Genomic DNA, 57,671 nt, shown 5'->3' on the forward strand with positions numbered 1-57,671 from the left:
AAAGTAGCTTCAGAAGGTGCATTATTAATAGTTTGCATAGTAGTTCCATACCATATGCTTGCTGCTTGTGCAAATTGTCCTGCTAAATAATATGCACCATCATACACTGTGATAGCACAAATGCCGGAAAACTGTAGTGCTCCGGAGTTTACTTTCTGCTCGCCGTTTACCCACAGTCTTTGATAAGGTCGGTTATCTTGATAAACCGTACCTGCCACATAGATATTTCCATTTTCTGCATAAATAGCCGTCGCAGTATTATTTTGAGCTGCACCAGATAGGTATTCTATCGTCCCGTTCTTCCAATATGCGACACGCGTTTTGTTACCTTCGGTATACTGACTACCTCCAACGTAGACATCCTTGCCCTGGGCGTGGACTGTCTTCGCATCGGCCGACTGGCTTGGAGATAATTTTATTACGGAATCTTGAACAACCAAGACAGCTTTCCGGTCGCGTTCGCTATATTTGTTGGTGAAGGAATATCCGGCATAATAAAATATAGGTTCTTTAAGATCATCATCTATGTTATTAGCATCTTTCTTACAAGACACTAAGCTTCCGAACAAAATCGCGATTACCAGAATTTTATTTAATTTCATACCGAACGTATTAAATGTATATATTATTCTATACAAAATTCCGAAGAATAATCTAGCGATTCGATAAAGAACGTTTAACAATCCATATACTTCGTTTATCAACGTATATACAAAGCATCTACGGAAAACAAGTTTACACTAAATATCCTACGAAACATTATCACGTTGTTATTTACTTATTTCAAAAAAACGAACGGTAACAAAAACTAAACATAGCGATAACACAGCTTTTTTGTCAAACAATTTGCTTTGCTATAGCTTTGCACAAGGACAATTTAACAACAGAATTCTCTCGATAATACTACTTACTTATGTTAGAATATTTGAAACGTAATTTGGGTTTAATAAGATTAGTGTTATATATAAGTACGATCGCTTTAGTCTTTTTAACGCCCATGGTTATTGGCTTTGTGGTTTTAAAACTTTTAGTTGTTCTATTTTTGTTAATAATTTTATACTATTTATATACAAGATTGGGGTTTTACAATATAAATTATCGAATTCCTGATATCCTCTGCATTTTCTGTTTAGTGAATCAAATTAGTTATATCAGCTGGACGTTTATTATACCGGAAATACTTTAGCTTTAGCGTTAACCATCCGATCTTCTGACTTGACATCAGATGTAAAGGATAATCAAGAGAGAATTTCTTGCCATACGATAACCTGACCTAAAGAAAGTTGTCATAATTTTATCATATATACTTGAACGAATGGAATGAAGAAAAAACCAGCAAATGAGATATGAGAAAAATAATTGCAGCAATCGACACAACGCTTGACGGGGTTTGCGACCATACCGTAGGAATTCCCGACGATGAACTACATCAATATTACGCAGGTTTATTAAGCAATGCCGATGCCATTCTATTTGGCAGGATAACTTATCAGCTAATGGAATTTTGGCGGACTTTGGTAGAAAAACCCTCTGGCGAAAAATCTATGGACGAATTTGCGACTGTAATAAATAACACTCCTAAAATTGTCTTTTCGCGAACGCTACAAAACATAGACTGGAAAAGTGCAAAGCTGGCGGAACGGACTATTGAAGAAGAAGTTTTAGAACTCAAGCAGCAATCAGGAAAAGACATTCTTATTGGCAGCCGCAGCCTTATTTTACAACTGATGAAGCTTAATTTGATTGACGAATACCAGCTCTGTATCCATCCAGTAGTTGCAGGTAGCGGCTTGCCGTTATTTGAAGACATAGATAGAACAGTTTTTAAGCTCATAAAAACAAAAATATTCAACAGTGGGGCGGTAACACTCTATTATGAGCGAGCAACAGCATAAATACTTCTCCGCCAGCGGATCCACTACGTTCCACCATCTTTGTTGGTTGGAAAGATCGTCTCTTACCGCAAAATCTAAATATGTACCATCTATTGGGGAAGCCATGTTACTAACGGTTTAGAAAAACATACAATATTTATGATTCCGTTCCCCGTGCGTAATAATATAATGAATCAATTCTTTTTTTTCATAAATACCATAACTTTGAGCAACTAAGCGATCAATATAGTTGGATTCCTCTGTCCAAAAAAGAGGCCATTCACTACTTAAGATAGTGATATTTTTCCAATTGTTCCAAACTACATGTTTCAATAACACTTTGATAAGAAATTACACCATCGAACACAATAGATATATCCCGATCAGTATCTACATTACTTAATAAAACAGTTAAGATATTAGCCTCGTCCCGCAGCGAATTCAAATAAAGTTGGTTAGGAATGTCATGTATCGGATCCCATTTATTAATTTTGCTATTAAGCATATCTAAATTTAGTAGTAGTTTTATCTGGATGCAATATTTCCAATGTTGGTCTACCGTCAGTCACCGCACCATTTCGCTAAATTTCTCTCCAATAGTTCATAAAATCTAAAAGCATTATATAATACGACAAACTCTAATATTCAATATTTAAAGCTGAAAACAAATTCTTTGGCGATAACAACCCTCTATTTGAGCTTATTGCATATGCAATAAGAAAATAATCTCTATTCTTTCTGTGATAAATAAATATCCCTAAATCAGTGCGCCCATCAAAGTCAATTATTTGGTTTTCTAATACATTTACTACAATTCCATCATAGTTTTTACTATGATTTCTCAGTTTAAACCCTCTAGAATTTTTTAACAATACAAACTTCGTCGAGTCATTTAACGTCATGACAGTTCTTCGACAGTTCGGCTCTGTGATTAAGCTGAATGGCTCGTTTACTAAATTACTGTAATCTATCGGAAAATTTACCGCTAAGTAGCCTCCTCCGTTACCTTTATAGGTTATATTGGGTGATATACCAAGATGGGAACTATTTTCAAAAGTCAAAAAATCTAGCAACTGCGTATGTTCGTGATTATCGCATGCGAAAAAAATCAATTTATATTTGTTTTCATAAAGTAACTCAACTACAGATCTATCCACTTTATTTACAAAAATGTCTACATTTTTTATTTTCGATGTATCCAGAGATAATCCCTCTATATAGTCTATCGGGATATCGTACACGTCGTGTAATATCGTACCACGATCACAACCTGACAACATAGCTATGACAACAGGAAGTATTAATTTTCTCATCTTTATTTAAAACTAAATATTTATCTGGAAAGTTGTGAAACCAAGGCGCAAGCAAAGGTAAAGCTAATCTCTTTATGTTTATAAAATTCTTCGCATTCAGGGCATCTTCCATCTGGATATGTAAGTCTTGCTGGATTATTCCAAGCATAAGCATACGGTGACTTATCAATTTGTTTATAATGATCTAGCTCCGTAATCGTAATCAGTTTATTACTTTTGGAAAAAAGCATATATCATACAATATATAGCATTAATCCAAAAAATTAAAAAAGATACAGAAATATATTTTGTATATCCAAGCCTTTTAGCGAGTCTATTTTGTATCAGTGCTAGAATAGGAAAAATTATGTACACAAGAATAAAAGTAGTTAAGTTATAACTTCCTGGGTATGGTAACTCAACACCAAAGAAGTTTAACATCAACATACATAAAGAGATATACGAAAGTATAACGCCCCACAGCATTATAAAAAAATTGACGAGTTTAATCATATAATCCACAATTGAAGTTATTTATTAAACAAACTGTTTATTTCTTCTCTAGTCAATGTGCGCTTTTCAGATTCGGTATTCTGTCGGCGAAGAGGTGAACAGACTTGAGTTTTTTTTCGAGAAAATCGCGAATCAGCTCACCGAAGAGGTGGAATACAAAACCTCGACAATTTCTACGGTATTGGAACCCTTAATTATCATTTTCTTGGGATTGGTGGTAGGTTTGATCTTAATAGCCATGTACTTACCTATGTTCCAGATGAGTAATAGTTTTTGAAAAAGCTTATATATACTTCAAAACTTCCTTTGGCACCAACGCCGATACATCACCTTGGTGATGCAAAATATCCCGGACAATGGTCGAAGATATATGCGCCAACCCAGATTTCGCCATCAGAAAATACGTTTCGATCTCCGGTGCAAGCAAGAGGTTGTTTTGTGCGATGGCATTCTCAAATTCAAAATCGGCGGTATTCCGTAACCCACGAAGCAGATACTTCGCTCCTATTTCCTGGCAAAAATCAATCGTAAGACCCGAAAACTGCGCCACCTCTACCCTTTCATTCGATTGGAATAGATCTGAAATGGCTTTTACCCGATCATCAAAAGACATCAACCCTTTTTTAGTACTATTTATCCCCACCGCGATGACGACCTCGTCGAATAACGATAGTCCTCTCGTTACAATATTTTGGTGAGCATACGTAAAAGGATCAAATGATCCGGCGAAAACAGCAATGTTCATATTCAATAAGCATTAAAGGTTTACGAATCCAGTTTAAAAAAGCTAAATGAAGAATAGCCATATTTCCTTGTTTCTATATAAAACGGCGATTCATCCATTTTTCGTGTAGAAGGATGTTCAATCACCATCGTTCCACCCGGCTTCAATAAGCCTTTTTCCAGAATCAAGTTGGCTAATTGCGGTAAGGATGGTAGATCATACGGTGGATCGGCGAAAATAAAATCATATTGATTTTTACAAGCTGCAATAAACTTCAGTACATCCGCTTTACGGGTTCGAATAACCTCGATATGCAGCTTCTTCGCCGTATCCTTAATAAACTGCAAACATTTAAAGTGAATATCCACCGACTCTACCGATAGCGCTCCCCGTGAGGCCAGTTCAAAACTGATATTGCCCGTTCCAGCAAAAAGATCAAGGCAATCGCATTCGTCCAGCGCGATCCGATTATCCAATATATTGAACAGCGCCTCTTTGGCGATATCCGTCGTAGGGCGCACCGGTAAGTTGGCTGGTGGAGATAACCGAAGTCCTCCATATTTTCCGCCTATGATACGCATAAAGGAGCATCTGCTATGAAATTCAACTTACCGACTTCCTGCTGTACACCTTCATCATCAGCGTGCAAATCTGTCCGGCCTTGGATAAACTCTACACGATTGGCAAAGTGAGTAAGTGCGGCACTATATGCATGTTGGGCATCGACACCGGAGATCAATATCTTATGCAGTTTAATATGTAAATCAAAAGCTTGGCAGGTAGTCAATACAAAATAATTTAAATCGTCTACATGCTGTATATCGAACACATTATAAAACAGGAATTTTCCATTTTTGAAAGCAAACAGTTCTACCTGCGTATTATTGAAATGTGCTCCCAATACTTCGCCCTGCATGGGAATATAAGTTTGTACCTCGTCTAAAAGAAGCTGAAAATCAGCCACAAATTTTGCACGGGGAAAGATGGCACGCCAGCGGTTGTACAAAAGCAAATCAAATTGATAACAAGCTGTTATAGCTAGATTATCTAAACTATGAATTTGAGTACGGTCGGTATGGTCGTCCAGTAAAAACTCTTGATACAACGGATGGTTTTCTGCCTGATATACTTCCGTTGGGATAAACACTAAACTTTGTACCGGCAAGCTGATGAACACATACTGAAACGGCAAGCCCAGCAACTTGACCGCTTCCACGTCGGGTTCATTTGTGGGATAACGGAACATCGCCTGAACCTGTCCAGACTCATCGACAACGATCAATGTATCTTCTAAAAAATCAGCTTTTACGAACAGCTTATACTGTGGTATATAATGTAAATGGAAATGCTTTGATGTGTATTTCATACCATGGGTTGTTGAAGTCCCTCAACAAAATTAGCTTTTCCAATCGATATGACCAACCTTTTGCATAACTTTGATTATGCATATTCAGAACCTGCTTATCCAACAGTTTGTATGGCAACCTACCTTGCAACAGCAGGAATCATTTTCGCTTTTAGACGAGTTCTTATCGACATTTCACCCGAGTACATGTTTTCTTTTGAAGGGTTATGCGGGTACGGGAAAGACCACGATTATCAGCGCATTGGTAAAAATTTTGCCCACGCTTCAGAAAAGATCGGTCTTACTGGCGCCTACTGGACGCGCTGCAAAAGTTATGCGGCACTATTCAGGCAGAAAAGCATTCACCATCCATAAAAAGATATATCGCAAAAAATCTGCAGCTACCCTCGAAATGGATTTCACCTTAGCGGAGAATCTACATGAAAACACTTTATTTATTGTAGATGAGTCTTCTATGATCTCAGATGCCGGCGAGCAATTCTTTTCTCGAAGTTTACTGGACGATTTGATTCGCTATGTGCAATCAGGCGAAAACTGCTGTCTTTTATTTGTTGGGGACACCGCACAATTGCCACCTGTGGGCATGTTGGAAAGCCCAGCTCTGGATCCGAATTACCTCGAAGCGAACTACCACTTACGGGTTTTTCATTATGAGCTTCGCGAGGTTGTACGGCAGCAAAAAGCATCGGGTATACTTTATAATGCCACCAAAGTACGTAACGATATCCATTGGGAAGATCAGGGTGGCGCACTCCCTTTTCCACAATTCCATACCAAAGGGTTTACGGATATTTTTCGCATGAACGGTGATCGGTTATTGGAGGGACTACACTATAGCTATGACCATTTTGATATCGAAAACACCATCGTGATCTGCCGGTCCAATAAATCTGCCAATTTATATAATCAGCATCTCCGGAATCAGATTCTCTTTCGCGACGAAGAAATTACAGGGGGCGATTTGGTGATGGTCGTACGGAATAATTACTATTGGCTTCAGCAACATGACGAGAAAAACACGGGGTTCATCGCTAATGGCGATCTGGCAAAAGTTCGGAAGGTCAGCAATATACACGATCAACATGGTTTCCGCTTCGCGGATGTATCGCTGGAATTTATAGATGATGACGAGCTGGAACCCGTGGTATGCCGTGTTCTGCTCGATAGTTTACACGTAGATGCACCCAACATGCCGCGTGAACAACAGCAGCAACTATATGAATCAATTGCGCTAGACTATGCGGATATACCGACCAGAAAAGATCGCTTGGAGGCCATTAAAAAAGACCCTTATTATAATGCCTTACAGATTAAGTTTGCTTACGCGATCACCTGCCATAAAGCACAAGGTGGACAATGGCCTTGTGTGTTTGTAGATCAAGGTTATTTAAACGACGAGATGCTCAACATGGAATTTTTACGCTGGCTTTATACGGCTATTACCCGTGCCACAGCACAATTGTTTTTGGTTAACTTTAATCCTAAGTTTTATGGAGAATAAGGATTTTGAGCCGCAACTTGTTCAATTTCTAAAAGTCGATATCCGGCGATATCCGGCAAAATCATTTAATCTGGATTTTATCCAGATACAGGGTTTCACCGTAGCCAGCTTGCTGGCGTATTCTTACCATCCTGACAACCAAGTTTCTTTTCGGGCAGCATGGTTGCTCGAACATGTTTGTATACAACAACCTGCGCTCATTGCTCCCCTATATGACTCCTTCCTTATCGGATTATCAAAGCAAAAGCATTGGGGAACCATACGGAGCTACACGAAAATAGCGATGCTGGCTACTGATTTCAAAACAGCTGTCCCGCAAACGCACGATCAGGAGGAAATTTTAGTAGAACAAACGTTTAATTGGTTAATCCATCCGGCGTGTCCCGTGGCGGTTCTCGTTAATTGTCTGGATATATTGTGTAATTTACGGAAGAACAATCCTTGGATCACCACAGAATTGAAAGAACAAATCCACCACCTACTCAAAAATCCGACCCCAGCATTAGCTAGCAGGGCAAAAAGAGTGTTGAAGAAAATCGCTTAAAATAACGTATTGCCTCGATGGAACGTATTTCTCCCCAGGTGTTTGAACGCCAGTTCGGTACATTCACGACCGCGGGATGTACGCATCAGGTAACCTTCTTGAATCAAAAACGGTTCATATACTTCCTCAATCGTTCCTTCATCCTCTCCTACGGCTGTAGCGATCGTTTTTAGTCCGACGGGCCCACCTTTGAATTTATCGATGATGGTGATCAGAATCCGATTATCCATTTCGTCGAGCCCATTTTCGTCCACATTCAGGGCATTCAGGGCATACTGCGCGATAGCCCTATCAACGGAGCCATTACCCTTAATCTGCGCGAAGTCCCGCGTTCGACGCAATAGCGAATTGGCAATACGAGGTGTGCCCCGGCTTCGTCGTGCAATCTCATACGCCCCTTCTTCCGTAATTGGTGTATTTAAGATATGAGCCGATCTTAGTACAATTGTAGTCAACAACTTAGCATCGTAATATTGAAGTCGTGAATTAATTCCAAAACGGGCACGAAGCGGTGCTGTCAACAATCCAGATCGGGTTGTTGCGCCAATAAGCGTAAAAGGATTCAATGAAATCTGAACGGAGCGGGCGTTGGGACCGGTTTCCAACATAATGTCAATTTTGAAATCCTCCATCGCCGAATACAAGTATTCCTCTACCAGCGGACTTAAACGATGAATTTCATCAATGAACAAGACATCGCCTTCTTCCAGATTCGTTAGTAAACCCGCTAAATCCCCTGGCTTATCCAATACCGGACCGGATGTGATTTTGATGTTCACGCCCATTTCATTCGCGATAATATGGGATAACGTGGTCTTACCCAAGCCGGGAGGGCCATGTAACAACACATGGTCTAAAGCCTCGCTGCGCAATTTTGCAGCTTTAACAAAAATAGAGAGGTTTTCTAAAATTTTCTCTTGCCCGGTGAAATCCTCGAAGACCTGCGGACGTAAAGCCCGTTCTATATCCCTATCAATGGAATTTAGCCTTTCTGGATTCGGATCAAGATTTTCATTCATATATACGCGAAGTTAACTATTTATATTTCTTAAACCAACTCTCTATTTTTAACTGTATAACACCAAAAAATGCTTCTCTGAATATGCGCGTACTCATTTTAGAAACTCCCTCGGTGCGGTCGGTAAATATAATAGGTACTTCTACTAGTTTGAAACCATATTGGATAGCGGTAAACTTCATTTCAATCTGAAAAGCATAACCGATAAACTTAATATTGTCTAACGGAATTTTTTCCAATACCTTCCGGGAAAAGCAGACAAAACCGGCGGTAGCATCCTGAATAGGTATACGCATGATAAGGCGTACATACGCGGATGCAAAATATGACATCAGCACGCGGCTCATTGGCCAATTCACCACATTGACGCCTTTTATATAACGGGAGCCAATCGCCATGTCTGCACCCTCCAAGCATGTCTGGCGCAAACGAATCAAATCCTCGGGATTGTGGCTGAAATCGGCATCCATTTCGTATATATAGCTGTAATGGCGCTGCAATGCCCACCGAAACCCATGAATATAAGCCGTACCCAATCCCAACTTGCCAACGCGTTCTTCAATAAACAAACGGCCGACATATTCCTGCTGTAAAGTCTTGACAATAGTTGCGGTACCATCCGGCGAACCATCATCAACAACCAAAATATCAAAGGGAACAGCTAAGGAAAATACCTTGCGGATGATCTTCGCTATGTTCTCTTTTTCGTTATACGTGGGAATAATAACTAAGCTGTCTGTCACGCTCGATGATATATTAAATTGATTGCACCGTCTCTCCATTAACACTAAATGTCGCATCCGGATATTTGAGGTATGTAGAAATTTATCCTTAGTACTATCCCCTATCTCAAATATCCAAAGCGACGAGTTTTTTGCTTCTTTTTTACGGGAAAAAAGAAGAACATATTTTAATTAATACCATGCATTAATTTCTTTAACAGCGGATTGAATACAAGCAATAGTAAAGCAACAAGAATAGGTAATCCTGCGATAATTAAGAAAAATGTCGACATGGAATATTTCTCCGATATTTCGTCAATGTAAGAGCCTGTCATACCAGCAATAAAGTTGGCAATCGCCGAAGCCGTAAACCAAAGACCAAATATCAATCCTACGAATTTTGGCGGAGACAATTTACTCATATAAGAAAGACCCACAGGAGACAGGCATAGTTCGCCGGTCGTATGGAAAAAATAAGCTAAAATCAGCCAGATCATGCTTACTGATGCCGTTTTTGCATCCTGTGGAATGGAACTGGCACCATAAGCCAAAGCAACGAAACCAATCCCCACTAGTAATAAGCCCATAGCAAATTTTATCGGCCCAGAGGGATTCCATACTTTTTCCCATATTTTACTGAAGGACGAGGCTAAGGTGATAATGAAAAACGAATTTAAAATCTGAAACCAGGAGACGGTTACTTCGGTCTGTTCAATACTGAATTCCCTATATACTTTCCAGAAGCCAAGCGCCCATATAATGACAAAAGAAATCGCCGTAAACAGAATGGTTAATGGATATTGCCCGGCTATCTTCTTTGCCAGACTGTAGAGTACCCAGGTTACGATCATGATGGGGAAAATCGTCAGAGCCGCGTCGATCCATTTAAATGTCAGTCCGGCATTTCCTTCTAAAACCCGTTGCGTGTAATCCTTAGCAAAGATAGACATCGAACCGCCCGCCTGTTCAAAAGCAAAGAAGAAAAAGATACTGGCAAACATTAATACGGCTACGACAATCAGCCGGTCGCGCACCACGTTTGCAGGGGTTTCTTCATCCGTAATCTTCTCTACATGCTCTTCCGGTTTATGTGTCGTATCAGGTTTCTCACCATTTATACCAAATATTTTTTGCGCAAAGAAGAACTGCAACATACCGAAGAACATAAATACACCGGCTAGCCCGAAACCGTAATGCCAACCTATTTTCTCTCCTATATAGCCACATAGCAACATCCCTAAAAAGGCACCAGCGTTGATACCCATATAAAAAATGGTGTAACCTGCGTCTTTCTTAGTACTGGTATTGGGATACAATTGCCCCACCATAGAGGAAATATTCGGCTTGAATAAACCGTTCCCTAGAATCATCAAGACTAAACCCAAGTAAAAGAAACTATTTCCAAACGTTTCAAATGCCATCGAGAGATGACCCAAGGTCATGATTAAGGCGCCGAGTAGAATTGCTTTCCGATATCCTGTAAGTTTATCCGCGATCATTCCTCCGATCAACGGTGTAAGATAAACTAAGCCGGTATACCAGGCATAAAGCTGCATAGCGTCCGCATTTGTCCATCCCCACCCGCCTTTGGCAATTTCTGTGATGAGGAACACCGTCAACAGGGCCCGCATTCCATAATAGCTAAAGCGCTCCCACATTTCTGTAAAAAACAGCACAAATAAACTTGCGGGATGTCCCATTACCATTTTGTTGTCAATGCCCTGCTTAGCGAGGTGGTTTACCAGGACTTCGTCTTCTTTTTGTTGAATCATCTTTTAAAGTTATCGTCGTAAAAACCAAAATCAAATAGGTGGTATTTACCTAATTGATTTTGGCAACTTTGCTACAAAGAAAATAAAAATTCTAGTTTTTCCCGTAATATCCATTTTATATTTTGTAAAAATTCAATTACGGGTTAACCCGAATTTATAACGTTTTAAATCGCTCCAGCAATTTTTTAGTCGCGAGAATACCGTCTAATTCGGCAAGTTTACTCCCTTCATACTCAATGCCCACATATCCCTTAAATCCAGCCTCTTTCACAATTTGCATCATGCGGTGATAGTCAATAGCCGTTTCGTTACCATTTGCGTCAAAATCGTGAGACTTGGCACTTACTCCTTTCGCATAGGGCATTAGATCTTGTACACCTTGATAGCGATCGTATTCATAGAAATTACCGAAATCAGGTAAACTTCCACAGTTTTTCTTACCGACTGCTTTCAAGACGCCCGCCAACCAATCACCATGGGAAGAGATACCACCGTGATTTTCTACAATGACGTTAATTTTTGCTTTTTTACCATAGTCCGCTAATGTGCCTAAGCTGTCTACGACACGTTGTGCCACCTCTTCCGGCGTACCTTTTCCGGCTGCATTTACACGGATGGATTTACATCCTAAAAAGGCTGCTGCATCGATCCACTTATAATGGTTGTCAACCGCTTTTAAACGCTTCGCATTATCTTCGTCACCTAGATTCCCTTCCCCATCGATCATGATCAACACATTTTTGACACCATTATCTTTAGCCCTATTGTTCAAGTCTTTCAAATAGGCCATATCTTTAGCTTTATCTTTAAAGAACTGATTGACATATTCCACCCCGTAGATACCACATTTTTTTGCGGCAAATTCCGGAAAATCAATATTCTTTAAATCTCCTGCAAATAGTGTTTTGTGAAGAGACCATTGCGCTAACGAAATGTCAAACCATGCTTTTTTTGCGGCAAACACGTCTAACGAAGGAGCTATTACCACTCCTGCTGTTGCCAGTCCTAAGTTTTTTAAAAACGTTCTTCTAGAGTTCATTGGATTTTTATAGGTTTTATTAAATATTTGCCCACCCGGAGGTTAACACATCCGCGATATGTTTGGTCTTGATGGGGAGTTGATGTTTATCAATATATCCTTGTATTTGAAATAAACATGAACTATCTGTTGAAATAATATAGTCAGCTTTAACGGCCATGGCATTTTGTACTTTTTGTTCAGCAATCGCTGCCGATATGCCTTCAAATTTCACGGAAAAAGTGCCTCCAAACCCATAGCATGCGTCTTGCTCACGCATGGAAACAATCTCAAGACCGCCCACTTGCGCTAATAGCTGTCTGGGTTCGTCTTTCATCTTATATTCTCCTAACGCGGTACAGGAGTCATGATAGACCGCCGTACCCACTAATTCAGCTCCAAAATAATCTTTTTTAAGCACATTTACCAAAAAATCGGTCAATTCATAGATGTTTGATTGGATATTGCGACAGCGGTTATGAACCGTAGAATTGGTAAACAAATCATCATATCCATTTTTTATCATCTCGGTACAAGAGGCCGACGGCGACACGATATAATGATCTTCCGAAAAATCATGCAGAAATTTAAGACCGATTTTCTTAGCCTCATCCCAGAAGCCCGCATGATACGCCGGTTGCCCGCAGCAGGTTTGTTTCGGATTATAGACAACTTCGCAACCTGCTTTTTGCAACAGCTTTACCGTACTAAAAGCCGTTTCCGGATAAATCTGGTCTATGAAACAGGGTATAAATAGTTCTACTTTCATGACGTCATCGCCTTATTAAATCGCAGTAAGCGAAAGAGTAAACCACATCCAATGATAAAAAATACAGAAAGAAACAGCGCGGAGTAACGTATGTTGTGGGTGAACTGTTCTATCAACCCAAAAGAAAATAACCCTAATACAATAGCTAATTTTTCGGTGATATCATAAAAGCTAAAAAAGGATGTCGTATCCTTGATGTTTTCGGGAAGGAATTTAGAATAGGTAGAACGGGAGAGCGATTGAATACCGCCCATTACTAATCCAACCAAACACGCTAAAACGTAAAATGCTGTTTCTGTTTTTATGAAGAATGCGGATACACACACACCTATCCACACCAATACGACGACGATCAAAATCTTAATGTTACCGAACTTTGCAGAAAGCTTGGACATCAAAAAAGCACCGAATATAGCAACCAGCTGAATTAACAGTATGGTTATAATGAGTTTAGAGCTCTCGAGCTGAAGCTCTTTGGCACCAAATGCAGCCGCTACAATCATCACGGTTTGTACCCCGGCAGAATAAAAAAAGTAAGCGGGCAAAAACCGACGAATACGTTCCATCTTCTGTATACGGCGTAATACGATACGGTATTCTATAATAACCGTACGGAACACTTTTTTGGAAGCCCGTATCACTGATTTTTGGTTGTTCGGAAGTGCAAAAAACGGAATGGTCGAAAAACCAGCCCACCATACACCGACCAACAAAAAGGATAACCGCGGTCCAAACGAGGCATCGATAATACCGAACCATTCTGGTTTTATAATAAACACCAAACAGATAAGCTGGAGGATAACGCAGCCTACGTAACCATAAGCAAAACCTTGTGCACTCACGCTGTCCTGCTTATCTACCGTAGCTATTTCGGGTAAATAGGAATTGTTAAATAATACACCTCCAATATAACCCATAGCGGCCAATCCGAACAATATCACGCTCATTTCTAATGTTTCTAGCCGAAAAAAGAAAAGCCCCATACAAGCTATCGCGCCAAAATAGGTAAAGAACATCATCATGCTTTTCTTTTTTCCCTGCACATCGGCATAAGACGAAAGAAACGGCAATACAAAAGCCATGAAGAGATAAGAAAAAGCCAACGCAAAGTTAGAGAGAGCGGTATTAACGACCTCGAATCCGAAAAAACTGACAACATCTCCTTTTTCCGCCGTCTGCGTAATCGCCGTGTAATAAGCTGGAAAAATGGTCGATGTAATGACCAGATTATAAGCTGAGTTCGCCCAGTCAAACATCGACCAGGAGCGAATTAAGCGTTTGTTGTTTTTTTCAATAACACGCATTTGTGAAGCGAATATAACAGATTTTAATAATTCATTAAAAATATTCCCAGATAAAAGTCATGATACGAGCGACTTCCTTACGCACCGGTTTCGCTGAACCCACGAAATTGTTATGGAGAAAAGAAAATGCAAGATTTCGTCCGCTACGGGTCCGGATATATCCGCTTTGACAATGTACGCCTTTAAGGGTGCCTGTTTTTGCCCATACAAAGGGAACGCCACTATCCAGCCGATAAGTCGTTTTTAACGTGCCTTCTAAGCCTCCCGCAGCAAACAAATAATGAAGTGCATTTGCTTCGGGAATCTCTTGTGCTATGATCAACAAAAGTTCCACCAAACTCCTCGCCGTAACTTTATTATAAGGTGATAAACCGCTGCCATCATATAAGTCTATCTTATCTGTAAAAAAAGCATAATGCGCAGCCTCCATATCTTTTCTTAACCGAGCGGTATGAAATTCACCATATCTATTCATCGCTGCAACCATCATCAACTGCTCCGCCAAAAAATTATCACTAACCAACATCATCTCCCGTAGTACATCCCGTGTAGTAACAGAATATAAAGTATTCACTTCTGTGGGCTTAGGGTATTGAATTAATTCTACTTGTTTCTGTAGCGTATCCTGCAGAAGCTGTATAAAGAGCTCATCAGAATATTTAAACGGTTTCTGGTTTACGTAGTTATTCGGAATTCTTGCGTTATTGATCAAAAAGATGTTTTCCGCAAATTTTCGATGGATCCGGAAGTGGTCTGGCTCCGCGATGGTCTCGTCTGTAGCTACACAAAATTGAAAATGTACCGGAAAAACGGTCAATCTGTTCCGAATACGCCCAAAGGTCACGACATTGCCGTAAATAGGAAATGGGGTTATCTCTGGCTGATAGTATTCCTCATAATCTTCCATAGCCCACCCCAGGCGATAAAAAGGCTCTTCTGTTGGTATGCCTCCTACGTAAAATAACTTTTTATCTGTAGCTTTTAAAAAATTATAGACTGTACCTGCATCCAACTTCGGATGTAGAAAGGTGGGATCACCTGTTCCCCAGAATAACAAAGAATCCCCCTTTTCTATATACTGTAATGCAGGAATGGAATCTCCGATATTTTTAAGGGCTGTAAATAATGTGAATATTTTGGCATTGGATGCCGGCGTAAAATATTTATCTTCATTCAAGCCCATGAGGAATTGATGCTCCTCCACGTCATAAAGACTAAAGCCAAAGAAATGATTCTTTAATATAGGTGATTGCGCTAACGATCTTTGAATTAAACCTATATCTTGTGATCTTGCTTGATAAGCAGAAAGGAATAAAACAAATATAGAAAACAGCAATTTATTCATAAACGAGAAGTCAACTATACCTAATGCCTTAACACATACTTGATACCACCGATAATATGTTGTTGAAAAGGAATCTCGTCGAAAGACTCATCCGTATGTCCAAGCCCCGTATAGAATGTACGTCCACCGTCGAACTCCCGAAACCAGGCTATCGGATGAAATTTTCCCATCGTTCCGCCCTTGTAACTTTGCTCATCGAGGGTCATCAGAATATGTAATCCAGGCTGTATATCTCTAAAATCATACCATTCATCTTTATGCCACCAAACCTCTTGTAGGTGTTTCGTTGCCAAGTGTGTACGATCAACAACATCTATTTTAGCTTCTTGCACCGGCGGATGTTGCGTAAAATACCCCCCTACCAGTTCGCCGTACCAAGGCCACTCAAACTCCGTATCAGATGCGGCATGTATACCGACAAATCCATTGCCCGAGCGTATGAATTGCTGAAATGCAGCTTTTTGCTCGTCATTAAATATATTTCCGGTGGTGCTTAAGAAAATGACAGCACCGAATTGGCTTAAACTATCCGCACAAAAATAGCGGGCATCTTCGGTATGTACGGCTGCGATATCTTCCGATTGCAGTATTCTTTTTACCGTTTCGACCCCTTTGGGAATACTTTTATGCCTAAAGCCTGTTGTTTTGGTAAAGACCAATACCCGTTCCTGACTATAGGCCGTAAATATCTGGCCGAAGAAGAGCAGGTTTATAAAGAGTAAAAGATGTTTCATTATGTATTTTTATTTCTGTAAAAATCTAAACTTTCCGTAATCAGCTCTTCTTTTACATACCTATCGTAATCGCATTTTCCGATTTCAGCCAGTAAAGCAAATCCCAGTTTTTTTCCGTCGTTCTTTTTATCATTTTGCATCAAGGCTATAAGTTCCGGATATATTTCTTCCGAAAAGTCGTACCGTACGAAACGGTTATCGAATGCAGCCATTATTTCCGATAGATCCGTTGTGGAAAGGCCATTTATTTTATGCGCAATATAAGCTTCACAAATCATGCCCAATGCAATAGCTTCGCCGTGTAACAGCGGATCGGCGTCGTGTATCAAAGAATACCCTTCCACAGCATGTCCGATGGTGTGGCCGAAGTTTAAGATTTTTCGAAGGCCCTTTTCGGTTGGATCTTGTGTAATTACGTCATTTTTTATTTCCACGGAACGAAAAACAATGTCATCTAAACCATCACTATTCAAATCAACATCTTTCGTTCTGAAGAACAACTCCTTATCGTAAATTAAACCATGTTTAATAACCTCTGCAAAACCCGAGCGCATTTGACGCTCATCCAACGTATCTAGAAACTGTCCGCTGATAAAAACTGCTTGGGGCTGCGTAAATGTACCAATGATATTTTTTACGTTGTCTAGATCTATCCCCGTTTTTCCGCCCACCGAGGCGTCGACCTGTGATAGTAAGGTTGTCGGAATCTGAATAAAATCAATACCTCTTTTGTAAGTAGAGGCTGCAAACCCTCCCATATCCGTCACTACTCCACCACCTAAATTGATCATTAATGCTTTTCGATCAGCACCAAAATCGAGCATGGTTTTCCAAACACCAATACAGAAATCAATATTTTTGTTTTCTTCTCCCGGATCGACTTCAATAATATCGTAATCCGTTATCTCGGAAAGAGCGGATTGTAATATCGGTAAACAATGATCATTGGTATTTCTATCCACCAACACCAAAATTTGGGAATAGTTGCGTGAAGTAATAAATGTGGCTAAAGATTCGAGATTGTTTTCGAAGAATACCGTATAACCAAGACTGGCGATCTGTTTTGTCATGTATTGCGCTGTTTGAAATATGAAAGCACTAAATTACACAATTTTTACTTGCTGTCCATCAAATTCAATGATGTCTCCTACTTTTACTTTTAATCTTTTTCTAAAATCTACCTGACCGTTATATTTAACCAATCCTTCTTCCACGACAAACTGTGCCATCGCACCATGTTCGACCCAATTCATGGCTTTTAATAGCTGGATTAACTGAATATACTCTCCCTTTAATGAAAATGTTTGCATAATGCTTCTCTATTATTATTTTATGTTTTGTAAAGATACGGGATCGCAAATCAAGTGATCAATAATATCCGTAAAAAAAAGGATAATTCCTGTTAAACATAAAAGGCTTATCGGCTACCGAAAAGATATAAAGAGATGAAAATAAATATTTAATTTTGACCGTTATTATTTTACACGTATGATATCTGTGCATCATTTGGCTAAACTGGATTTTAACAACACGGAAATTGCTTTTCGAAATAAATCCGATGAAGATTTGGAAAAAGCATACTGGCTTTTTAAAATAGTAGCCAGCAATACCCTTATCAAAATTGGCACGCCTCTTACAAACTTTGCTTTAAAAATTGGGTTACCCATCCAAGGTATTATTCGCAACACAATCTACAAACAGTTTTGTGGGGGAGAATCCATCGAGGGGTGTGAGCCCGCTATTGCCGAACTCGGGCAAGCCAAGGTAACTACCATCTTGGATTACTCGGTAGAAGGAGAAGAATCGGAAGAGAGCTTTAACCACACTTGTGCGGAAATTTTACGTACGGTAGCTTATGCACAAAAAAATAAACTTATATCATTTTGTGTTTTCAAACCTACAGGTTTGGGAAGATTTGATCTATTTGCCAAAGTGGATGCAAAACAGCCACTTTCTGATCAGGAGAAAATGGAGTTTGCACGCGTTTATGAGCGTATAGATGCTATTTGCGGCGCTTGTTATAAAGCGGATATACGGGTGTTGATAGACGCCGAGCATTCTTGGATACAAGATACTATCGATGACTTTGCCCGGGAAATGATGGAGAAATACAATAAAGAGCGTGTCATCGTATATAACACATATCAATTGTACCGCCATGATAAATTCGCCTCCCTACAGGCTGATTTCGCGTATGCGCAGACCCAAAACTTTTATTTGGGTGCCAAAATTGTACGAGGTGCTTATATGGAAATAGAACGCGATCGTGCGGCCGAACATGGCTACCGTTCCCCTATCCAACCCAATAAAGAAGCAAGCGATCGGGATTACAATGAATCGATCCGGTTTTGTCTAAACCATATTAACCGTATCGGCTTGATGGCCGGCACGCATAATGAAGAGAGCGCTAGATTGTTGACAGACGAAATGGCCTTACGCAGCATCTCTCCGGCCAACGATCATATTTTCTTCGCTCAATTATTAGGTATGTCTGATAATTTATCATTCAATTTAGCGGACGCCGGCTTTCACGTCGCTAAATATATGCCTTACGGGCCAGTAAAAGCCGTTATGCCTTATTTATTCCGTCGTGCACAGGAAAATACTTCCGTAGGTGGTCAAACAAGCCGCGAATTAAGTCTAATAGTAAAAGAGAAAGCGAGAAGAAAATCGTAATTTTGCGGCATGAATGCTGAATCACAGAAAAAATTTAACATCTTACAGGAAAAATCCAAACCATTTAAAGCGTTATTATACGATGTAGACGGCACACTTGCCGATAACATGCCGGCGCATAAAGCTGCTTATGTAGCTGCCGCTGCAACTTACGGAATTGAGCTGGATGACCATATTGTGGAGGAACTGGCAGGCTGGCCAACGGTAGACGTTGCAGCAGAAATTGGTAAACGATACCAACGGGATATAGATACTTTAGATTTTGCCCGGACAAAATCCCGCATTTTCATGGAGCAGTTTATCCGCCAGACTAAACCACTAGACTACGTGCTACAACATCTTCTGGAAAACGTAGGAAAAAAGAAAATTGGACTTGTTTCAGGTGGGTCACGTTCTACCTTAAACGTTACTTTGGAGGTTATCAACGTAACCGGAAAATTCGAAACATTGGTATGTGCAGGCGACACACCAGAAGGAAAACCTTCCCCGCAACCTTTCCTTTTAGCCGCTGAACAACTTGATGTTGCTCCTGCGGATTGTCTTGTTTTTGAGGACGGTGATCCAGGCGTTCAAGGAGCGATTGCTGCAGGTATGAGCTGGGTACGTGTCGACAAAATATAATATACGTCTTCCTTCGTATTCGTACTAGAAGCTCGTCATTATACGTATTCCACCGTTTGTGTAATTCATGTCGGCACGCTTAAATTGGCCTACAGGGAATTTCACAAACGGTTCAATCGAAACTTTCATCGTTTTACCCATATTAACTTTTCGGCCGACCGAAAAGTTGACAAACCCACCAAAACCATTGGTGTTTATATTTTCATCGCTACTTATTTGGGTTGTTTCAATAGTCGTCACCGGATTTTCAGCGGGCTTCTCCGAATCGGAGGCACTGGAATAGGTCGGTATACCAGCGGATTCTTCATAATGATCAAAACGCTCCTGAGACAGCACCGCCGCATAAGAAACGCCGCCTGTGGCATAAAACTCTTTTGTGAGATTATAGCGTATATCTAGCGGAATATCCAACGTCTGTACCTTTCCGGTTACGGCATTCAAATTCGGAATAAAAAAATTGTTGGTTCGAAGGGAAGCAGCCTCTTTAGAGATTAGCTTATCCGTATTTTTTATAGCTGCTGCTGCTTGTTTCTTCTCTTCTCCTATTTCCTGTACATGTGATTTCAACATACCAACTTCATATTGGTTAAACGAAGCCCCTGTACGAATAGCGATCTTATCATTAAATCTATAGGCAAAAACCAGTCCGCCGCCAAGATCGAAACTTCGGTCTGTAGTTGATGGACTCACAAAGGCTCCTATTTCAAATCGATCGGTAAGACGCAATTTCTTAGGCGATAAATGACGGGCAGCTTCGCTTTGATAAGCAAAGTTTGGATCTATTTGCTCTCCAGCTATTAAATCATCGTTCCAGGGCAATGCCACAGGCGGTTTGCCCTCCTCCGCGACGGACAGCAAGATAGGTTTTTCCATTTTCGCGGTCAGCATAGGCTTGCTCGTCAAATGTACCACATGAAGGGGCGAAAAGTCTATTTTATCCAATGTCACCCTATTTCGCATACTTTCCCTTATCTTATCAGCTGGCACGTTAATCGAAGCTAAGCGTTCCGATCCTGGTGCTGTTATAGGTTTGTCTGTCGTTTCCTCAACAGGCATTGGAATGATAGGTAAAGGTTGTTTGTCTTCTTGCCTCGTTTCAACGACCTCTCTAGATTTGGTAGAATCTGTCCAATCATGAAGAAACAAGAACGTAAATCCTGCCAACGCCATAACCGCTGCTGCCACCCAAGGTAGCGCGAAATATCTTACCTTCCGAGTGGGCTCATATTTAGCTTTATAGGCTTCCCAAGCCCCCTCTTTATAAGGAAGTTCCTCTACATTTTTAAGCCCTTCTTTGATGAGCTCGATAAGTTCCTTATTACGATCTTTCATGTTTCCCTTCGCATTTATGAATGTATATTGTGCGAAACACTAAATTCTTCCATATATAATTTTCGTAGACGCTGTTTAGCGCGTGTTAAATATGTTCTTGATGTGCTTTCTGGAATGTGGAGCATGGCTCCTATCTCTTCGTGCGAGTATCCTTCAATTTCGAATAGATTAAAAATAGAACGTTGGATATCGGGTAGCCGTGTCAGCAATTTCATAATATCCTCTACACCTAATCTGTCCGTCATCACCACCGTGTGCGATTTCATCTCTTCGTCTGAGGTATCTTCCAAAAAGCTGGTCGGTTTTCGTGTGCGCAGTAAATCTATGGATGTATTCACCGCGATACGGGCCAACCAAGAACGAAATGTTTTTTCCAATGCTTCCTCCTCGGCATGCATTTCGAAAGATCCAATCTTTCTAAAAACTTTTACAAAACTTTCGTTAACGGCCTCTTCTGCCTCCATTTCTACCGTAATGTAACGAAGTACTACGGCCATGACATATCCATAATATTTTTTGTAAACAAACGATTTTCCGCGCTCACTTTCATCCACAACGCAATCTTCCAAAGCCTCTCGTAAGGTCAATGGTCTCGCCTTCTTCCAATATTGCTGAACAACTTTCACTTAAAACCGTCTGTTCGGGTATGCCAATTTAACGAATTAATTCTCATTTACCAGAACAGCGCCCTAACATTCTGCCATATACCTTTATTTTTTAACTAAACGTACCATCATTTCCAAATGCTACACCCTTATCAAAAATGATTCATCTTATAAAAAAATAATTCATATGCAAAATAATCTGTTTTTTAAAGGCCATATGGAATATCCAGATTATGATTCGTTCCGGTGTTTAACAATCGTGGATATTTCGCATCACAATGCTTGTAAAAATCAAGGAAATACCTTAACTTGCTATATAATATAAAACTTAGAGTTATGAGAAAGATATTATTCCCCACAGACTTCTCCAACGCCGCCAATAATGCGTTTGCATACGCCTTACATTTGGCAAAGGAAATGGACGCTAGCTTATACGTCCTCAATACGTATATGCAGCCGGTATTGTCTGCTACCCATGCTGGACAGCCAGAGCTGGTACCCGAGGTATATGAGAATTATGAACTGCATCAATTCGAGAATTTTAAAAAGCACACCGCAGATCTTCATCAGATGGCAGATGATTATAATTTGTCCAACGTGCCGCTGACCTTTCTCTTTGAAGAAGGTACCGTTGTCGCGAACGCACAGCGCATTATTGAAAACGAAGGGATTCATTTAATTGTCATGGGTACAAATCGGGCAGATGGCGTAATCGATAAGATTTTTGGGTCAAATACCTTAGGCGTTATCCGTGGTGTAAAAGTCCCTGTCTTATCGGTTCCAAAGGAAGCAAAATACGATGGCATTAAAGAAATTTTGTTCACAACACTTTTCCGGGAAAAAGATGAAGCAGCTCTACGTCATATCATGGAAATTGCGGATAAATTTGCGGTGAAAGTTAAATGCGCCCATGTTTTAAAGGATAAAAACATCGATATTATTGCAATGACCGATCGTTGGCAAAAAATGTTTCCACAAGACAATCTAGAATTTGTGTTGCTGGATATGGATCAGTCTATCGAACATACCTTAAACAAATACATCGAACAACACCGTGTCGACCTGTTATGTGTGGTAAAAAGGAACAAGAGCCTCTTAGAACGGTTATTCAAGTCTAGTATGAGCAACCGGCTTCGCATGCACGCAAATACAGCAACATTGGTATTGCAAGAGGGAGATGATCCAGGGGCCTTTTAATAACGCCCCGTCTTTCTTTTCTCGTATTCGTTCAGTACAATCTCTAGTTGCTCTTCTTGCGTTAGGTCAGAGTTGTCCAAAACAATGGCATCTTCAGCCTGTCGCAATGGGCTTTCTTCACGTGTACTATCAATATGATCCCGATGGGCTAAATTTTGTTTTATCTCGTCCATCGATACCTCTTCGCCCTTAGCCAGCAGTTCTGCCAATCGCCTTTCTGCACGCACATCCGGACTAGCTGTCATAAATATTTTCAGATCTGCATCGGGAAATACCGTTGTACCGATATCCCGTCCATCCATTACAATATTTCGGCGTTTTCCTAAGTTTTGTTGTTGCTTGACCAAGGCTTGTCGTACTTCCTTAATGGCGCTTACTTCGCTCACTTTTTCGGAAACATGCATTTGGCGAATTTCTTCTGATACATCTTCTCCGTTCAAGAGCATACACATTTTATCGGCATGCGGTACAAAATCGATATGAATATGCTCCAAAGCTGTCTTAATTTCTTCCGTATGGTCCAGATTGACCTGATGTCTTAAAAAATACAAGGTGACGGCACGATACATAGCGCCACTATCTATGAATACGAACTGGAGCTTTTTTGCCACCGCTTTCGCAACAGTACTTTTCCCACAAGACGAAAATCCATCAATTGCAATGATAAAATTCTCCCGTTCCATTAATTGCTGCCTTTTTTATTTCTTTGATTTACTTGCACTTGTTTTTTTCGTCGTCTTTTTAGCCGTGGTGGTTTTTGCGGCCGCCTTTGCTTTACCTTTCGGATCCGCTTCTGCCCACTTCAACACGTCTTCATAGGTGATTTTTTCGATATCCGTACCTTTCGGAATTTTAACATTTTGCTTACCAAAGCGGATAAAAGGTCCCCAACGACCGTTTTCGATTTGTGCATCGGGATTTTCGGTGAACACGCGAATAACCTTTTCCTTATCTTTTTGTCGCTTTTCCTGAATAATCTGAATAGCTTCTTCTTCTGTCACGTCCATGGGATCCATTCCCTTCGGCAAGGAATAAAAAGCACTTGCATGGCGAATGTAGGGGCCGAATCGTCCGATAGCAACGGTCATCTCCTTTTCTTCAAAAACCCCCACCTTTTTCGGAAGCTTGAACAGATCCATGGCTTCTTCAAACGTAATGGTTTCAATCATTTGTCCTTTACGTAACGAGGCAAAACGAGGTTTTTCTTCATCGTCTGCGGAACCAATCTGCACCAACGGTCCAAATCGACCAACACGTACACTCACCGGTTTTCCAGTTGCGGGGTCCATCCCCAACTGTCGTTCGTGGCTCGCGCGGTCAGCATGTTCCAACGTATCTTGAATACCTTGATGGAACGGCCCATAGAAATCCTTCAACATCATTGTCCACTCTTTACCACCATGGGCAATTTCGTCAAATTCCTTTTCTACTTTAGCCGTAAAATTATAATCGATAATATCGTGGAAATGCTCTACTAAAAAGTCATTTACCAAAACACCGATATCGGTAGGAAACATCTTCGATCGCTCCGCGCCGGTCATTTCCGTTTTTCTTTCTTCTACGACTTTATCGTCTACGATCTGCAATACGGTATATTGTCTTTCCCTCCCATCTCGATCTTCTTTAATGACATAGCCTCTATTTTGTATAGTAGAAATCGTGGGTGCATAGGTAGACGGGCGTCCGATACCCAATTCTTCCAGTTTTTTTACCAGCGAAGCTTCGGTATAGCGAGCTGGCGGACGAGAAAAACGTTCAGTTGCATGCATAGCCTTCAACTCCAAGTTTTGGTTTTTCTCTAACGGGGGCAACAACGCGTTGTCACCGCTTTGCTCATGGGTATTATCGGATTCCTCATCGGTGGATTCCATATAAACTTTTAGAAAACCATCGAATCGCATTACTTCTCCTGTCGCGACTAGTTCCTCTTTCCGGGTAGATACCGCTATTTTAGCCGTTGTTTTCTCAAACTCCGCCTCACTCATCTGCGATGCGATAGCGCGCTTCCAGATCAATTCATATAAGCGACGTTCCGCCGGATCGCCTTCAATCGTATGGTGTGAAAAATAGGTGGGGCGGATCGCCTCGTGCGCTTCCTGAGCGCCTGCAGATTTGGTTTTATAGCGACGTAGCTTATGGTATTTTTCACCATAAGCGTTCACAATCTCCTGCTGTGCGGCCTGGATAGCCGTGTCGCTTAAGTTCACGGAGTCGGTACGCATATACGTGATACGCCCCGCTTCGTATAGTCTTTGTGCCACCTGCATTGTCCGTGCGACAGAGAAACCCAGTTTTCGACTGGCCTCCTGTTGCAACGTGGACGTCGTAAATGGAGCAGCCGGCGAACGTTTTGCCGGTTTCTTTTCCAGTGAGCTAACGGCAAAAGCCGCCTGAATACTATCTTTTAAAAATGCTTCGGCATCGCTTTTTTGTTCAAAGCGTTGTGGCAGTTCCGCTTTAAATTGTTCTTTTCCCTTTCCTGTCGTAAATTGTGCGACAATCTTAAAGGAAGCCTCGGCCGTAAATTTATTGATTTCGCGTTCGCGTTCTACAATAAGTCGTACAGCAACAGACTGGACACGACCGGCAGATAACGACGGCTTAACTTTCTTCCACAATACCGGAGAAAGTTCAAAACCTACCAAACGATCCAAGACTCGGCGCGCCTGTTGCGCATTTACCAAATTATAATCAATTTTGCGTGGCTCTTCAATGGCCCGCATAATCGCTGGTTTGGTAATTTCATGAAAAACAATACGTTTTGTTTTATCGTCTTTTAACGATAGTGTTTCATATAAATGCCAAGATATGGCTTCTCCCTCCCGGTCTTCATCGGATGCTAGCCAAACAGTTTCCGCATCTTTGGCTAATTTCTTTAACTCGCTGACAACTGCCTTTTTATCAGAGGGAACTTCATATTTTTGTTCAAAGTTATTTTCTACGTCAATCGCATCATCCGTCTTCACTAAATCACGGATATGACCGTAACTGGATTTTACCAAAAAATCCTTTCCTAAATATCCTTCTATCGTTTTTGCTTTCGCGGGTGACTCTACAATCAGTAAATTTTTTGCCATTTATAATGAATGATTTTTGCAAATAAAGGGATTTCAAAATGGAATGCCAATAATTCTGCAAAAAAAACATAAAGTTGCCTTTCCTCAAGCTACTTTTCTCGGTAAGCGAAATCAAAAAGGAATAGGGTCGACAAGCAGAAATCGTGTATCATATTGTTCATCGCCACGCTGTAAAGTGAGCCGGAGGGTCTCTCCCGGACGAGACTGCAATGCCGACATAATTTTCGGTAAGGTTAATCGGCCTACTGGTTTTCCATTTACCTTAAGTAACATATCACCGGCTTGAATACCGGCTGCAGCTGCCGGCGAGTTTTTTCGAACCCCAGCGATACGATAGCTAGGTTGTAAGACAAAAGTATATTGGAAGACATCATTTGCCAGATTAATCGTTATTCCTTGATTGGGTTTCATTTGATGTTCTTGCTTTTTGGGTAAGCCTGTTTTTACCAATTCTCGCCGCCAGATCATGCCGTCGTGCCGAACTTCGATTCCAGCCATATTTACGAGAAAGGGTTTGGCAAATTTTCGATTTTTACGAAGATATAATGCCTTTTTTCGATAATCGATCAACAAATGAAACCGTTGTAATATTTGATTTCCAACCGATCCTATTCTATTTTTCGCTAATTTACTCATAAATAGCGCATTCGAATCCGGATAAGCGACGATGGGATAATCTAACGTAAAATCTGCTAATGTGACTTTTCTGATCCGGTTCCGCTTTCCATAAACGGCACCATTAAATCCCCGACCGATATATTCTTCCACGTAGGGTTCTTTGAGATGGAATTGTGGCAGTAAAAAAGCAAATAACATCAAAGGAGCCGTATTGCCCATATCCAGCAGCATCTTTCCGCCAGTCCACACGGTATCGACCAACATATTAGCCGTTATATATGGTCTTTCGTTTTCTATCGTTAGGGGAACGTAATTATATTTCCGAATAGATTTTTTATAATCATAATCGTGTGGGAATAACGTCAAACGTTGCTTTTGATAATCGACCTTTACCGCGAAGCTATCGAAAAATTTAGATCCCAGTATACCGTTGATAGCTACACCGACATCACTTGAGATATCCAATTCCGCACCTTGTATCACATAAAGCCAATGAAGGGAATCTACGGCGACACCTCCTACCTCAATTACATTTTCGGTAGAAAGGATTCCTTCCACTCCATCTTCAATACCGATACCACGAAACATCATCTTGTTTTGGTTTTTTAGGTAAATCGAGTCTTCTGCATTGGCAAATAAGATGGTTTCTTTTACACCGGTATCCAGCAAAAAGGAAAATGGCATTCCATTTATGGTCAATGGCACCAATACCACATTGTTAATTAATTCAAATTTAAAAGAAGCCGGTTTATCATCAGGTAACTGGAATACACCTTGCGATTTGGCTACACAAGAAATACATATCGTTACTATACAGATAAACCATTTCATTTTTTCTACTTACCTCCACTCCCTATATACGAAGATAAAAGATTGTTGGTATAATTTGTGCATGTAATTCAGAAAGAAAAGTAACATTTTCCATTAGCATAATTTATTTTTTCCTAATGGAAATGAAGCTTGCATGAATTATTTATATCTTTTTCTAAATAAAAATTCACGCAGGTTACATATATTTCCTCTATAAAATAGCCCTTGATGGCAGAGGAGAGCGAAATAAACTCATTTTATATTTATGTACAATTAAATTGCATATAAAAATGAATTTATTTAGGTTTGGAACAATCACTATCAGCAAACTGTTAACTCTTTATATGAGAATATATTTTAGGTTATCATTTTTAATCTTTGCGGCAGCCATATGGTCGTGTAACCGCAATCCGCAAACAGAAACAATCGATCCCGCGGAGCAACGAAAAGCAGACTCGTTAGAGACAATTCGAAAAGCCGAAGAAGAGGCGCGAAAAAGGCCGAGAACAGCGGATGATATCAAACTCTCCAAAGAGTTGTCGTATGATAAGCATACATTGGAAGAAACCTATCCCTATCAGGATACAACGCGACGATTTCAACTGGACAAAATCAAAGAAAAGCTGGCGTATGTAGAAAATTTTCAGCGTACTCCCGCTTCTTATGCGATTTTACAGAACCGGAAAAATAAAAACCGGGAAGCGCCCTTGGTAAAGAATTATCACCGTAATGAATACAAACTCATTTCTGATTCCCTAGGTACAGAACGCTATCAGGCAGCTCCTCTATATGCTGTTGGCGAGACAGAAGCTCCCATTATTTATGGTCGAGATGGTGCACTGGCAAAATTGTTGACCAGCGATACGTTGGATATGGTGCAGCTGGAAGGAGTATCATTCGAGGGAACCTGGGAAACCCCAAAACGGTATGTAAAAGCTATCGGTGACTCTGTTACATTCCATCATATAGCTTTTGTGGATGTAACCAATCAGAATATCCTCACCGCAGAACGTACCGGTGATTGCGAATGGGTAATCCGAAGCATGAACCCGGCAACATCCGGCGTTCACAAACCTCCCTATGCGCATGAAACACCGTTAGGAATATTTGTAGTGCAGGAAAAGAAAAACAAAATGTTTTATCTGAAAGACGGCACCAATACCATTCACGGTTATGCCCCATATGCAAGCCGTTTTACCAATGGTGCGTATATACACGGCATCCCAACACAAAGTGTGAATGCCTCTATCATAGAACACAGCTGGTCGTTGGGAACTACACCACGATCGCATATGTGTGTACGAAATGCTTCTTCTCATGCCAAATTTGTATATGATTGGGCGAAGACGTTTAACGCCTTGGTTATCGTTATTGAGTGATATTTACATTAATTTAACATTTTGAAAATCAAATTAATACTACCTTTGCATCTGGATTAAATAATTTTTTTGCCTATGCGTAGTTTAATATTGGTGCTGTTGACGTCGTTTTTAGTGAGTTATATACCGACTAGGCTAACAGAACATCTCCCGAAAGAAAAAGCAGTTGAAACTGTAGTAGAAAAAGAACCTATTCCAAAAATTGACCAAACCAAACTCCTTTACCGCAAGATGAATTTGGAGTTTGTATTACAATATGAAGCCTTTGAACAGGCAATGCAAGGATATCGGACTTTGCAACCGAGACGAGATCATATACTCACCGTCATTGATTTTACGTTGCCCTCAACAGAAAAAAGAATGGTGGTGTTGGATATGAAAAACGAAAAGGTACTATATCATACAATTGTATCCCACGGGCGGAATTCCGGCGATAAATATGCGCGTTCTTTTTCAAACCGTCATGGTTCTTATCAGAGTTCACTCGGTTTTTATGAAACGGAAAGCACCTATCAAGGAGGGAACGGCTATTCCTTAGTCCTTAACGGGCTTGAAAAAGGGATCAACGATCAAGCTAAACCCAGAGCTGTCGTTATTCACGGCGCTGATTATTGCAGTGAATCGTTTATAAAATCTACCGGCCGCTTAGGACGAAGCTATGGTTGTCCGGCTTTACCTCGAAATGTCAATAAACCCATTATCAATACGATAAAAGAGGGTACGTTGCTCTATATCTATGCGGATAACCCGGAATATATGGCCAGTACAAAAATTGTACATGCTGTAGATGAACGAGGTCTTCTTGCCCAAAACGATGTGGGTATCGATAGCCTAGGAACGTTGAATTAAAGCAGCTATTTTAATGTAGATGGTGGCTACACGGCTATTTAATCAGGGGATTGGGATTACTTAAAATTTCGTCCTTTATAAAAGATGGTATCTGTTGAAGCATCCGAGTTATTCTCCAATTCCAACAACCAACTGTTTAGGTTGAAACACTGTTGTACGACAACATGAATAACCCGTTCTTCTACCTGTATATGACCCGTTACCATCAATAGCTTAGCTTGCAATATCTCCCGACGATACTTTTCAAATACCTTGCCCCACAGCACCAAATTGGCAAAACCTGTTTCGTCTTCAATAGTTACGAACAGTACACCTTTGGCCGTACCCGGTCGTTGTCGTACGGTAATAAGTCCACATACTTTAACCAGCATTCCGTTTTCCATAAACGATAATTTAGCGGTGGGTAGTACGTTTAACAAATCCAGCTTCTTTCTTAAAAAGGATACCGGATGCGCCTTAATAGAAAGTCCGGTCGTCGCATAATCCTGCACCACATGCTCACTTTCGCTCATAAATGGCAAACGAATCTGCTTTTCTTGCGGGCTTGCTGTATCCTGGCCTTTAAATAGGGCAACTTGCCTATCTTGTATCGCGGCAACCTCCCATAACGCCTGCCGTCGATCCAAGCCGATAGACCGAAAAGCATCGGCATCCGCCAATCTTTCCAACGTAAAAACAGACAACATGTCCGCCAGTTCATCTACACGCGTATAATGCTTATGACGGCACCGCATTAATTTCTCGATATTTTCTTCTTTCAATCCTTTAACTTGCCGGAAACCTAACCGTAGTTTATGTGGTTTCGCCTCAAATTCTCCTTCCAAAGTATTGTCCCACACCGAATAATTGATATCCACGGGTAATACCTCAACGCCATGCCGACGTGCATCGATAATTAGCTGAGCCGGTTGATAAAATCCCATAGGTTGGCTATTTAACAAAGCGGCAGCAAACACATCGGGATAGTGGCATTTTATCCAACTGGACACGTACACTAATAAAGCAAAAGAAGCCGCATGGCTTTCGGGGAAACCATAACTACCGAAGCCCTCCAATTGCCGGAATACGCGATGGGCGAATTCCTCGTCATAACCTTTTGCAACCATGCCATTCACCATTTTATCACGGAAATGGCTAACTTCTCCTTTCGATTTAAAGGTCGCCATACTACGTCGCAGGGCATCGGCTTCAGCCGGTGTAAAGCCTGCCGCTACAATGGCTATCTCCATCGCTTGTTCTTGAAACAACGGAACACCTAATGTTCGCTCTAAAATACTTTCAATCTCTTTCGAAGGATAATCTATTGGTTCTTCCTTTTTTCGTCTTCGCAGATAAGGATGCACCATATCGCCTTGGATAGGCCCCGGACGGACAATGGCCACCTCAATGACCAGATCATAAAATTTTTCCGGTTTCAAACGAGGAAGCATGGACATCTGTGCCCGGCTTTCGATTTGGAACACTCCCAGCGTATCCGCTAAACTGATCATATCATATACTTTCTTATCCTTCGTTCCCATGCTCGTTAGTTCGAGTTCCCGACCATAATGTTTTTTAATCAGGTCGAATCCTTTACGGATACAGGTCAGCATGCCCAATCCGAGCACATCCACTTTTAGAAACCCTAATGCTTCCAAATCATCTTTATTCCATTCCAGATTGGTGCGATCCGCCATACGAGCCGGAATAATAGGACATAGCTCATGAATTTTGCCTTGTGTAATCACAAAACCACCGGTATGTTGGCCCAGCTGACGTGGAAATCCAATCAGTTGCTCCGCCAATTCCAATATTTTGCGGAAGTGCGGATCTTCGACATGAAAACCATGCTCTTTAAACCGATCCGGTTCCAACGTGCTATCCCAATGTGAGCCAATCGTTTGGGATAACCGATTAAGTGCATCCATAGACAAGCCCATGGCTTTTCCTACATCCCGCAAAGCCCCTTTCACTCTTTCCTGCGTCACAGTTGCAACAATAGCCGCTCTATCCCGGCCGTATTTTTCGTAGATATATTGAATAACTTCCTCGCGACGTTCATGCTCAAAATCGACATCAATATCAGGTGGTTCATCCCGTGCGTCCGACATAAATCGGGCAAACAACAGCTTTATATCGGTAGGATTAACTGATGTGATTTCCAGACAGTAACACACAATAGAATTTGCCGCCGAACCCCGTCCCTGACACAAAATACCGCGTGCACGGGCAAAACGTACATAATCATATACGGTCAAGAAGTAGGATGCGTAGTTCTTTCGCCGAATGAAGTCAAGTTCCATCTGTATGGTGGGGGTATGCTTCTTTAACTCTTCCTCATTAAATCGCTTTTTTGCACCCTGCCATACCCACATTTCTAATTCTTCCTGTGGCGAACGCCCCTCTTGGGTAAGCTCTTCGGGATACACATATTCCAGTTCATCTAACGAAAAACGACAAGCATCGGCTATTTGGATCGTATGTTCCAATGCCTCCGGATAGGAAGCAAACAAGCGCTCCATCTCTTCCTGTGGTTTCAGATAGCGTTCAGCATTTGGATGCAAACGAAATCCTGCCGTATAAATCGTACATTTCTCCCGAACACAAGTCAGGATATCCTGTAAAACACGACGCTCTGGGATGTGGTAATGTACATCACCTAATGCAACCACAGGGATATGAAGTCGTTCCGCTAAATCATAAAGACGAAACAACCGTTTAGTATCATCCCCTTGGTAGATGCGGGATAATCCTAAATAAACTTGTCCACCCAAATGTGCGGCATATTCCGTAGTATTTTCTATAAAAAGGACATCCAACTCAAAACCTGCCGAAAGTGTGGCCGGCGGCACAACCACAAATAGGATGTCTTGTTTATAAGCATATACATCTTTTTTGTAAAGATGACATTTCCCCTTCTGTGCCCGCAAATTTCCAGTACTGAGCAAACTGCACAATTGACGGTAACCTTTCTTGTTTTTCGGATACGCCAATAAGCTGGAGCCATCCAATAAATCCAAGCGGCAGCCTAGAATAAAACGCATCCGATGTTTCCGTGCGGCTACATGCGCACGCACGACGCCTGCCAAGCTGTTTCTGTCTGCAATGCCTATAGCTTCATAGCCTAAAGATGCAGCTTGTTCCACGAGCTCTTCTGGATGTGAAGCACCCCGAAGAAAACTAAAATTACTGGTTACCTGTAGCTCGATATATCCCATTTCTCCTCCTACGCAAAAAATCCATGTAAATACCAATTGGCGGAGCGATCCCCTTGATAATGTCCCAAGCGAAATAACCAATATCTTCTTCCCTGATCATCCTCTACATAGTAATAATCCCGGTGCTCCCCCTGCTCAATCCACCATGCACGTTCTATACGCTCGGGGCCATCTGCCTTTTTGATAAGATGCACTTCTCCTTTGTAACGGAATAACATCGGCGGGTAATCCGGAATAGGTGCCGTCACCTCAATAGGATGCGGCGGATTCAATAAACGTGTTGGACGAGGGCGATCTGTACGCCAGGCTGTGGTTCGTTTCTCTGTTAAGGAAGTCGCTAGCTTTATAGACCGTTCCGGCCAATAGTGTTCATCCGGTAAAAAACGTCGTATATGGCAATGGGCATCCCTTCCTTTAAACCGATCTAGCAATTCGGCCAATGCAGTATTCTCTAGGCTTCCCGCTCCACTCCATAGCAGTTCCTGTGCGGGTATCGCCTCCTCTACTTTAAGGGCTTCTAATACAAAGACCTCAATCCCCCAGCCAGGTGTTATATTGCCGATCTGCTGTCTGAACAAGACCAAAAGGTGCTGTACATGTGCCGAAGCCCGGCTGGTTCCGATTTCAACAGCACCTGTTTTTCCATCGATACGGTAATAGGTCAATTTGGCCTTTCGTAGTCCCTTCTGCTCCCCTGCCAAACGCTGGCAAAGCGTCTCCAGGAGCTTTTCGATCGCTATTTCAATCCCTTTTGCCGTTTTAATAGGTTCTAGGCAAGGAAGTCGTTCCGTATACGGAAGAACCGGTTTCAAGCAACTCATAAACTCCTCTTCTTTCCCCACCGTCTGTGCCAAACGCTGCACGAATTCGTTTCCAAAGCGTCTTTTCAATACCCGATCGGGCATGCCCGTCACATTACCCACTGTGCGGAGTCCAAGCTTCAATAACTTTTCGATCAGGCTGGATTCTAAACGCAAGCAAGCAACAGGCAACAAAGATACGGCCTTTTCCTGTCCACCTTCCGGCACAATGGTTCCAGAGGGACCATAACGGGCTATTGCCCAGGCAGCCCCTATGGTCGAGGCTATAGCCGAACGGAGTTCGTAGCCCCGCTGACGGAGCTGACGGTCAATTTCCTGAAGATACGCTGCTTCTCCCCCCCAAAGATGAGCACAGCCCGATATATCTAAAATCAGGAAGCCTGTCGCATCCACAGCAACTATCGGGGTATAACGTATACACCACAGCCCGATAGCCTGTAACAGTTTCGCTTTGCGTGCCGGTTTATCCGGCAATACTTTTAAATGAGGAACAGCTGCACGGGCGTCCGCCAACAGCATCTCGGGTACAATTCCCAATTGCGCTGCACGTGGGTTGACGGCAGACACAGACATTCTCCCCCGCACAGGGACAGTAAATACAAAGGGTTCATCGGCGCAATCCGGGTGACGCCTCGTGTACCAATCTGTCAATAGGAAAGGTAACCACAGTACAGCATACCGCTTTCCCATCGCTAGCCTACCTTTCTCTTGCTGGGGGAAGCTGTTCTTTCCGCCTTCAGTTGCTCCACCTGCAAACCTGCCGGCGTCCAAGCTAGCTGCCAACGGCTGGATTGCCCATTCTTGACTTTCAGGAGCTCGACCTTCCAAGCGGGGAAACCCACACCGGGCATATCGCCTTCTACATGGCTCACCTGGGGGCGAATATGCCATCGGACGGCGCAGGTTGTTGCGCCCAGCATCCGGGGCTGCAAACGCAGCAGCAGACCGGTAACCCGGCTCTTCTCTACCACCAGCTGTAACCTCCTAGATTGCGCAAAATTGATTTCTTGTAATTCGGCAACAACAACTTTTACGGCCATACACTTCAAGCCTTCTTCCAATGCCCATAGGATGTCGACTTGCCGCTGCATCTGTATAAAAATGATACGGTCTGGTTCTAGACCAAAGTAGGTCATAGCGGGCGCAAAGAGTTGATCCGAACTACTGATCCATAACGCTACGCCGTCTTTCTGCATCAGAAAGGACAATAAACCACCCAGAAAACCGCTCGAAGCAGCTTCCTCTTCTTTGTTGTCACTGATAAATTCGTGTAGGGTTCCCATCGGGAAAACATTCCCCGGAAAGGCTTGCTCCAACGCCCCCAAACCTAAACCGGTTTCTTTTCTTTCAACTTGTTTAAAGCCCTGCCATTGCAATATTTGATGCTGCAGATCGGCTATCAACATCGATTTTTCGATAGATGTTCTCATCGTTGCCTCCTTTCTACATGACAAATATAATACTAATATTTTTAGTAAAAAAGAATTAAGGGAGTTAAAAACTATATGCGGCTGTTATGCCTAAAGATTTGTTACGGACTGTACTTTCTGGTTTAAAATCCCCCCATCTTGGTTGTAGATCAGCTATGCCTCGCTGTACATCGAGAGAAACTGAATATTGGCCAAAAAGTGCGTAGCCTATTCTGAAATGTAAACCGTAGTCCCAGGGTTTAGCGTAAGTGTAGCTGTTGGTGCCCTTCCCGCTAATTATTGCATCATTTTGAAACGCAATATCGCCCTGACCATCAAATGCAATATCGCCAACTACTACCGTCTGGCTCGTAGTCCATCGACCGCCTGTCCCATACCCTACATACGGCCCGACCGCCAGTAGCAAGTTACCTGGTCCGATTGTAGGACTGTACAAAAAGTCTACTGGTAATTCTATGTAAGACGTCTTTGCCTCGAAATCCGTTCCCCACCCGATGTGTGACGATCCCGGTTGTTTAAATCCTCTTTTTGCGTATACGATGGCTGGTCGGACTGCGAATAGCTGCGAAAACGGAAGGTCTATTCCTAGCCCCAGATAAATTCCCGGCACGCTAGAGGTATTAGCCGTGTTACCATCACCATCTTTGGCAACGATGTTGGAATATGTGAGTCCGGCGTTTGCATTCCACTTGATCTGTGCAATACATGAATAATTGACAACAGTAATAAAAGCAAATATTGCCAATAGCTTTTTTAGATTCATATAAAATAGAATTAAAGGTTTGCTGTTATAACGAAGTTAGATGGTCAAACGCAACATAAGATGCAAGATCTTTCTTGGGGAAATAAACTGGCAGGTACGGCAAACTCACAAAACCTTAAAGACTGTCGTCGACGGTATCTTCTCGAAACGGAGCCTCTTCATCAAACTCTCCCTCCCATTTCGCAACTACAACGGTCGCTAAACAATTCCCGATCACATTGACAGAAGTACGTGCCATATCCATTAGTTCGTCTATTCCTAAAATTGCTGCAATAACAAAAGTCGGTAGTCCAAATTGGTCAGCCGTAGCAATCAATACGATTAAAGAAGCCCGCGGTACAGCGGCCACACCTTTTGAGGTAATCATCAAGGTAAAGGCAATTAATAATTGTTGCCCAATGGTTAAGGGTATACCAGCCGCCTGTGCGACGAAAATAGAAGCTAAAGAAAGATAAAGAGATGTACCATCCAGATTAAAGCTATATCCTGTTGGGATAACAAAGGAAACAATCTTGCGAGGAACACCAAATTTCTCCATGGCGTTCATGGCTTTCGGCAAAGCAGCATCTGAGCTCGTAGTAGCAAATGCAATCGAAACCGGTTCTTTGACCGCATTCATAAAACGTTTTACCGGAATTTTTAAGAATAAAGCAATAGGAAGTAGGATACCGCCCAAAAAAAGCAATAAAGCCAGATATAGGCTACCGAGCAGCATAAAGAGATTTTTAAGGATATCCACACCGAGATGCCCGACGGTATACGCCATGGCAGCCCCTACACCAATTGGCGCAAAGAGCATCACGATATTCGTAAACTTAAACATCGCTTCGGAGAGGCTTTCTGTAAAATTGACCAATGGTTTCCGCTTCTTTTCTTCTACTAATGCCAATCCAATACCGAATATTACGCCAAACACCACAATTTGGAGTACTTGGTTTTCGTATACAGCTTTAACAATATTTTCGGGAAAGGTATCCCGTATAAATGCGTTAAACTTATATACGCCGTGGACATTGTTCGATATATGCGCCATAGCCGCACTATCGGCAACACTCGTCGTTGCAGTTTTCGGAAGTTCTTCATGTGGCATATTTTCCACATCAACCCCCACCCCTGCTTGGGTTATATTAATGACAATCAACCCAATAAATATCGCGCAGGTAGTTGCCGAGACAAAGTATAGCATAGATTTCCATGCCATTCGTCCTACTGATTTCAAATCGGAATGCCCTGCAATACCAAAAACCAATGTAGCAAACAGGATGGGACCGACAATGGTTTTTACTAACTTAATAAAAGCTTGTGATAAGGGTTGTAAAGCACGGGCAAAATTCGGAAAATCCAGCCCTATAAAAACGCCCAGAACCAAGCAAGTTAATATCCAAGTCGTTAAGTTCTTACGGACAATCGCATTTAGTGTTAAAACAGAAGCTACTATCCAACGCACCCACATCATGAAATCCGGATGGATAGCAAACCAGTTAAATTCATATATTAAAGTAAGAAGAAGGGCAACCGAAACAGTAAAGAGGGTGATAACAGCAACTTGTTTTTTCAACATTTAGTTTTGTATTTTATCTTCGAAAGAAACAAAAATATAAAAATTGCGCTGTATACCAAACAAAAAGCATCACCTTGCAGGGTAATGCTTTTTATATTTTTAGCAATAAGCAATTCTCTTTTGCTTACTCAGCGTGCAGCCATGCTTTCTTAGCCAGAAGTTCTTCTTCTGTCTCTACAATCTCTTCATCTTCCACACAACAATCTACCGGACAAACCGCCGCACACTGTGGTTCATCATGGAATCCTTTACATTCTGTACATTTATCAGAAACGATATAATATACTTCATTTGAAATAGCTTCCTGGGATTCATTCGCATCCAATGTCACACCATCTCCAAAATCAATCACACCGTCTAAAGCAGTTCCATCTGCAAATTTCCAAGTTACACCTGCATCATATATAGCGTTGTTCGGGCATTCTGGTTCGCATGCTCCGCAATTTATACACTCGTCTGTAATTTTAATTGCCATTTATCACCTCACAATTATAATAAATAAACTAATTTTGTCTCGTCCTAAAAATAATACTACAAAGTTAGTAGTTATTTTTAAAGACACGCAAAGATACTTTAAAAAAAAATCAGAACGATTCTAAATTAAAAGATTTTGACACAGAAACAACGAATAGATGCCTTTGTAGCATTGGGTAAGGTCCTCCGCACCGACCAAGAAAAGATAGACAGCGCTTTGCAGCAAGCGTCTATCAAAAACCCGTGGTATACCTTGGAGAACACAAAAAAGCAGCTTCAGGCGTTGTCTTCCAATTTAACACCAGAAAAACTTACACCATGGATAGCTCCCTACCCGATTGTACAAACCGACCAAACCGTCGGGCTTATATTAGCCGGTAACATCCCTTTAGTTGGTTTCCACGATATCTTGTGCGTACTTATAGCAGGTTTCCGTGCCCAGATTAAATTATCTTCTGACGATGCCGGACTAACAGCCTTTGTGCTCCATGAGCTTATCGAAATAGAACCTGCATTTGCCGAGAAAATCCAAATTGTAGATCGGTTGCAACAATATGATTTGATCATAGCGACTGGAAGCGACAATAGCTCCCGTTATTTCAATTATTATTTTGGGAAAAAGCCCCATATTATCCGTAAAAATCGAAATTCCCTAGCTATTCTGACGGGCACGGAATCACCCGAGCAATTAAAAGCATTAGGGTCTGATATTTTCGATTATTTTGGACTTGGGTGTCGTTCCGTTTCAAAATTATATATCCCCCGCGGTTATAATTTTAACTTATTTTTTGAAGCGATTGAATACTTTAGCCCTATTAAAGCGCATTATAAATATGTCAACAATTATGATTATAATAAATCCATCTATTTAATTAATGGCGACAAGCACCTGGATAATGGCTTTCTATTGCTCAAAGAAGACAAAAGATTTGCATCTCCGCTAGCTACGGTGTTTTATGAAGAATACGAACAGCTTCCTCAACTGGTTGCCCAGTTGGAAACACAAGCTGACAAAATACAATGTATCGTTACCGAAGCCACAATAGAAACAAGTATTCCGACGTTTTCTTTAGGAGGTAGTCAATGCCCCTCTTTAACAGATTATGCTGACGGGGTAGATGTACTGAGATTTCTTTCAGAAAAAAAATGATAACTTTGTTATGATGTATGTTATTAAAGTGAAAGGTGTAGCTAAAATTCCCGATTATGTCCAACTACGGGACGAAGCGTTCACCTTGTTAGCCTATTTTCGAGTAGATAGACCAGACAAATCGCTGGAAAAGATAGGTTTAGGTGATAAAACCGATTATATCATGCAAATTGTAGCGGAAATGCCTTTCGGCCAAATAAAAAAAATTGATGTATAAAACAGTATGACAACAGCGAACAATACAGTTATTAAATTAAAAAACGTAGATATATACCAACAAAAACATTTGGTACTCTCTCATGTCAATCTCGATATTAGCCTAGGAGAGTTTATCTATTTGATCGGTCAATCGGGAACGGGGAAAAGTAGTTTGTTGAAAATAATATATGGCGATCTCTATATTACCAGTGGTGAGGGAATGGTAGCAGGTTTCGACCTTAAAAAACTTCATGAAAACGATGTTCCTTACTTGCGTAGAAAATTAGGTATTGTCTTTCAGGATTTCCACTTATTGAATGACCGAACGGTAGAAAAGAATCTGGAATTTGCATTGAAAGCGACGGGCTGGACAGACAAAGGACTAATAGAAAGCCGAATGTTGGATGTATTGGAAAAAGTAGGTTTACGCTCGAAATTGCGTAAAATGCCCCACGAGCTGTCTGGTGGTGAACAACAAAGGGTAGTTATCGCGCGTGCATTACTAAACAATCCGGAAATTATCCTTGCGGATGAGCCAACAGGAAACCTGGACCCTGCTACATCGGAAGAGATTGTCCTTTTATTAAGAGATATCGCTGCCTCAGGTACAGCTGTATTAATGGCCACGCACGATTACCAGATTATTAAGAATATGCCCGCCCGCATTATCAAAACAGCAGATACTGCTTTGTATGACAATGCAACAATATAAATAGTAACACTGACAGAACATCACGAAACCGACATTTTGGTAGTTTATTTTTGAATAGACTGACAGGGTGTCGGTTTTCTGTGTGTTGGCAATATTATTGAGTGCCAACAAAAGGATATTAATGTAGGCTATAATATAGATATGATGAACGAACAGGAAAACAATATTCAAGACGAAAATTTAGCGTCTGCTGACCCCATTTCGGAAGAAAATACCGTCCAATCTGAAGAGAAAACGGAAGAACGTTTACAACAAGAATTAGCGACTGCGAACGATAAATACACACGTCTGTTTGCTGAATTCGACAATTATAAAAAAAGAACGTCTAAAGAACGTGTAGAGCTTATACAATCGGCCAGTAAAGACGTTTTAGCTAAGCTTTTACCTATTCTAGACGATTTCGACCGCGCGCTGACAGCTATGCAAACGGCCCACGATATAGCGGCAGTAAAAGAAGGTATTGATCTCGTAAACCAGAAGTTTAGAAAAACACTGGAAAATGAGGGTTTAAAAGAGATGGAAAATCTTATCGGCCAACCTTTTGATGCGGAATATCAAGAAGCCATTACGGCCATCCCTGCTCCCTCAGAAGAATTAAAAAATAAAGTTATAGATGTAGTGGAAAAAGGTTACTTTCTCAATGATAAAGTAATCCGTTTCGCAAAGGTGGTAATAGGTCAATAAGAAGATGGCTAAGAGAGATTATTACGATATATTAGGTGTTTCAAAATCTGCAGAAGCGTCCGAAATTAAGTCTGCATATCGCAAATTGGCGATAAAATATCACCCAGATAAAAACCCAGACGACAAAGAAGCAGAAGAGAAATTCAAAGAAGCTGCGGAAGCCTATGAAATATTAAGCAATCCGGAGAAGCGGCAACGGTATGATCAGTTTGGTCATGCGGGGAATTCAGCTTCTGGCTTTGGTGGCGGGGGCATGAACATGGAAGATATATTCAGTCAGTTTGGCGATATCTTCGGTGGTGGACATCCCTTCGAGAGTTTCTTCGGTGGCGGAAGCCGCAGCGGAGGAGGCAGACGTGTACAACGCGGCACCAATCTTCGCATTAAAGTAAAGCTGACATTAGAAGAGATTGCCAAAGGTGTAGAAAAGAAAGTTAAAGTAAACAAGCAGGTACAATGTCATACCTGTGGCGGTACTGGAGCAAAAGACAAGTCATCCTATCATACCTGTAAAACCTGTGGTGGAGCGGGATCCGTCCGACGTGTAACGAATACCATTCTAGGGCAAATGCAAACAACAAGCACCTGTCCTACTTGTAATGGTGAAGGGGTTGAAATTACATCCAAATGTACCACTTGTCGTGGCGAGGGCTTAGAAAGAGGCGAAGAAACAATCGCGATCAACATCCCTGCTGGTGTAAGTGAGGGTATGCAATTGTCTATGAGCGGAAAAGGAAACGCCGCACCAAGAGGTGGTATTCCGGGAGATTTGATCATCCTTATCGAAGAGATACCGCACGAGACATTGAAACGCGACGGTATTAACGTGATTTACGATTTGTATATCAATTTTGCCGATGCAGCATTGGGTACCAGTGTCGAAATTCCAACGATTGACGGAAAAGCAAAAATCAAGATTGACCCGGGAACACAAGGGGGCAAAATTCTACGCCTAAAAGGTAAAGGGGTGCCAGAAGTCAACTCTTACCACAAAGGAGATCAACTGGTATACGTTAATGTATGGACGCCTAAAGCGGTTTCTCCAGAGGAGCGCTCTGTACTGGAAAAATTGAAAGCTTCGGCAAACTTTAAACCTCAGCCAGGTAAAAGTGAAAAATCATTTTTCGAACGAATCAAAGAATATTTTGAATAAATAAATTTTCTTTTTTTATGTAGAACCTCGGCGGAATTCCGAGGTTTTTCTGTTTATATAATAGGTGTTTGTTGCAAACTGGAACAAAAACGTATGTGGATTGTTCAACTATAAAGTATTATATATGATAACAACCCAGGAACAGAAACAAGCTTCGGAAGCATTCTATCGAGATGCCCTCCAATTACTGCGCGACAGCGAATGCCAATTTATGTTGGGCGGAGCTTTTGCTATGTTCCACTATACGGGTATATTCCGCGATACAAAAGATTTAGATATCTTTTGTAAGAGTAGCGAATACCCTAAAATATTGAAATATTTCGCCGCGCAAGGTTACGAGACCCAATTAACCGATGCCCGTTGGCTCGCAAAAGTTTTTCATGGTGAATATTTCATCGACATCATTTTTGATACAGTCAGTAATATTTGCACCGTAGATGATTCCTGGCATGAAAGAGCATCTGCAGGTACATTTGCGGATGTACCTGTACAATTTATACCGGTAGAAGAGCTGATTTGGTGTAAAATATACGTACAGAATCGGGAACGGAATGACAGCGCAGATATCAACCACATTCTTTTAAAATATGGCAAAAACGTAGATTGGGAATTGTTATTACAACGCTTGAGTCCGCACTGGCACTTATTATTAGCGCAGCTTCTGATTTTTCAGTTCGTATATCCCGCCGATTATCGCGACATCATCCCCAAATGGCTTTTCGACGAGCTTATGGCCCGCGCAGCTGAACAATATGATCTTCCACCTCCATTAGAAAAGGTATGCCGGGGTCCGTTAATTGATCAGACTCAATATCAAGTAGATATTAAGGAATGGGATTATAAATCTTGTACAATAACAACAATTTAATAACATGCGTGAGAAAAAAACAAAAATTGCCGCCATGGCCGACATTCATACCAAAATAACCGACCATGGCAGTTTGCGATCAACCTTTGAACAAGCATCCGAAGAAGCAGATGTTTTACTTATTTGTGGTGACCTTACAGATACCGGCGATGAGGACGAAGCAAAGATTCTCGGCGAGCAATTGGATATCTTAAAAATTCCCGTAATAGGTGTTTTAGGAAACCATGATTATGAAAAGGGAAGGCAAAAAATTATCAAACAAATTCTCGCGGAACATAATATGATTATTTTAGATGGCGAATCGACGGTTGTCGAGAACGTGGGTTTTGCGGGCGTAAAAGGATTTGGTGGAGGATTTGACCAATACATGCTTTCGATATTTGGAGAAGATATGATGAAACAATATGTACACGAGGTCGTCAATGAATCGCTGCAATTAGATCGCGCACTTACGCGGTTGGAACAAGAACATCCTGAGTTGCCCAAGGTTGCTATTTTACATTATGCTCCGATTAAAGAAACGATTGAAGGTGAACCAGAGCAGCTATTTCCTTTTTTAGGATCCACCCATCTTGTCGAGCCTCTTATTCGACGTCAAGTTTCTGCAGCTTTTCATGGACACGCCCATTCAGGCAAATTATACGGATCTACAGCAACACAGATACCTGTATATAATGTGGCCCTCCCCGTATTAAGAAAAGAGCATGCCAACACTTCTTATTTGCTTGTCGAGGTGTAGTTGTTCAAACACAATTCCTGCCATTCTTGCACTGCCAATCTAACCTACTTCCTGCCAAAATATCTGCCAAGCGCTATTTAGATAAAATATAAAACATTTTATTAGCCTTATTTTAATATTTAATTAAAATTAACTTCATCAAAACCAACTGGTTGCACAAACAAACAATTTGGTGACATTCGCTATGCCCGGCTGGCATAGCTATTGAACAAACTGAATTAAATTGATAAAAAGTCAAACAAAAAGAACAAATTAAATTTCAAGTAACATGAAAAAATTTTATTTAACATTAGCAGCTGTAGCGGCGTTAACATTTGCTTCACAAGCACAAACTGAAAAAGGTAAATTTATTGTTGGAGGAGGGTTAGGATTTGATATCGAGAAAGTTAAAGACACTGATGTGAAGTCTAATTCGTTTAATATTATGCCATCTGCTGGTTATTTTGTATCTGACAATATTGCCGTTGGTCTTAGTCTAGGGTACCAATGGAACAAAAATGAGTACGATGTAGCAGCAAACGTAACTGAACGTACAAATAGCGCTTTTGCTGTTGCTCCTTTTGGTAGATGGTACTCTGCGAATGGACCGGTAAGATTCTTCGGACAACTTTCCGTACCGATGTCTTGGGGAAATCAAAAGGTAAATGATGAAAAAACAGCTGAAATCGCAAATTACGGGGTAGAATTAGCACCTGGTATCGCGTATTTCCCGACATCAAAAATTGGTCTGGAATTTAAAGTAAGAGGTTTGTATTTTAATTCGCAATCAAATGACCCTGTAGGTGATACACCTAAAACAACTGTAAATTCCTTTGGTTTGAATGCTAATTCATTAGCTCCTACAGTAGGTGTTCAGTTCTATTTTTAACACAAATCATTAATACTACAATCACATCATTGAAAAAGCCGGTTATATGAACCGGCTTTTTTGTTGTTATATATTTTAATATGACGTGCTATTCAAACGAATCTATCGCTGTATTGAATGTCGCTGAAGGGCGCATTGCTTTGGAAGCCAATGCATCGTCTGGGAAATAATACCCCCCGATATCTTGCGGATGACCTTGTGCACCAATCAATTCTTCATTGATTTTTGCTTCATTTTCCGCTAGTGCCTTCGCTAAATCACCAAATTCAGCAGCAAGTTCGGCATCTTTGGTTTGTGTAGCCAATGCCTCGGCCCAATATAGTGCCAAATAGAAATGTGATCCTCTGTTATCAATCTGCCCTACTTTACGCGCAGGCGATTTATCGTTCGCAAGGAATTTTTCGGTTGCCACATCTAACGCATCAGCCAGCACCTGTGCTTTTGCATTTTGCTGTGTTTGAGACAAGTGTTCAAATGAAGCACCTAAAGCCAAAAACTCGCCCAATGAATCCCAACGAAGATAACCTTCTGTTACGAATTGCTCGACATGTTTAGGGGCAGATCCTCCTGCTCCCGTCTCGAACAGACCACCACCGTTCATCAATGGAACAATAGACAACATTTTTGCAGAAGTACCTAACTCTAAAATCGGAAACAAATCTGTTAAGTAGTCACGTAGCACATTTCCGGTAACGGAAATCGTATCTAGTCCTTTACGGATACGCTCTACAGAAAATTTAGCTGCTTCAATAGGCGATAATATACGGATATCTAATCCTGTTGTATCAAAATCCGCTAGGTATTTATTTACTTTTTTGATAATTTCACGGTCGTGCGCACGGTTCTCATCTAGCCAAAATACCGCAGGAGTTTCCGACAAACGCGCACGGTTTACGGCCAATTTCACCCAATCTTGAATAGGCGCATCTTTAGTTTGACACATACGGAATATGTCACCTTCTTCTACCGGCTGTTCCATGAATACATTTCCCGAAGCATCCGCTACACGAATAATACCTTTAGCCGTAGCTTGGAAAGTCTTGTCATGTGAACCATATTCCTCTGCTTTTTGCGCCATCAGCCCTACATTCGGCACGGACCCCATTGTTTTTGGATCATAAGCGCCATTCGCTTTACAATCTTCAATTACGGCTGCATAAACACCCGCATACGAACGGTCAGGAATAACCGCAAACGTATCTTGTGGTTTACCTTGTTTATTCCACATCTGACCTGAGGTACGGATCATTGCAGGCATCGATGCATCAACAATGACATCGGAAGGTACATGTAAATTTGTAATTCCTTTATCAGAATTAACCATGGCTAAATCCGGTCCATTCGCAATTGCCGCTTCAATAGCTTCTTTCACTTCCGCTTCCTGCGGTTGTCCGGCAATCTTGGCATATACCTCTCCTAACCCGTTGTTTTTATTGATACCTAAATCAGCAAACAAATCAGCATATTTTGCAAATACATCTTTAAAATAGACTTCGACGATAGCACCAAATATAATAGGATCCGAGACCTTCATCATCGTCGCTTTTAAATGTGCAGAAAACAATACACCTGCAGCTTTAGCTTCTTCGATTGTTTTGGCTACGAAAGCTTTTAATTTAGCCACATTCATAACGGACGAGTCAATGACCTCCCCTGCTTTCAGGTTCGCTAAACCTTTTAATTCTTTTACACTTCCATCCGCTGCTACAAATTCAATTTTGAATTGTGTATCGTTATCAACCGTTACCGATTTTTCTGTCGCATAAAAATCACCATCCGACATGGAAGCCACTTTTGTTTTACTATCTTCTGCCCAAGCGCCCATGCTGTGTGGATTTGCTTTGGCGTAGTTTTTCACGGCTTTGGGCGCTCTACGGTCCGAGTTCCCTTCCCGCAATACGGGATTCACCGCCGAACCTAACACTTTCGCATAAGTAGCTTTTATTTCTTCTTCTTCTGCGTTTGCCGGTGTATCCGGATAGTTAGGTACATTATAACCTGCTTTTTGCAGTTCCGCAATCGCTCCTTTTAATTGCGGGATAGACGCCGAAATATTCGGTAATTTAATGATATTAGCTTCTGGCGTGGTTGCTAATTGTCCCAATTCCGTCAGCGCATCAGATACTTTTTGTGCCGGTGCTAAATATTCGGAAAAGTTAGCCAATATACGTCCGGCCAATGAAATGTCTCTTAACTCTACTTCTATACCGGCAGTTTTTGCAAACGCCTGAACAATGGGTAAAAACGAATAGGTTGCCAGTAAAGGCGCCTCATCTGTCTTTGTGTAAATAATTTTGGATGACATAATTTTCTGTTGAAATAAAAATTCGCCTAAAGGTACGCATTTGCATGCAAAAATGGAAGCGTGTATTTCTCCCTAAACACATTTCTTTGAAAGCATATGATCATGAATAATCCATTGTAATATATGCATGAATTACGCATGAATATTTTTTTTCATTTGTATTCGTGAATGCAGCGCATTTTATTTAGGTTTAGCAACAAATTATATATTCTATGCTAGACATCCGTCACATCGTTAAGCAGTATAGCCATCACCGTGCCTTGGATGATGTATCCTTACATGTACCGAAAGGGAGTATCTTTGGTCTTTTGGGACCTAATGGTGCTGGAAAGACCTCTCTTATCCGTATTATCAACCAGATTACCGCTCCTGATAGTGGTGAAATCTATTTTGATGGTGAGCTTCTTCAACCCAAGCATATCGAACGTATAGGTTATCTGCCGGAAGAACGTGGGTTATATAAAAAGATGAAAATCGGCGAACAGATGCTTTATCTGGCACAACTTAAAGGGCTGTCTAAGAGCGATGCTGTGCAACGCATCCGGACGTGGTTTGAAAAATTGCAGATTGAAAGCTGGTGGGACAAAAAAGTGGAGGACCTCAGTAAGGGTATGCAACAAAAAGTGCAATTTGTGGCAACGGTCGTACATGAACCGGATCTCATTATCCTCGATGAACCTTTTTCCGGTTTTGATCCTGTCAATGCGCAAGTGATACAAGAAGAAATCCTGGAACTGAACAAAAAAGGAGCTACCATTATCTATTCTACACATCGGATGGAATCGGTCGAAGAACTTTGTGACTACATCGCACTGATCAATAAATCGAAAAAAGTGTTGGATGGCCCAGTCCGCGAAATAAAACGTTCTTACCAAAACCAGCAATATGTCATTGAATTTAAAGAACAAGAAGGTATCGTTCCAAGCTTTATAGATACGCCTTTATTCGAGGTGATAGCGGAGAAAAATGCAATCGATAACCATGAAGTTACTATTCGCTTACAACATGACAATTCCCTGAATGACATATTACTATACCTTATTCCTCAAGTTCAAATACACCAAGTAAGGGAAGTTATTCCATCCATGCACGATATTTTTATTGCCAACGTTACCGATCCTTCCACCAATAAACCTACCCATCATGCGTAAGATATTATTAATCATCAACCGAGAATATATAAGTCGTGTAAAGAAAAAGTCTTTTCTACTCGTGACTTTTCTTGTCCCGATGCTTTTTATCGGTATGTATGCGGCTATATTTTTTCTGACCAAACAAAGCTATGAAGACACACATGCAGTTGTTCATGTCGTTGATGAAGAAGGATCTATATCCAGTCAGCTAAAGAACAACAAGAATATTACCTACTCGCTTTCAAATACAGACCTCCAGGAGCAAATCAGTAATTTAAAGAACGGCGCAAAGAATACAAACCTACTGATCATACCGGCTGATTTTTATACATCCAGAAAAATTGAACTGCTATCCTCCGGAAAACCCAATATAAGTACACAAAACGAAGTTAAGTCGCAGCTAAGGGAAATTATCCGTAACGAGCAGTATCGTAAAATGGGATTGAATATCGATAGTATCCGTAACATCAACGATAGTATCCATATTGCTGCAAAGGAGGTTACCGAAACCGGTGATGCCAAAGACAGCCACACGGAAGTTGCTATGGGTATAGCCATGGGGTTGTGTTTTCTGATTTATATATCGCTTGTACTGTTTGGCACACAAGTTATGCGGGGTGTCATAGAAGAAAAAACCAATCGCATTGTGGAAGTTGTCATTTCTTCGGTGAAACCATTTCAGCTAATGATGGGAAAAATTATTGGAATTGGTATGGTCGGCATCACCCAATTTGTGCTTTGGATTATTCTCTCCTTAACGTTGATGACGGTATTTTCTACCACTTTATTTGGTAATAAAGAGATGGCGCAACAGGCTATGGGACGTAGTATGACGGAAGTACCGGGAGAACACGTTAACACGGGAAATACAGACTTGGATTGGACGGCAGCGCTCGACTCGGTAAATTTCACCGAACTTACGATCTGCTTCTTTGTTTTCTTTCTTGGCGGATATCTCCTATATAGCGCTTTGTTCGCTGCCGTAGGCTCTGCCGTAGACAATGAAACGGAAGCAGGACAATTTACAATGCCGATAACCATGCCGCTATTGATACCCTATGTCTTATCATTTGGCGTTTTGATTAACGATCCGCATGGAAGCATCGCTACCTGGCTAAGTATTATTCCGTTTACATCGCCCGTGGCGATGTTGGTTCGTATTCCTTTTGGCGTACCTACCTGGCAGATTGTGCTATCGGCCTTTTTACTCATTGGCGGATTTATCGTGACAACTTGGTTTGCCTCGCGTATTTACCGGGTGGGTATCTTGATGTATGGAAAAAAAGCGAGTCTGAAAGAGCTTCTGAAATGGTTCAATTATAGGAATTAGGCGTATTAAAAACTACATAATTATATGACAACATCTCAAAACACAGAAAAGAAAAAGTCGGGAGTTTTCGGAAAAATCCTGGCTTGGCTGCTTATCATCGTATTTCTTGCAGTAGGTGGCTTCGTTTATTATAAATACTATTTTGTATTTGGGGAGGGTGTGAAATCGGGTTACCTCAATTTTGCGGTTAAAAAAGGCAACCTTTTTAAAACGTATGAAGGGAAATTGATTCAAGAAGGATTACGGACGCAAACCGGCAGCGGTGTATCGAGCAATGAGTTTGAATTTTCGGTGGAAAATGATTCGATCTTTAGGATACTGGAATTAAATAGCGGCAAATATTTTGACCTGCACTACAAGGAATATCATGGTGTTCTGCCTTGGCGTGGTAACACGCGGTATATCGTAGACGAGGTCATTAATATGAAGTAATTCCTGTCTATTTTTGATTAATAAAAATTATCTCATTATAAATGAACTTATTCGCCTTACGCCTATGTTTTTTGTTTAAAAATATTTGGAGTATATAGGGAATTGTCCTACTTTTGTGTCATCAAAATCACGGTGGGTATAGCTCAGTTGGTTAGAGCACTAGATTGTGGTTCTAGGGGTCGTGGGTTCGAGCCCCATTACTCACCCGAAAGCTTCTCTGAAAAGAGAGGCTTTTTTTGTTTTTAGTGGCTTTGCGAAACTCATGCTCAGCAGCACCTTCTCGTGTGCTTTTTTAGAAAATTTGCACTGTTTTTATTATCTTAGTGGTAAACCGATAATAAGCATGTTTAAAACCAGTTTCGTACAATTTTCAGATAATCATGTTATATATAACAACAAGCGCTTTGATGGCTATTTAGCCTTTCTTCCGGAACATGTTTATACGGGGTCCGACCATGCCATTGCTAAAACCCCGTCTGCAAAAGTTGAAAGGATGATCAGCAGCCCACAGCTAAAGCACCGCGCGTTACAAAGAAAGGAGAGGCATAATTTAATCGACATCTTAAGCTTATTGGTTAATATTTCGTTATGTTAAATTGCTAGTTAACAGTCAAATATAATCAATTCAATCGAACATGAATACAGTTGTATAAACATAACCCAACAATACATTTAAAATCAGTAAGATAATTTATAAATTATTATGAAAGTTGCAAGGAATACTATTCGGTAGAAAATGATGATAATCAATTGTCTAACCCAGACATGCAAAAGCCGAGATGCTTTTATATAAAACACCTCGACTTTTTATTATATAGCTTCCGGCAATCTACCGTATCGCCTTCATTTGAAAGGCATCCAGTGTGTTCGCTTCGTCTGCTGCGATTTGCAATTTCGTGAACGGCTTCTTCGTAAAGAATAAGGCGCTCATATTGCTTTTTCCTCCGTCAGCAAATAATTCGATGGAATTACGATCCAACAAGAAACGAATATCCAAACCATCTTCCTGAACCAAACGTGGAGCAACCGGACGATGGATAAATTTATCGCTGAAATTCGCGTCACCCGCTTTCGAACGATCAATGAAATACTGTTGTTTTGCCGCATCATAGCCGAATACTAACGTCTCCCCTTCTTCATTCGATAGCGTTGCATGGAAGCCGGTAGCTTTCTGCAACGTAAACGACGCGTCAAAAGTATTTTTGAGGGAAGCGATAGCGTCACTTAAATCTGCTTCATTCGCCAATTCTACCGACTTGGATTTGGTTGTTACCTCGCTTACTTTATCAATTTCCGAAGCAGGCGTAGAAGTTAACAACCATGTACCGCTTTCTTTCACCAAGTCCAATTCCCGCACAACCGTATTTCCACTTCGCCAGGTGGATGCCGGAACGTTGTTCGCATATTCCCAATTGCTCATCCAGCCGATTAACAGCTTGCGGTCGCCGGTATTTGAAAAAGTAACGCCCGCGTAATTGTCTGGTCCGTAATCCATCCAACGGATATCCTTCTGTGGAGTTGTGAAAGTTTTACCGTCGAAGTCCCCGACAAAATATTGCGTTGCCGAACCGGTATTCGGTCCGCCGGGATTGATGCTCACCAATAAAACCCATTTCTCCCCTTCGGATGTAGAGAACGGTAATAAATCCGGACACTCCCATACGCCCCCGTGTGCACCTATCCCCTCACCAAACTCGCTTAATCTTTCCCATTCTTTCAGATTTTTGGAACCGTAAAAAGTGATGGACTGTTTTGTAGCCAGGGTCATGATCCATTGTCCTGTTTCGGTATGCCACATCACCTTCGGATCGCGGAAATCCCAAATACCCGGATTAGGTAATACCGGATTACCGTCATACTTCGTCCATGTTTTACCTTGATCTAGACTGTAGGCGATACTCTGCGTTTGGTGCAATCCGGTTTTTTGATCTTCAATTTCGTGGCTATGGTTGGTGTATATAGCTACTAGCGCATTCGCGCCGAAACCTGCTGTATTATCCTTATCAATGACGGCACTTCCGGAAAAGATGGTGCCCAAGCTGTCGGGGAAAAGTGCAATCTCCTGCTCCTCCCAATGTACTAAATCCGTACTCATGGCATGCCCCCAGTGCATCGGCCCCCATACATTGCTATCGGGATTATGTTGGAAAAATAAATGGTAGGTTCCGTCCAGATAAACCAGACCGTTCGGGTCGTTCATCCATCCGTTTTTTGGCGAAAAATGATACGCTGGACGATAGTCTTCCAAACTATCGATCTGCTGATTTTGCTCCGTTGAGGGTTGTTGTGGTCCGCAGCCAACTAAAGCAAGGGCTAATAAGCCAATTGTTAATTTATTCGTCATCGTTATTCCTTTAATAATTTGTTTATAAAAGTTTTTCATTAAACATGCCTATCCCGATTTTGTTATAGTCATTCCCGATATTTTTATCGTCCCATTATCTGAAAAAATAGTCCAAGGGTTTTGATGCATTTTGTATACACGATTCGTAAACGCAACATTATTATTTACGTAGACCACACAAATCGAATTTTCGATTACGATCTTGACATCAAACACCTTGTTCGCAGGAACAATGAGTGGTGTAAAATTGAGCTCTTTCTTCGTTACCGCACCCCTATTTTCCTGATGCATAAATAGAGAAGGCATTCCCCAACGATTGGATGAAGTCAAGTCGAAAGAGACACTATACAGCTCCGATAGGCCATCACACGCTCCAAATGAGAAACCAAAACGTTCCGATTGTGAGGCATCAATTTTCATCGAAATTTTTACCGGTTCCGTATTTCGATTGAATAGTGCATAACTCCGATCAGAAGACGAGGTACTGATGGTATAGGTATTTCCCTCGTTTGAAACATTGCCTTCTGATGTTATCTGGGCAAAAGCCACTTTTGTGTTAAACTTTGCATCCACAGCATCGGGAATAGCCGGATACAGCTTACCACTCGGCTGTTTTACCAATTTATGCGAAACCAGCGATCCAGACCAGTGCAACTCGTTATTGCTGTTTACCGTCTGTCCGGTAGAACACCATCCAGATAGGTAACGTGTAGTGCCATTACTTGCCGTCTTTCCAGCATACAGGTATAATCCATCGAAAGTCTCGTGGTGTCCATCCGCATCGCGACAAATTCGCCATGGCCCATCCGGTGAATCCGAAACCCGATAAAAGGTTTTACGATGCTCATCACGATTAATACGCGAAAACGTTAAGTACCATTGATCACCCATTTTAAATATATCCGGGCACTCCAATATTTCGGAATCCGTTTCGATTTCGTGCTTTCCAGGATTATCAGAAGTTGTCGCTACTAAAGGTTCGATGAGCGACCAGTCGCTCAAGTTCGAAGAGGAGTAACGCGCAAGTGCCCCTCTGCCATCTTTGCGAGTCGTAACAAGCATTACATAGTTGTTACGCGTTTCATCCCAATAAACATGGGGATCGCGGAAATTATGCTGATCATATCCGCTGGGTGCTTGAAAGGTCGCTCCCGGTTGTTTCGTCCAATTCAGTAGATCCGGTGATGTAGCCATCATAACCTTTTCAGCAGGGCTCAGATTGGCATTATGTCCGGTATAAAAGCTATAATAGGTATTCTCTTTTTTGATAAAACTTCCAGTACCTATCCATTCTTCCTGACTTCCTACCGCTCCAGCAGGTATGATTTCTGTAAATCCTTCAAAAGACGCAAAATCAGCAGATCTTGTCAGATAAATAGGATGATGATTTGCATTTTCATACAGATAAAACAAGTAAAATTTATTATCATCCGCATTGAAATAAGGCATGGGATCCCCCACGAATCCCTGTTGTGGCTTATAAAATAGCTGATAGCCTCCGGCTTCTTGTTTATTACTGCACGTTATGGACATATCGACTGTTGGATCAAGATCGGAAGGTACGTCCGGAACTGGTTTATCAGTATCTTTACAGCCTGTCAGCATCTGTACAAAGAATAAAAACGGAAATAAGCCTATCATTGTTTTCATGTCATATTATATTTGAAATTTACGCATAACAGTCGTTATACCGTTATGCACAAAATTTAAAGGGTTATTCTTTAGGAAGTGCTTTCAATTCGTCCCAATACATCCGCTGTGTTTCGAAAGCCACAGGCTGACCGTTGGCGTGTTCATGCGGCATCACCAAGATATTGTTAATGATTGCTGTGCGATTCGCAGGAATCTCGAAAATCAACTCCTGCCATTCACCAAGATGATCTTCGGCGTACCAAGCTCTTAACCAATCCTTATTGCTTTCGCCATCGGATTGTATTTCAAGTTGTACATCTCCAGCCACCTCTTTCAGTACCATAATGGAGAAACGACTATACTCCGTAGGGTCTATGTTTACTTTATTTTCGTTCCAAAGTGCTCCTCCATGCCAACCTTCTCCGTTGACAGCATTTCTTACAATAGAGACACATAAAGGAGAAGCATTAATTCCATCAGTTTTAGGATTATTACTTTGGTTTTCCACCGCTGTCCCCAAATCCGCCCATCGTGGAGCGATATTTTCACCATTGAAAATAACCAGTGATTGTTTAGGTTCCTCTCCAAATATAGTTGTTACGGTATACGTAAATGTTTCTCCCATATAAGTCAAGGTATAAGTTACCGGCGAGCTGAAATCAACATAATTTCCGGATATAGGTGATATCTCTGCCCCGTCCGTGTATTCGACCATAGGGTTAAGCTGGGTTACATCGGTACCCTCAGGCAAATAAACGACGATACTGTTATCATTTTGGTTGATGATACCGGTTCGGTTCCCGATACGAAAGGCTGTTATCTCTGCTTTGATTTCCTTGACCGTTACGCGATAAGTATAGAATACATTTCCGTTATATACACGGTATACCACCGGCGAGGTAGCAGAAAACAGGAAATTCTGCGTGGCTCCGGAAGCCGGTTTCACCGCTGCATTGGCAGGCAAATCAATAACAGGCGCCATCGCGGATAAATCCGTACCCGCTGGAACCATAACGGTGATCGTTCCGGCTTCGTTATCTACTACACCATTAACATTAGCCACTTTAAACGCCAGCACATTGACATCAGCATTTAAATCCAGCGAATCGACTGCGTCTTGTTTGCAGGCATTAAAAAGCCCACCAAGTAATAAAACCAGTCCTATATTGATAATTATTTTTAAAGTCTTCATACGATTTATTTTTCAAATCCCCTCCCTAATATCCGGGATTCTGTTGATACAGATACTTGCTTAACCTAATCTGCGCTTCGGGAATAGGTAGATACTCATGCTTATTCGCAGCAAATTGTGCAGCAGCATAATACGATCGGCGTGACCGTTCTGCATTATAATAAGCATTCATGGTCTGCTCTGCGACTCCCCAGCGCACGAGATCAAAGAACCGTTCGTTTTCCATCGCCAATTCCAACCGGCGTTCCCATCGCAATGCTTCCCGGGCGACCGCCTCACTCCAATTAATATTCACACCGTCTTTATAGGGTTCAATAAGTGTTTTATCACTTGTGTAACCCGTAAACTGCATGCTGCTTTTTGCACGTGTGCGTATCTCATTAATTAACGGCAAAGCTTCTTGAGCACGATGCAGTTCAATAAGCGCCTCAGCCCGCATCAGTAGTACATCTGCAAAACGAATCAGGATACGATTTTTAGTGTTGGCATAAAAGGGCACCATGGGCACAAAACAATCACAATCGGGATCTACATTTTCCTTTAATGAAGCATATACCGAATAATCGGCCGGGTTACGGTTCCAGCTTTCTTCATACAAACGGTTTGTATTGTATTTATACGGTAAACCCGGAATGGCTACCGTATGAAAAAGTCTTGGATCATATTTTTCGGTACTACTGTAGTTATCCAACGTATTGTAATTTTCTATCGGTAACCCATTGCCCGTTGTACGGAAAGCATTGACCAGGCTCTGGCTTGGTTTCTTAAAATCACAACAACCTAGCCCCATTGGTACCGAAAGGACATCCGATAGGTTTACCCGTCCGAATTTTGTTCCGTCATCTTTCGAATATTGTACGGAAAATATAGCTTCTTTACCATTTTCATAACTACCCGGTAAAAAGTTGAAGGCGAAATCAGATTCCAGGCTGTAGTCCGAAGACAACACAATCTGTGTGTTTTGCAACACTTTTTCCAAGTCTGCCGCATCAATCCCGGTAACGGTATGACGTTCCGGGTCCCCTTGTCTATAGGCTTTATACAAATAGGTTTTGGCGAGATATGCAGCTGCAGCCGTCTGATTAGCTCGTCCAATCTCCGTTTGTGTCGGCGGTAAATTATCTACGGCATACTGGAAATCATCAACGATTTTCTGCCAAAGTTCGTCGTTCGATAGCTCCCGGTTGGACACCGTCTCATAGCTATCGATCGGTGTATTTTCGTCTATATAAGGTACATATTTGAACAGGATTTTAAGCATAAAGTAAAAATGCCCTCGCAAAAAACGTGCTTCTGCCAATTTTACTTCTTTACCCTCAAAGTCACCAGCTTCGTGTATCGTACGGATCGTCGTATTTGCACGCGAGATGGACAAATAACATTGAAACCATAGACGATCCACCTCACCAAAATTGGTCATGATATTATTGGATACTTCCAAAAAATGAAAGACCTGTATATCCTGCGGACCGGAACCGCCTTTATAGGCGTCATCTGAACGGACAGTACCGTAAGGCCATAAGCTAAAAGGTACATCGTAGTGATCGTTTCCCAAAGCAGAATAGGTAGCCGTAAGCAGCCTATCTACATCATTTACCTGATCTGAACTAAGCACCCCATTAGGTGTTTCGTCCAGGAAATCGGCACAACCTGCTAACAAACCGGTGGCCAACATCATTGTAACTATTTTATTAAATGCTCTTTTCATGGTGTAATAATGATTAACGTTTGTCTTTCAGATGATTAAAATACCACATTCAATCCCGCCGTCCATGTGGTCGGAATAGGATACCCCCATCCCACATTTTCAGGATCTACGCCTGTAAATGCCTTTGATTTAGCCGTGAACAGATTTTGCCCCGTCACATAGAAGCGCAAACGACTCATACGTAGACGCGACACCAGGTCAGTAGGAAGCGTATATCCGAGCGACAAATTGCGTAATTTCAAATAGGAACCATTTTCTATATAGTATGTAGAAAGACGGCCTTCGTCATTGTTATTGGTTGTTTGCAAGGCCGGAATATCGGAACTGCTGTTTTGCGGTGTCCAAGCATTCAGCAAGCGTCTGCCTTTATTAGAATTCACATCGTCCACACTCCAAAAGTCAGTTTGCTTTTTCAACCAGTTTTCAACATCAATACCTTGCACACCTTGAAAATAAGCGGATAAGTCAAATCCCTTGTATTTAAGAGCCGCGTTCAAACTATACGAAAAATCAGGATGCGGATTACCTATCCAGGTCCGGTCAAGATCGGTAATTTCATTATCCGTATCATAAACATTCACATAACGCAAACGTCCAATACCCTTACCTGTCTGGTTAACATGCGCATTGACCTCATCTTGGTTTTGAAAGATACCGTCTGTCACGAATCCGTAGAATGAGCCCAATGGACGACCGATAATATTGTCACCTTGACGACCACCATACGAGTTTTCCACGGCTTCCGGCAAATGTGTTATCTTATTTTTATAAGTAGAAATGACCCCCGTTAATTCATAATCGAGGCCAAAAGCCGTCTTGTTACGATAACCTGTCGTCACGTCAATACCCTTGTTCTCCATGGAAGCACCATTTGCCCAACGATATCCTCCCTCACCCACGACGCCAATGTAGGCTGGATTAATTAACATATCCTTGGTGGCTTTTACATACCAATCAATAGAGCCGAACAAGTTTTGTCCGAAAAGTGAGAAGTCGAGACCGATATTGGTTTGTGTGGTTGTCTCCCATTTCAAATCGTCATTTTGGGTTTGGATTTTGCGATAACCCGACGGTAAAATACCCGAACCGTTTCCCGCCAAGTCATAAGCTGTTCCATTTACGATATCCCAAGTCGGGTCGGCGACACCATATTCCGGTACAAAGAGTGCATAGGTCGCTAAGTTATCAATACCTTGATTTCCGGTCTGCCCCCAGCCTACCCGTAGTTTTAAGTCAGAAATAAAGTTTTTGGTGCTTTCCATAAAACGTTCTTCCGAAATACGCCAACCTGCTGTTACTGCAGGGAAGGTTGCAAAA

The 57,671-nt window shown here is 41.4% G+C and carries 53 protein-coding genes and 1 tRNA gene (2 of these 54 cut by a window edge); 21 read left to right on the forward strand and 33 right to left on the reverse strand.

The window, feature by feature from the left end; translation table 11 throughout:
* A protein-coding gene (locus H8B06_RS12080) for a hypothetical protein (RefSeq protein WP_190994535.1) crosses the window boundary here: on the reverse strand, positions 1-602 show its 5' portion. 421 nt of this gene lie to the left of the window's left edge; the window shows 602 of its 1,023 coding nt (coding positions 1-602); the start codon lies at positions 600-602; the stop codon falls past the left edge of the window.
* 744 nt (positions 603-1,346) lie between these two features.
* On the opposite strand from H8B06_RS12080, the gene H8B06_RS12085 reads away from it, so the two are divergent.
* The gene (locus tag H8B06_RS12085) at positions 1,347-1,895 is read left to right on the forward strand and encodes a dihydrofolate reductase family protein (protein ID WP_190994536.1); all 549 of its coding nucleotides are present in this window, start codon (positions 1,347-1,349) and stop codon (positions 1,893-1,895) included.
* A gap of 262 nt (positions 1,896-2,157) precedes the next feature.
* Here the strand turns inward: H8B06_RS12085 and H8B06_RS12090 are convergent, their stop codons facing one another.
* Positions 2,158-2,379, reverse strand: coding sequence for a hypothetical protein (locus H8B06_RS12090; protein WP_190994537.1), 222 nt, complete (start codon positions 2,377-2,379; stop codon positions 2,158-2,160).
* A 133-nt stretch (positions 2,380-2,512) separates the two neighbouring features.
* Entirely contained in the window at positions 2,513-3,187 is a 675-nt protein-coding gene (locus tag H8B06_RS12095; protein ID WP_190994538.1) for a hypothetical protein, read from the reverse strand.
* 586 nt (positions 3,188-3,773) lie between these two features.
* On the opposite strand from H8B06_RS12095, the gene H8B06_RS12100 reads away from it, so the two are divergent.
* Positions 3,774-3,956 carry a type II secretion system F family protein gene (locus H8B06_RS12100; RefSeq protein WP_317170899.1) on the forward strand — a complete coding sequence of 61 codons (183 nt, stop codon included), beginning with the start codon at positions 3,774-3,776 and terminating at the stop codon, positions 3,954-3,956.
* A gap of 6 nt (positions 3,957-3,962) precedes the next feature.
* Here H8B06_RS12100 and coaD read toward each other — a convergent pair whose 3' ends face one another.
* The 3 genes from coaD to H8B06_RS12115 are packed head-to-tail and all read right to left on the reverse strand — an operon-like array spanning position 3,963 to position 5,769.
* The gene (gene coaD / locus H8B06_RS12105) at positions 3,963-4,424 is read right to left on the reverse strand and encodes a pantetheine-phosphate adenylyltransferase (RefSeq protein WP_190994539.1); all 462 of its coding nucleotides are present in this window, start codon (positions 4,422-4,424) and stop codon (positions 3,963-3,965) included.
* 20 nt (positions 4,425-4,444) lie between these two features.
* Positions 4,445-4,984: a 16S rRNA (guanine(966)-N(2))-methyltransferase RsmD gene (gene rsmD, locus H8B06_RS12110; protein ID WP_190994540.1), complete on the reverse strand. Its 540-nt coding sequence runs from the start codon at positions 4,982-4,984 to the stop codon at positions 4,445-4,447.
* Positions 4,972-5,769, reverse strand: a complete 798-nt coding sequence (locus H8B06_RS12115) for a DUF3822 family protein (RefSeq protein ID WP_190994541.1) — start codon at positions 5,767-5,769, stop codon at positions 4,972-4,974. Before H8B06_RS12115 ends, rsmD begins: the two co-directional genes overlap by 13 nt.
* A gap of 76 nt (positions 5,770-5,845) precedes the next feature.
* Here H8B06_RS12115 and H8B06_RS12120 point away from each other — a divergent pair, with 76 nt between their 5' ends.
* Positions 5,846-7,270, forward strand: a complete 1,425-nt coding sequence (locus H8B06_RS12120; RefSeq protein ID WP_190994542.1) for an ATP-dependent DNA helicase — start codon at positions 5,846-5,848, stop codon at positions 7,268-7,270.
* A complete protein-coding gene (locus tag H8B06_RS12125; protein ID WP_190994543.1) occupies positions 7,260-7,814 on the forward strand; it encodes a hypothetical protein in 555 nt (184 codons plus the stop codon). Before H8B06_RS12120 ends, H8B06_RS12125 begins: the two co-directional genes overlap by 11 nt.
* Here the strand turns inward: H8B06_RS12125 and ruvB are convergent.
* The 10 genes from ruvB to H8B06_RS12175 form a co-directional block, all read right to left on the reverse strand.
* The gene (gene ruvB / locus H8B06_RS12130) at positions 7,811-8,833 is read right to left on the reverse strand and encodes a Holliday junction branch migration DNA helicase RuvB (RefSeq protein ID WP_190994544.1); all 1,023 of its coding nucleotides are present in this window, start codon (positions 8,831-8,833) and stop codon (positions 7,811-7,813) included. The two genes, H8B06_RS12125 and ruvB, sit on opposite strands and share 4 nt — an antisense overlap.
* 16 nt (positions 8,834-8,849) lie before the next feature.
* Positions 8,850-9,575: a polyprenol monophosphomannose synthase gene (locus tag H8B06_RS12135; protein WP_190994545.1), complete on the reverse strand. Its 726-nt coding sequence runs from the start codon at positions 9,573-9,575 to the stop codon at positions 8,850-8,852.
* Positions 9,576-9,742: 167 nt separating this feature from the next.
* Positions 9,743-11,326 (reverse strand): peptide MFS transporter, encoded by a 1,584-nt coding sequence (locus H8B06_RS12140; protein ID WP_190994546.1) that lies wholly within the window; start codon positions 11,324-11,326, stop codon positions 9,743-9,745.
* Positions 11,327-11,480: 154 nt separating this feature from the next.
* The gene (locus tag H8B06_RS12145; protein WP_190994547.1) at positions 11,481-12,365 is read right to left on the reverse strand and encodes a sugar phosphate isomerase/epimerase family protein; all 885 of its coding nucleotides are present in this window, start codon (positions 12,363-12,365) and stop codon (positions 11,481-11,483) included.
* Positions 12,366-12,384: 19 nt separating this feature from the next.
* Positions 12,385-13,113, reverse strand: a complete 729-nt coding sequence (locus H8B06_RS12150) for a (Fe-S)-binding protein (RefSeq protein WP_190994548.1) — start codon at positions 13,111-13,113, stop codon at positions 12,385-12,387.
* Positions 13,110-14,417: an MFS transporter gene (locus tag H8B06_RS12155; protein ID WP_190994549.1), complete on the reverse strand. Its 1,308-nt coding sequence runs from the start codon at positions 14,415-14,417 to the stop codon at positions 13,110-13,112. The genes H8B06_RS12150 and H8B06_RS12155 overlap by 4 nt, the downstream gene beginning before the upstream one ends.
* A 34-nt stretch (positions 14,418-14,451) precedes the next feature.
* A complete protein-coding gene (locus H8B06_RS12160) occupies positions 14,452-15,762 on the reverse strand; it encodes a D-alanyl-D-alanine carboxypeptidase/D-alanyl-D-alanine-endopeptidase (RefSeq protein WP_190994550.1) in 1,311 nt (436 codons plus the stop codon).
* Positions 15,763-15,782: 20 nt separating this feature from the next.
* Entirely contained in the window at positions 15,783-16,496 is a 714-nt protein-coding gene (locus tag H8B06_RS12165) for a ThuA domain-containing protein (RefSeq protein WP_190994551.1), read from the reverse strand.
* Positions 16,496-17,566, reverse strand: a complete 1,071-nt coding sequence (gene aroB, locus H8B06_RS12170; RefSeq protein ID WP_190994552.1) for a 3-dehydroquinate synthase — start codon at positions 17,564-17,566, stop codon at positions 16,496-16,498. The genes H8B06_RS12165 and aroB overlap by 1 nt, the downstream gene beginning before the upstream one ends.
* Positions 17,567-17,599: 33 nt before the next feature.
* Positions 17,600-17,806 carry an RNA-binding S4 domain-containing protein gene (locus H8B06_RS12175; protein ID WP_130140218.1) on the reverse strand — a complete coding sequence of 69 codons (207 nt, stop codon included), beginning with the start codon at positions 17,804-17,806 and terminating at the stop codon, positions 17,600-17,602.
* Between the two features lie 178 nt (positions 17,807-17,984).
* On the opposite strand from H8B06_RS12175, the gene H8B06_RS12180 reads away from it, so the two are divergent.
* Positions 17,985-19,172: a proline dehydrogenase family protein gene (locus H8B06_RS12180; RefSeq protein ID WP_190994553.1), complete on the forward strand. Its 1,188-nt coding sequence runs from the start codon at positions 17,985-17,987 to the stop codon at positions 19,170-19,172.
* 9 nt (positions 19,173-19,181) lie between these two features.
* Positions 19,182-19,793 carry an HAD family hydrolase gene (locus tag H8B06_RS12185; protein ID WP_190994554.1) on the forward strand — a complete coding sequence of 204 codons (612 nt, stop codon included), beginning with the start codon at positions 19,182-19,184 and terminating at the stop codon, positions 19,791-19,793.
* A 24-nt stretch (positions 19,794-19,817) separates the two neighbouring features.
* Here H8B06_RS12185 and H8B06_RS12190 read toward each other — a convergent pair whose 3' ends face one another.
* Both H8B06_RS12190 and H8B06_RS12195 read right to left on the reverse strand, forming a co-directional pair.
* The gene (locus H8B06_RS12190; protein WP_190994555.1) at positions 19,818-21,125 is read right to left on the reverse strand and encodes a porin family protein; all 1,308 of its coding nucleotides are present in this window, start codon (positions 21,123-21,125) and stop codon (positions 19,818-19,820) included.
* 14 nt (positions 21,126-21,139) lie between these two features.
* Complete coding sequence (locus H8B06_RS12195) at positions 21,140-21,751, reverse strand: RNA polymerase sigma factor (RefSeq protein ID WP_190994556.1); 612 nt, start codon at positions 21,749-21,751, stop codon at positions 21,140-21,142.
* 315 nt (positions 21,752-22,066) lie between these two features.
* On the opposite strand from H8B06_RS12195, the gene H8B06_RS12200 reads away from it, so the two are divergent.
* On the forward strand, positions 22,067-22,927 hold the full coding sequence (locus tag H8B06_RS12200) for a universal stress protein (RefSeq protein ID WP_130140223.1): 861 nt from the start codon (positions 22,067-22,069) through the stop codon (positions 22,925-22,927).
* Here H8B06_RS12200 and cmk read toward each other — a convergent pair.
* The 3 genes from cmk to H8B06_RS12215 form a co-directional block, all read right to left on the reverse strand.
* Entirely contained in the window at positions 22,924-23,610 is a 687-nt protein-coding gene (gene cmk / locus H8B06_RS12205) for a (d)CMP kinase (RefSeq protein ID WP_190994557.1), read from the reverse strand. The two genes, H8B06_RS12200 and cmk, sit on opposite strands and share 4 nt — an antisense overlap.
* Positions 23,611-23,625: 15 nt before the next feature.
* Positions 23,626-26,004 (reverse strand): type I DNA topoisomerase, encoded by a 2,379-nt coding sequence (topA, locus tag H8B06_RS12210; protein WP_190994558.1) that lies wholly within the window; start codon positions 26,002-26,004, stop codon positions 23,626-23,628.
* 111 nt (positions 26,005-26,115) lie between these two features.
* Complete coding sequence (locus tag H8B06_RS12215) at positions 26,116-27,453, reverse strand: PDZ domain-containing protein (protein WP_190994559.1); 1,338 nt, start codon at positions 27,451-27,453, stop codon at positions 26,116-26,118.
* A gap of 323 nt (positions 27,454-27,776) precedes the next feature.
* Between H8B06_RS12215 and H8B06_RS12220 the strand changes: the two genes are divergently transcribed.
* Together H8B06_RS12220 and H8B06_RS12225 are read left to right on the forward strand one after the other, a co-directional pair.
* Positions 27,777-28,811: a L,D-transpeptidase gene (locus H8B06_RS12220; RefSeq protein WP_190994560.1), complete on the forward strand. Its 1,035-nt coding sequence runs from the start codon at positions 27,777-27,779 to the stop codon at positions 28,809-28,811.
* Between the two features lie 75 nt (positions 28,812-28,886).
* Positions 28,887-29,660 (forward strand): murein L,D-transpeptidase catalytic domain family protein, encoded by a 774-nt coding sequence (locus H8B06_RS12225; RefSeq protein WP_190994561.1) that lies wholly within the window; start codon positions 28,887-28,889, stop codon positions 29,658-29,660.
* A 56-nt stretch (positions 29,661-29,716) separates the two neighbouring features.
* On the opposite strand, the gene H8B06_RS12230 is transcribed toward H8B06_RS12225, so the two are convergent.
* The 6 genes from H8B06_RS12230 to H8B06_RS12255 form a co-directional block, all read right to left on the reverse strand.
* Entirely contained in the window at positions 29,717-32,857 is a 3,141-nt protein-coding gene (locus H8B06_RS12230; protein ID WP_190994562.1) for an error-prone DNA polymerase, read from the reverse strand.
* A gap of 8 nt (positions 32,858-32,865) precedes the next feature.
* Positions 32,866-34,461: a Y-family DNA polymerase gene (locus tag H8B06_RS12235; RefSeq protein WP_317170900.1), complete on the reverse strand. Its 1,596-nt coding sequence runs from the start codon at positions 34,459-34,461 to the stop codon at positions 32,866-32,868.
* Positions 34,371-35,108 carry an ImuA family protein gene (locus H8B06_RS12240; protein ID WP_190994563.1) on the reverse strand — a complete coding sequence of 246 codons (738 nt, stop codon included), beginning with the start codon at positions 35,106-35,108 and terminating at the stop codon, positions 34,371-34,373. Before H8B06_RS12240 ends, H8B06_RS12235 begins: the two co-directional genes overlap by 91 nt.
* A gap of 64 nt (positions 35,109-35,172) precedes the next feature.
* Positions 35,173-35,871 carry a porin family protein gene (locus tag H8B06_RS12245; protein ID WP_190994564.1) on the reverse strand — a complete coding sequence of 233 codons (699 nt, stop codon included), beginning with the start codon at positions 35,869-35,871 and terminating at the stop codon, positions 35,173-35,175.
* 115 nt (positions 35,872-35,986) lie between these two features.
* Positions 35,987-37,432, reverse strand: a complete 1,446-nt coding sequence (locus H8B06_RS12250) for a dicarboxylate/amino acid:cation symporter (RefSeq protein WP_190994565.1) — start codon at positions 37,430-37,432, stop codon at positions 35,987-35,989.
* Positions 37,433-37,556: 124 nt separating this feature from the next.
* Positions 37,557-37,907, reverse strand: a complete 351-nt coding sequence (locus tag H8B06_RS12255; RefSeq protein ID WP_190994566.1) for a 4Fe-4S dicluster domain-containing protein — start codon at positions 37,905-37,907, stop codon at positions 37,557-37,559.
* A gap of 135 nt (positions 37,908-38,042) precedes the next feature.
* Between H8B06_RS12255 and H8B06_RS12260 the strand changes: the two genes are divergently transcribed.
* The 8 genes from H8B06_RS12260 (at position 38,043) to H8B06_RS12295 (ending at position 44,278) form a co-directional block, all read left to right on the forward strand.
* Positions 38,043-39,056 carry an acyl-CoA reductase gene (locus H8B06_RS12260; RefSeq protein ID WP_190994567.1) on the forward strand — a complete coding sequence of 338 codons (1,014 nt, stop codon included), beginning with the start codon at positions 38,043-38,045 and terminating at the stop codon, positions 39,054-39,056.
* A gap of 13 nt (positions 39,057-39,069) precedes the next feature.
* Complete coding sequence (locus H8B06_RS12265) at positions 39,070-39,273, forward strand: fructose-6-phosphate aldolase (RefSeq protein ID WP_130141123.1); 204 nt, start codon at positions 39,070-39,072, stop codon at positions 39,271-39,273.
* A 6-nt stretch (positions 39,274-39,279) separates the two neighbouring features.
* Positions 39,280-39,966, forward strand: coding sequence for a cell division ATP-binding protein FtsE (locus H8B06_RS12270; protein ID WP_130140235.1), 687 nt, complete (start codon positions 39,280-39,282; stop codon positions 39,964-39,966).
* Between the two features lie 141 nt (positions 39,967-40,107).
* Positions 40,108-40,650, forward strand: a complete 543-nt coding sequence (locus tag H8B06_RS12275) for a nucleotide exchange factor GrpE (RefSeq protein WP_394370023.1) — start codon at positions 40,108-40,110, stop codon at positions 40,648-40,650.
* Between the two features lie 4 nt (positions 40,651-40,654).
* Positions 40,655-41,803: a molecular chaperone DnaJ gene (dnaJ, locus tag H8B06_RS12280; protein ID WP_130140236.1), complete on the forward strand. Its 1,149-nt coding sequence runs from the start codon at positions 40,655-40,657 to the stop codon at positions 41,801-41,803.
* Positions 41,804-41,927: 124 nt separating this feature from the next.
* Positions 41,928-42,671 carry a nucleotidyltransferase gene (locus tag H8B06_RS12285; protein ID WP_190994568.1) on the forward strand — a complete coding sequence of 248 codons (744 nt, stop codon included), beginning with the start codon at positions 41,928-41,930 and terminating at the stop codon, positions 42,669-42,671.
* 4 nt (positions 42,672-42,675) lie between these two features.
* Positions 42,676-43,410: a metallophosphoesterase family protein gene (locus tag H8B06_RS12290; protein WP_190994569.1), complete on the forward strand. Its 735-nt coding sequence runs from the start codon at positions 42,676-42,678 to the stop codon at positions 43,408-43,410.
* A gap of 268 nt (positions 43,411-43,678) precedes the next feature.
* Entirely contained in the window at positions 43,679-44,278 is a 600-nt protein-coding gene (locus H8B06_RS12295; protein WP_190994570.1) for an outer membrane beta-barrel protein, read from the forward strand.
* Positions 44,279-44,366: 88 nt separating this feature from the next.
* Here H8B06_RS12295 and H8B06_RS12300 read toward each other — a convergent pair whose 3' ends face one another.
* Positions 44,367-46,583, reverse strand: a complete 2,217-nt coding sequence (locus tag H8B06_RS12300; RefSeq protein WP_190994571.1) for an NADP-dependent isocitrate dehydrogenase — start codon at positions 46,581-46,583, stop codon at positions 44,367-44,369.
* 212 nt (positions 46,584-46,795) lie between these two features.
* Here H8B06_RS12300 and H8B06_RS12305 point away from each other — a divergent pair, with 212 nt between their 5' ends.
* The 4 genes from H8B06_RS12305 to H8B06_RS12320 all read left to right on the forward strand — a co-directional run bounded on the left by H8B06_RS12305 (position 46,796) and on the right by H8B06_RS12320 (position 49,684).
* Entirely contained in the window at positions 46,796-47,734 is a 939-nt protein-coding gene (locus H8B06_RS12305; RefSeq protein ID WP_190994572.1) for an ABC transporter ATP-binding protein, read from the forward strand.
* A complete protein-coding gene (locus H8B06_RS12310) occupies positions 47,727-49,046 on the forward strand; it encodes an ABC transporter permease (protein WP_190994573.1) in 1,320 nt (439 codons plus the stop codon). Before H8B06_RS12305 ends, H8B06_RS12310 begins: the two co-directional genes overlap by 8 nt.
* 24 nt (positions 49,047-49,070) lie before the next feature.
* The gene (locus H8B06_RS12315) at positions 49,071-49,478 is read left to right on the forward strand and encodes a hypothetical protein (protein ID WP_190994574.1); all 408 of its coding nucleotides are present in this window, start codon (positions 49,071-49,073) and stop codon (positions 49,476-49,478) included.
* A gap of 132 nt (positions 49,479-49,610) precedes the next feature.
* Positions 49,611-49,684: transfer RNA gene (locus H8B06_RS12320), tRNA-His, on the forward strand.
* Positions 49,685-50,307: 623 nt separating this feature from the next.
* On the opposite strand, the gene H8B06_RS12325 is transcribed toward H8B06_RS12320, so the two are convergent.
* From H8B06_RS12325 to H8B06_RS12345, 5 genes are all read right to left on the reverse strand, one after another.
* The gene (locus H8B06_RS12325; RefSeq protein ID WP_190994575.1) at positions 50,308-51,822 is read right to left on the reverse strand and encodes a glycoside hydrolase family 32 protein; all 1,515 of its coding nucleotides are present in this window, start codon (positions 51,820-51,822) and stop codon (positions 50,308-50,310) included.
* 48 nt (positions 51,823-51,870) lie between these two features.
* On the reverse strand, positions 51,871-53,472 hold the full coding sequence (locus H8B06_RS12330; RefSeq protein WP_190994576.1) for a glycoside hydrolase family 32 protein: 1,602 nt from the start codon (positions 53,470-53,472) through the stop codon (positions 51,871-51,873).
* 64 nt (positions 53,473-53,536) lie between these two features.
* Positions 53,537-54,646 carry a hypothetical protein gene (locus H8B06_RS12335; protein ID WP_190994577.1) on the reverse strand — a complete coding sequence of 370 codons (1,110 nt, stop codon included), beginning with the start codon at positions 54,644-54,646 and terminating at the stop codon, positions 53,537-53,539.
* A gap of 25 nt (positions 54,647-54,671) precedes the next feature.
* Entirely contained in the window at positions 54,672-56,354 is a 1,683-nt protein-coding gene (locus H8B06_RS12340; RefSeq protein ID WP_190994578.1) for a RagB/SusD family nutrient uptake outer membrane protein, read from the reverse strand.
* 35 nt (positions 56,355-56,389) lie between these two features.
* On the reverse strand, positions 56,390-57,671 hold the 3' portion of the coding sequence (locus H8B06_RS12345) for a SusC/RagA family TonB-linked outer membrane protein (RefSeq protein WP_190994579.1). 1,844 nt of this gene lie beyond the right edge of the window; only the last 1,282 of its 3,126 coding nucleotides appear in the window; its start codon lies beyond the right edge, outside the window; its stop codon occupies positions 56,390-56,392.

It is taken from the genome of Sphingobacterium micropteri (genome assembly GCF_014692515.1).
GTDB lineage: Bacteria > Bacteroidota > Bacteroidia > Sphingobacteriales > Sphingobacteriaceae > Sphingobacterium > Sphingobacterium micropteri.

What these genes read in the sequence shown, in the direction of transcription:
- H8B06_RS12085 (WP_190994536.1), top strand. Translation starts at nt 1,347, where the DNA reads ATGAGAAAAATAATTGCAGCAATCGACACAACGCTTGACGGGGTTTGC.
- H8B06_RS12090 (WP_190994537.1), bottom strand. Translation starts at nt 2,379, where the DNA reads ATGCTTAATAGCAAAATTAATAAATGGGATCCGATACATGACATTCCT.
- H8B06_RS12095 (WP_190994538.1), bottom strand. Translation starts at nt 3,187, where the DNA reads ATGAGAAAATTAATACTTCCTGTTGTCATAGCTATGTTGTCAGGTTGT.
- coaD (WP_190994539.1), bottom strand. Translation starts at nt 4,424, where the DNA reads ATGAACATTGCTGTTTTCGCCGGATCATTTGATCCTTTTACGTATGCT.
- rsmD (WP_190994540.1), bottom strand. Translation starts at nt 4,984, where the DNA reads ATGCGTATCATAGGCGGAAAATATGGAGGACTTCGGTTATCTCCACCA.
- H8B06_RS12115 (WP_190994541.1), bottom strand. Translation starts at nt 5,769, where the DNA reads ATGAAATACACATCAAAGCATTTCCATTTACATTATATACCACAGTAT.
- H8B06_RS12120 (WP_190994542.1), top strand. Translation starts at nt 5,846, where the DNA reads ATGCATATTCAGAACCTGCTTATCCAACAGTTTGTATGGCAACCTACC.
- H8B06_RS12125 (WP_190994543.1), top strand. Translation starts at nt 7,260, where the DNA reads ATGGAGAATAAGGATTTTGAGCCGCAACTTGTTCAATTTCTAAAAGTC.
- ruvB (WP_190994544.1), bottom strand. Translation starts at nt 8,833, where the DNA reads ATGAATGAAAATCTTGATCCGAATCCAGAAAGGCTAAATTCCATTGAT.
- H8B06_RS12140 (WP_190994546.1), bottom strand. Translation starts at nt 11,326, where the DNA reads ATGATTCAACAAAAAGAAGACGAAGTCCTGGTAAACCACCTCGCTAAG.
- H8B06_RS12145 (WP_190994547.1), bottom strand. Translation starts at nt 12,365, where the DNA reads ATGAACTCTAGAAGAACGTTTTTAAAAAACTTAGGACTGGCAACAGCA.
- H8B06_RS12150 (WP_190994548.1), bottom strand. Translation starts at nt 13,113, where the DNA reads ATGAAAGTAGAACTATTTATACCCTGTTTCATAGACCAGATTTATCCG.
- H8B06_RS12155 (WP_190994549.1), bottom strand. Translation starts at nt 14,417, where the DNA reads ATGCGTGTTATTGAAAAAAACAACAAACGCTTAATTCGCTCCTGGTCG.
- H8B06_RS12160 (WP_190994550.1), bottom strand. Translation starts at nt 15,762, where the DNA reads ATGAATAAATTGCTGTTTTCTATATTTGTTTTATTCCTTTCTGCTTAT.
- H8B06_RS12165 (WP_190994551.1), bottom strand. Translation starts at nt 16,496, where the DNA reads ATGAAACATCTTTTACTCTTTATAAACCTGCTCTTCTTCGGCCAGATA.
- aroB (WP_190994552.1), bottom strand. Translation starts at nt 17,566, where the DNA reads ATGACAAAACAGATCGCCAGTCTTGGTTATACGGTATTCTTCGAAAAC.
- H8B06_RS12175 (WP_130140218.1), bottom strand. Translation starts at nt 17,806, where the DNA reads ATGCAAACATTTTCATTAAAGGGAGAGTATATTCAGTTAATCCAGCTA.
- H8B06_RS12180 (WP_190994553.1), top strand. Translation starts at nt 17,985, where the DNA reads ATGATATCTGTGCATCATTTGGCTAAACTGGATTTTAACAACACGGAA.
- H8B06_RS12185 (WP_190994554.1), top strand. Translation starts at nt 19,182, where the DNA reads ATGAATGCTGAATCACAGAAAAAATTTAACATCTTACAGGAAAAATCC.
- H8B06_RS12190 (WP_190994555.1), bottom strand. Translation starts at nt 21,125, where the DNA reads ATGAAAGATCGTAATAAGGAACTTATCGAGCTCATCAAAGAAGGGCTT.
- H8B06_RS12200 (WP_130140223.1), top strand. Translation starts at nt 22,067, where the DNA reads ATGAGAAAGATATTATTCCCCACAGACTTCTCCAACGCCGCCAATAAT.
- cmk (WP_190994557.1), bottom strand. Translation starts at nt 23,610, where the DNA reads ATGGAACGGGAGAATTTTATCATTGCAATTGATGGATTTTCGTCTTGT.
- topA (WP_190994558.1), bottom strand. Translation starts at nt 26,004, where the DNA reads ATGGCAAAAAATTTACTGATTGTAGAGTCACCCGCGAAAGCAAAAACG.
- H8B06_RS12215 (WP_190994559.1), bottom strand. Translation starts at nt 27,453, where the DNA reads ATGAAATGGTTTATCTGTATAGTAACGATATGTATTTCTTGTGTAGCC.
- H8B06_RS12220 (WP_190994560.1), top strand. Translation starts at nt 27,777, where the DNA reads ATGAGAATATATTTTAGGTTATCATTTTTAATCTTTGCGGCAGCCATA.
- H8B06_RS12225 (WP_190994561.1), top strand. Translation starts at nt 28,887, where the DNA reads ATGCGTAGTTTAATATTGGTGCTGTTGACGTCGTTTTTAGTGAGTTAT.
- H8B06_RS12230 (WP_190994562.1), bottom strand. Translation starts at nt 32,857, where the DNA reads ATGGGATATATCGAGCTACAGGTAACCAGTAATTTTAGTTTTCTTCGG.
- H8B06_RS12240 (WP_190994563.1), bottom strand. Translation starts at nt 35,108, where the DNA reads ATGAGAACATCTATCGAAAAATCGATGTTGATAGCCGATCTGCAGCAT.
- H8B06_RS12245 (WP_190994564.1), bottom strand. Translation starts at nt 35,871, where the DNA reads ATGAATCTAAAAAAGCTATTGGCAATATTTGCTTTTATTACTGTTGTC.
- H8B06_RS12250 (WP_190994565.1), bottom strand. Translation starts at nt 37,432, where the DNA reads ATGTTGAAAAAACAAGTTGCTGTTATCACCCTCTTTACTGTTTCGGTT.
- H8B06_RS12255 (WP_190994566.1), bottom strand. Translation starts at nt 37,907, where the DNA reads ATGGCAATTAAAATTACAGACGAGTGTATAAATTGCGGAGCATGCGAA.
- H8B06_RS12265 (WP_130141123.1), top strand. Translation starts at nt 39,070, where the DNA reads ATGTATGTTATTAAAGTGAAAGGTGTAGCTAAAATTCCCGATTATGTC.
- H8B06_RS12270 (WP_130140235.1), top strand. Translation starts at nt 39,280, where the DNA reads ATGACAACAGCGAACAATACAGTTATTAAATTAAAAAACGTAGATATA.
- H8B06_RS12275 (WP_394370023.1), top strand. Translation starts at nt 40,108, where the DNA reads ATGATGAACGAACAGGAAAACAATATTCAAGACGAAAATTTAGCGTCT.
- dnaJ (WP_130140236.1), top strand. Translation starts at nt 40,655, where the DNA reads ATGGCTAAGAGAGATTATTACGATATATTAGGTGTTTCAAAATCTGCA.
- H8B06_RS12285 (WP_190994568.1), top strand. Translation starts at nt 41,928, where the DNA reads ATGATAACAACCCAGGAACAGAAACAAGCTTCGGAAGCATTCTATCGA.
- H8B06_RS12290 (WP_190994569.1), top strand. Translation starts at nt 42,676, where the DNA reads ATGCGTGAGAAAAAAACAAAAATTGCCGCCATGGCCGACATTCATACC.
- H8B06_RS12295 (WP_190994570.1), top strand. Translation starts at nt 43,679, where the DNA reads ATGAAAAAATTTTATTTAACATTAGCAGCTGTAGCGGCGTTAACATTT.
- H8B06_RS12300 (WP_190994571.1), bottom strand. Translation starts at nt 46,583, where the DNA reads ATGTCATCCAAAATTATTTACACAAAGACAGATGAGGCGCCTTTACTG.
- H8B06_RS12305 (WP_190994572.1), top strand. Translation starts at nt 46,796, where the DNA reads ATGCTAGACATCCGTCACATCGTTAAGCAGTATAGCCATCACCGTGCC.
- H8B06_RS12310 (WP_190994573.1), top strand. Translation starts at nt 47,727, where the DNA reads ATGCGTAAGATATTATTAATCATCAACCGAGAATATATAAGTCGTGTA.
- H8B06_RS12315 (WP_190994574.1), top strand. Translation starts at nt 49,071, where the DNA reads ATGACAACATCTCAAAACACAGAAAAGAAAAAGTCGGGAGTTTTCGGA.
- H8B06_RS12325 (WP_190994575.1), bottom strand. Translation starts at nt 51,822, where the DNA reads ATGACGAATAAATTAACAATTGGCTTATTAGCCCTTGCTTTAGTTGGC.
- H8B06_RS12330 (WP_190994576.1), bottom strand. Translation starts at nt 53,472, where the DNA reads ATGAAAACAATGATAGGCTTATTTCCGTTTTTATTCTTTGTACAGATG.
- H8B06_RS12335 (WP_190994577.1), bottom strand. Translation starts at nt 54,646, where the DNA reads ATGAAGACTTTAAAAATAATTATCAATATAGGACTGGTTTTATTACTT.
- H8B06_RS12340 (WP_190994578.1), bottom strand. Translation starts at nt 56,354, where the DNA reads ATGAAAAGAGCATTTAATAAAATAGTTACAATGATGTTGGCCACCGGT.